At 57.5% G+C, this 56,205-nt stretch carries 57 protein-coding genes and 1 pseudogene (2 of these 58 running past the window's edge); 38 read left to right on the top strand and 20 right to left on the bottom strand.

What is annotated here, in order from left to right; genetic code table 11:
* The 7 genes from CU102_RS06005 to CU102_RS05975 form a co-directional block, all read left to right on the top strand.
* Positions 1-107 carry the 3' portion of a CbtB domain-containing protein gene (locus CU102_RS06005; protein ID WP_106710117.1) on the top strand. Its footprint begins 73 nt before the window's first position, so the window shows 107 of its 180 coding nt (coding positions 74-180); its start codon lies off the left edge, out of view; its stop codon occupies positions 105-107.
* A gap of 124 nt (positions 108-231) precedes the next feature.
* Positions 232-969, top strand: a complete 738-nt coding sequence (locus CU102_RS06000) for a CbtA family protein (RefSeq protein ID WP_106710116.1) — start codon at positions 232-234, stop codon at positions 967-969.
* On the top strand, positions 969-1,493 hold the full coding sequence (gene cobU / locus CU102_RS05995; protein WP_106710115.1) for a bifunctional adenosylcobinamide kinase/adenosylcobinamide-phosphate guanylyltransferase: 525 nt from the start codon (positions 969-971) through the stop codon (positions 1,491-1,493). The genes CU102_RS06000 and cobU overlap by 1 nt, the downstream gene beginning before the upstream one ends.
* A 4-nt stretch (positions 1,494-1,497) precedes the next feature.
* On the top strand, positions 1,498-2,568 hold the full coding sequence (gene cobW, locus CU102_RS05990) for a cobalamin biosynthesis protein CobW (RefSeq protein WP_106710114.1): 1,071 nt from the start codon (positions 1,498-1,500) through the stop codon (positions 2,566-2,568).
* Between the two features lie 15 nt (positions 2,569-2,583).
* A complete protein-coding gene (cobN, locus tag CU102_RS05985) occupies positions 2,584-6,315 on the top strand; it encodes a cobaltochelatase subunit CobN (RefSeq protein ID WP_106710113.1) in 3,732 nt (1,243 codons plus the stop codon).
* 27 nt (positions 6,316-6,342) lie between these two features.
* Positions 6,343-6,981, top strand: a complete 639-nt coding sequence (gene cobO, locus CU102_RS05980) for a cob(I)yrinic acid a,c-diamide adenosyltransferase (protein WP_106710112.1) — start codon at positions 6,343-6,345, stop codon at positions 6,979-6,981.
* Complete coding sequence (locus CU102_RS05975; protein WP_106710111.1) at positions 6,981-7,409, top strand: EamA family transporter; 429 nt, start codon at positions 6,981-6,983, stop codon at positions 7,407-7,409. Before cobO ends, CU102_RS05975 begins: the two co-directional genes overlap by 1 nt.
* A gap of 6 nt (positions 7,410-7,415) precedes the next feature.
* Here the strand turns inward: CU102_RS05975 and CU102_RS05970 are convergent, their stop codons facing one another.
* Positions 7,416-8,210, bottom strand: coding sequence for a TSUP family transporter (locus tag CU102_RS05970; RefSeq protein WP_106710110.1), 795 nt, complete (start codon positions 8,208-8,210; stop codon positions 7,416-7,418).
* Positions 8,211-8,382: 172 nt separating this feature from the next.
* Here CU102_RS05970 and CU102_RS05965 point away from each other — a divergent pair, with 172 nt between their 5' ends.
* The 3 genes from CU102_RS05965 to cobM are packed head-to-tail and all read left to right on the top strand — an operon-like array spanning position 8,383 to position 9,973.
* On the top strand, positions 8,383-8,811 hold the full coding sequence (locus CU102_RS05965; protein ID WP_106710109.1) for a tellurite resistance TerB family protein: 429 nt from the start codon (positions 8,383-8,385) through the stop codon (positions 8,809-8,811).
* Complete coding sequence (locus CU102_RS05960; protein WP_245425226.1) at positions 8,808-9,200, top strand: cobalamin biosynthesis protein; 393 nt, start codon at positions 8,808-8,810, stop codon at positions 9,198-9,200. The genes CU102_RS05965 and CU102_RS05960 overlap by 4 nt, the downstream gene beginning before the upstream one ends.
* An 11-nt stretch (positions 9,201-9,211) precedes the next feature.
* Positions 9,212-9,973: a precorrin-4 C(11)-methyltransferase gene (gene cobM / locus CU102_RS05955; protein WP_106710108.1), complete on the top strand. Its 762-nt coding sequence runs from the start codon at positions 9,212-9,214 to the stop codon at positions 9,971-9,973.
* On the opposite strand, the gene CU102_RS05950 is transcribed toward cobM, so the two are convergent.
* Positions 9,959-10,717: a cobalt-precorrin-6A reductase gene (locus tag CU102_RS05950; RefSeq protein ID WP_106710107.1), complete on the bottom strand. Its 759-nt coding sequence runs from the start codon at positions 10,715-10,717 to the stop codon at positions 9,959-9,961. The genes cobM and CU102_RS05950 overlap by 15 nt on opposite strands.
* Complete coding sequence (locus CU102_RS05945) at positions 10,704-11,819, bottom strand: cobalt-precorrin-5B (C(1))-methyltransferase (RefSeq protein WP_106710327.1); 1,116 nt, start codon at positions 11,817-11,819, stop codon at positions 10,704-10,706. Before CU102_RS05945 ends, CU102_RS05950 begins: the two co-directional genes overlap by 14 nt.
* A 118-nt stretch (positions 11,820-11,937) precedes the next feature.
* On the opposite strand from CU102_RS05945, the gene cobA reads away from it, so the two are divergent.
* Genes cobA through cbiB form a run of 4 tightly spaced genes read left to right on the top strand, consistent with a single transcriptional unit; the run spans position 11,938 to position 16,083 of the window.
* Complete coding sequence (gene cobA / locus CU102_RS05940) at positions 11,938-12,768, top strand: uroporphyrinogen-III C-methyltransferase (RefSeq protein WP_106710106.1); 831 nt, start codon at positions 11,938-11,940, stop codon at positions 12,766-12,768.
* Positions 12,765-14,063 (top strand): cobyrinic acid a,c-diamide synthase CobB, encoded by a 1,299-nt coding sequence (locus CU102_RS05935; RefSeq protein ID WP_106710105.1) that lies wholly within the window; start codon positions 12,765-12,767, stop codon positions 14,061-14,063. Before cobA ends, CU102_RS05935 begins: the two co-directional genes overlap by 4 nt.
* Positions 14,063-15,073 (top strand): threonine-phosphate decarboxylase CobD, encoded by a 1,011-nt coding sequence (gene cobD / locus CU102_RS05930; protein ID WP_106710326.1) that lies wholly within the window; start codon positions 14,063-14,065, stop codon positions 15,071-15,073. Before CU102_RS05935 ends, cobD begins: the two co-directional genes overlap by 1 nt.
* A 29-nt stretch (positions 15,074-15,102) precedes the next feature.
* Positions 15,103-16,083 carry an adenosylcobinamide-phosphate synthase CbiB gene (cbiB, locus tag CU102_RS05925; RefSeq protein ID WP_106710104.1) on the top strand — a complete coding sequence of 327 codons (981 nt, stop codon included), beginning with the start codon at positions 15,103-15,105 and terminating at the stop codon, positions 16,081-16,083.
* Here the strand turns inward: cbiB and CU102_RS05920 are convergent.
* From CU102_RS05920 to CU102_RS05900, 5 genes are read right to left on the bottom strand one after another with little or no spacing between them, the layout of a single operon-like run.
* A complete protein-coding gene (locus CU102_RS05920; protein WP_106710103.1) occupies positions 16,080-17,702 on the bottom strand; it encodes an ABC transporter ATP-binding protein in 1,623 nt (540 codons plus the stop codon). The two genes, cbiB and CU102_RS05920, sit on opposite strands and share 4 nt — an antisense overlap.
* Positions 17,702-18,556: an ABC transporter permease gene (locus tag CU102_RS05915; RefSeq protein ID WP_106710102.1), complete on the bottom strand. Its 855-nt coding sequence runs from the start codon at positions 18,554-18,556 to the stop codon at positions 17,702-17,704. Before CU102_RS05915 ends, CU102_RS05920 begins: the two co-directional genes overlap by 1 nt.
* Positions 18,553-19,500 carry an ABC transporter permease gene (locus CU102_RS05910; protein WP_106710101.1) on the bottom strand — a complete coding sequence of 316 codons (948 nt, stop codon included), beginning with the start codon at positions 19,498-19,500 and terminating at the stop codon, positions 18,553-18,555. Before CU102_RS05910 ends, CU102_RS05915 begins: the two co-directional genes overlap by 4 nt.
* Before the next feature lie 25 nt (positions 19,501-19,525).
* Entirely contained in the window at positions 19,526-21,007 is a 1,482-nt protein-coding gene (locus CU102_RS05905; RefSeq protein WP_106710325.1) for an ABC transporter substrate-binding protein, read from the bottom strand.
* 28 nt (positions 21,008-21,035) lie between these two features.
* A complete protein-coding gene (locus CU102_RS05900) occupies positions 21,036-22,307 on the bottom strand; it encodes an acetylornithine deacetylase/succinyl-diaminopimelate desuccinylase family protein (RefSeq protein WP_106710100.1) in 1,272 nt (423 codons plus the stop codon).
* 158 nt (positions 22,308-22,465) lie between these two features.
* Between CU102_RS05900 and CU102_RS05895 the strand changes: the two genes are divergently transcribed.
* From CU102_RS05895 to CU102_RS05885, 3 genes are read left to right on the top strand one after another with little or no spacing between them, the layout of a single operon-like run.
* The gene (locus CU102_RS05895; protein WP_106710099.1) at positions 22,466-25,321 is read left to right on the top strand and encodes a molybdopterin oxidoreductase family protein; all 2,856 of its coding nucleotides are present in this window, start codon (positions 22,466-22,468) and stop codon (positions 25,319-25,321) included.
* Positions 25,318-26,085, top strand: coding sequence for a 4Fe-4S dicluster domain-containing protein (locus CU102_RS05890; RefSeq protein WP_106710098.1), 768 nt, complete (start codon positions 25,318-25,320; stop codon positions 26,083-26,085). Before CU102_RS05895 ends, CU102_RS05890 begins: the two co-directional genes overlap by 4 nt.
* Before the next feature lie 3 nt (positions 26,086-26,088).
* A complete protein-coding gene (locus tag CU102_RS05885; RefSeq protein WP_106710097.1) occupies positions 26,089-26,994 on the top strand; it encodes a dimethyl sulfoxide reductase anchor subunit family protein in 906 nt (301 codons plus the stop codon).
* Positions 26,995-27,004: 10 nt separating this feature from the next.
* Here the strand turns inward: CU102_RS05885 and CU102_RS05880 are convergent, their stop codons facing one another.
* From CU102_RS05880 to CU102_RS05855, 6 genes are all read right to left on the bottom strand, one after another.
* A complete protein-coding gene (locus CU102_RS05880; protein WP_106710096.1) occupies positions 27,005-27,934 on the bottom strand; it encodes a lipid A biosynthesis lauroyl acyltransferase in 930 nt (309 codons plus the stop codon).
* Between the two features lie 6 nt (positions 27,935-27,940).
* Positions 27,941-28,966 carry a zinc-binding dehydrogenase gene (locus CU102_RS05875; protein WP_106710095.1) on the bottom strand — a complete coding sequence of 342 codons (1,026 nt, stop codon included), beginning with the start codon at positions 28,964-28,966 and terminating at the stop codon, positions 27,941-27,943.
* Positions 28,967-28,997: 31 nt separating this feature from the next.
* Positions 28,998-30,278 (bottom strand): beta-ketoacyl-ACP synthase, encoded by a 1,281-nt coding sequence (locus tag CU102_RS05870; protein ID WP_106710094.1) that lies wholly within the window; start codon positions 30,276-30,278, stop codon positions 28,998-29,000.
* Between the two features lie 11 nt (positions 30,279-30,289).
* A complete protein-coding gene (locus CU102_RS05865) occupies positions 30,290-31,474 on the bottom strand; it encodes a beta-ketoacyl-ACP synthase (protein ID WP_106710093.1) in 1,185 nt (394 codons plus the stop codon).
* Between the two features lie 73 nt (positions 31,475-31,547).
* Positions 31,548-31,829, bottom strand: a complete 282-nt coding sequence (locus CU102_RS05860; RefSeq protein ID WP_106710324.1) for an acyl carrier protein — start codon at positions 31,827-31,829, stop codon at positions 31,548-31,550.
* A 105-nt stretch (positions 31,830-31,934) separates the two neighbouring features.
* The gene (locus CU102_RS05855) at positions 31,935-32,522 is read right to left on the bottom strand and encodes a histidine phosphatase family protein (RefSeq protein WP_106710092.1); all 588 of its coding nucleotides are present in this window, start codon (positions 32,520-32,522) and stop codon (positions 31,935-31,937) included.
* A gap of 100 nt (positions 32,523-32,622) precedes the next feature.
* On the opposite strand from CU102_RS05855, the gene CU102_RS05850 reads away from it, so the two are divergent.
* From CU102_RS05850 to CU102_RS05835, 4 genes are all read left to right on the top strand, one after another.
* A complete protein-coding gene (locus tag CU102_RS05850) occupies positions 32,623-33,579 on the top strand; it encodes an AEC family transporter (RefSeq protein ID WP_106710091.1) in 957 nt (318 codons plus the stop codon).
* 141 nt (positions 33,580-33,720) lie between these two features.
* Positions 33,721-35,178, top strand: coding sequence for an NAD-dependent succinate-semialdehyde dehydrogenase (locus tag CU102_RS05845; RefSeq protein WP_106710323.1), 1,458 nt, complete (start codon positions 33,721-33,723; stop codon positions 35,176-35,178).
* 6 nt (positions 35,179-35,184) lie between these two features.
* Positions 35,185-36,210 (top strand): aldose epimerase family protein, encoded by a 1,026-nt coding sequence (locus tag CU102_RS05840; protein ID WP_106710090.1) that lies wholly within the window; start codon positions 35,185-35,187, stop codon positions 36,208-36,210.
* 83 nt (positions 36,211-36,293) lie between these two features.
* Positions 36,294-36,692 (top strand): VOC family protein, encoded by a 399-nt coding sequence (locus CU102_RS05835; RefSeq protein ID WP_245425222.1) that lies wholly within the window; start codon positions 36,294-36,296, stop codon positions 36,690-36,692.
* A gap of 56 nt (positions 36,693-36,748) precedes the next feature.
* Here the strand turns inward: CU102_RS05835 and CU102_RS05830 are convergent, their stop codons facing one another.
* A complete protein-coding gene (locus CU102_RS05830; RefSeq protein WP_106710089.1) occupies positions 36,749-37,666 on the bottom strand; it encodes a sugar kinase in 918 nt (305 codons plus the stop codon).
* Between the two features lie 146 nt (positions 37,667-37,812).
* On the opposite strand from CU102_RS05830, the gene CU102_RS05825 reads away from it, so the two are divergent.
* Positions 37,813-38,424 carry a pyridoxamine 5'-phosphate oxidase family protein gene (locus CU102_RS05825; protein ID WP_106710088.1) on the top strand — a complete coding sequence of 204 codons (612 nt, stop codon included), beginning with the start codon at positions 37,813-37,815 and terminating at the stop codon, positions 38,422-38,424.
* Position 38,425: 1 nt separating this feature from the next.
* On the opposite strand, the gene phnF is transcribed toward CU102_RS05825, so the two are convergent.
* Complete coding sequence (gene phnF, locus CU102_RS05820) at positions 38,426-39,172, bottom strand: phosphonate metabolism transcriptional regulator PhnF (RefSeq protein WP_106710087.1); 747 nt, start codon at positions 39,170-39,172, stop codon at positions 38,426-38,428.
* A 90-nt stretch (positions 39,173-39,262) separates the two neighbouring features.
* Here phnF and phnG point away from each other — a divergent pair, with 90 nt between their 5' ends.
* The 14 genes from phnG to phnN all read left to right on the top strand — a co-directional run bounded on the left by phnG (position 39,263) and on the right by phnN (position 51,280).
* Positions 39,263-39,745, top strand: coding sequence for a phosphonate C-P lyase system protein PhnG (phnG, locus tag CU102_RS05815; protein WP_245425220.1), 483 nt, complete (start codon positions 39,263-39,265; stop codon positions 39,743-39,745).
* Positions 39,745-40,356: a phosphonate C-P lyase system protein PhnH gene (phnH, locus tag CU102_RS05810; RefSeq protein ID WP_106710086.1), complete on the top strand. Its 612-nt coding sequence runs from the start codon at positions 39,745-39,747 to the stop codon at positions 40,354-40,356. The genes phnG and phnH overlap by 1 nt, the downstream gene beginning before the upstream one ends.
* Positions 40,357-40,359: 3 nt before the next feature.
* On the top strand, positions 40,360-41,463 hold the full coding sequence (locus tag CU102_RS05805) for a carbon-phosphorus lyase complex subunit (RefSeq protein WP_106710085.1): 1,104 nt from the start codon (positions 40,360-40,362) through the stop codon (positions 41,461-41,463).
* Positions 41,460-42,341 (top strand): alpha-D-ribose 1-methylphosphonate 5-phosphate C-P-lyase PhnJ, encoded by an 882-nt coding sequence (locus CU102_RS05800; protein ID WP_106710084.1) that lies wholly within the window; start codon positions 41,460-41,462, stop codon positions 42,339-42,341. The genes CU102_RS05805 and CU102_RS05800 overlap by 4 nt, the downstream gene beginning before the upstream one ends.
* Positions 42,338-43,114 (top strand): phosphonate C-P lyase system protein PhnK, encoded by a 777-nt coding sequence (phnK, locus tag CU102_RS05795; RefSeq protein ID WP_106710083.1) that lies wholly within the window; start codon positions 42,338-42,340, stop codon positions 43,112-43,114. The genes CU102_RS05800 and phnK overlap by 4 nt, the downstream gene beginning before the upstream one ends.
* Before the next feature lie 8 nt (positions 43,115-43,122).
* Positions 43,123-43,833, top strand: a complete 711-nt coding sequence (gene phnL, locus CU102_RS05790; protein ID WP_106710082.1) for a phosphonate C-P lyase system protein PhnL — start codon at positions 43,123-43,125, stop codon at positions 43,831-43,833.
* On the top strand, positions 43,830-44,444 hold the full coding sequence (locus CU102_RS05785) for a DapH/DapD/GlmU-related protein (protein WP_106710081.1): 615 nt from the start codon (positions 43,830-43,832) through the stop codon (positions 44,442-44,444). The genes phnL and CU102_RS05785 overlap by 4 nt, the downstream gene beginning before the upstream one ends.
* A gap of 98 nt (positions 44,445-44,542) precedes the next feature.
* Positions 44,543-45,376 (top strand): phosphonate ABC transporter ATP-binding protein, encoded by an 834-nt coding sequence (phnC, locus tag CU102_RS05780; RefSeq protein ID WP_106710080.1) that lies wholly within the window; start codon positions 44,543-44,545, stop codon positions 45,374-45,376.
* An 82-nt stretch (positions 45,377-45,458) separates the two neighbouring features.
* Positions 45,459-46,370, top strand: a complete 912-nt coding sequence (phnD, locus tag CU102_RS05775) for a phosphonate ABC transporter substrate-binding protein (protein WP_106710321.1) — start codon at positions 45,459-45,461, stop codon at positions 46,368-46,370.
* A 71-nt stretch (positions 46,371-46,441) separates the two neighbouring features.
* Positions 46,442-47,410 carry a phosphonate ABC transporter, permease protein PhnE gene (phnE, locus tag CU102_RS05770; protein WP_106710079.1) on the top strand — a complete coding sequence of 323 codons (969 nt, stop codon included), beginning with the start codon at positions 46,442-46,444 and terminating at the stop codon, positions 47,408-47,410.
* Positions 47,407-48,741: a phosphonate ABC transporter, permease protein PhnE gene (gene phnE, locus CU102_RS05765; protein ID WP_106710078.1), complete on the top strand. Its 1,335-nt coding sequence runs from the start codon at positions 47,407-47,409 to the stop codon at positions 48,739-48,741. Before phnE (CU102_RS05770) ends, phnE (CU102_RS05765) begins: the two co-directional genes overlap by 4 nt.
* 67 nt (positions 48,742-48,808) lie before the next feature.
* On the top strand, positions 48,809-49,516 hold the full coding sequence (locus CU102_RS05760; protein WP_106710077.1) for a DUF1045 domain-containing protein: 708 nt from the start codon (positions 48,809-48,811) through the stop codon (positions 49,514-49,516).
* Between the two features lies 1 nt (position 49,517).
* A complete protein-coding gene (locus CU102_RS05755; protein WP_106710076.1) occupies positions 49,518-50,657 on the top strand; it encodes an alpha-D-ribose 1-methylphosphonate 5-triphosphate diphosphatase in 1,140 nt (379 codons plus the stop codon).
* A gap of 8 nt (positions 50,658-50,665) precedes the next feature.
* Positions 50,666-51,280 carry a phosphonate metabolism protein/1,5-bisphosphokinase (PRPP-forming) PhnN gene (phnN, locus tag CU102_RS05750; RefSeq protein WP_245425218.1) on the top strand — a complete coding sequence of 205 codons (615 nt, stop codon included), beginning with the start codon at positions 50,666-50,668 and terminating at the stop codon, positions 51,278-51,280.
* 83 nt (positions 51,281-51,363) lie between these two features.
* On the opposite strand, the pseudogene CU102_RS05745 reads toward phnN, so the two are convergent.
* Positions 51,364-52,407, bottom strand: a pseudogene (locus CU102_RS05745) (porin).
* 318 nt (positions 52,408-52,725) lie between these two features.
* Between CU102_RS05745 and dusA the strand changes: the two are divergent.
* The gene (dusA, locus tag CU102_RS05735) at positions 52,726-53,745 is read left to right on the top strand and encodes a tRNA dihydrouridine(20/20a) synthase DusA (protein ID WP_280951878.1); all 1,020 of its coding nucleotides are present in this window, start codon (positions 52,726-52,728) and stop codon (positions 53,743-53,745) included.
* On the opposite strand, the gene CU102_RS05730 is transcribed toward dusA, so the two are convergent.
* Genes CU102_RS05730 through CU102_RS05720 form a run of 3 tightly spaced genes read right to left on the bottom strand, consistent with a single transcriptional unit; the run spans position 53,742 to position 55,478 of the window.
* Positions 53,742-54,446 (bottom strand): TIGR02281 family clan AA aspartic protease, encoded by a 705-nt coding sequence (locus CU102_RS05730; RefSeq protein WP_106710073.1) that lies wholly within the window; start codon positions 54,444-54,446, stop codon positions 53,742-53,744. The two genes, dusA and CU102_RS05730, sit on opposite strands and share 4 nt — an antisense overlap.
* A gap of 6 nt (positions 54,447-54,452) precedes the next feature.
* A complete protein-coding gene (locus tag CU102_RS05725; RefSeq protein ID WP_106710072.1) occupies positions 54,453-54,686 on the bottom strand; it encodes a DUF1289 domain-containing protein in 234 nt (77 codons plus the stop codon).
* An 18-nt stretch (positions 54,687-54,704) separates the two neighbouring features.
* The gene (locus CU102_RS05720) at positions 54,705-55,478 is read right to left on the bottom strand and encodes an adenosylcobinamide-GDP ribazoletransferase (protein WP_106710071.1); all 774 of its coding nucleotides are present in this window, start codon (positions 55,476-55,478) and stop codon (positions 54,705-54,707) included.
* 123 nt (positions 55,479-55,601) lie between these two features.
* Here CU102_RS05720 and cobT point away from each other — a divergent pair, with 123 nt between their 5' ends.
* Positions 55,602-56,205, top strand: partial view of a nicotinate-nucleotide--dimethylbenzimidazole phosphoribosyltransferase gene (gene cobT, locus CU102_RS05715; RefSeq protein WP_106710319.1) — the 5' portion only. Its footprint extends 416 nt past the window's final position; only the first 604 of its 1,020 coding nucleotides appear in the window; the start codon lies at positions 55,602-55,604; its stop codon lies off the right edge, out of view.

The following is a 56,205-nucleotide window of genomic DNA, read 5'->3' as shown; positions in this document are numbered from 1 at the left end:
TAATGCTCGGCGTGTTCATCATTTACGGTGTCGGACTTTCGCATTCCGAAACGCTGCATGACACAGCGCATGACACCCGCCATTCATACGGATTCCCTTGCCACTAAGTCTGAATTGGCTGAACAATCTGATCCAGCCGTCAGCGCTTAAGCATTGAAAAATTACGATTTGTTTGCCCGGGACGTTTTTTGCGTACCCGGCGGTTTGCATTAGGGATTGGGAGCAGATCTCATGTTGGTCAAGTATCTCCTGGCTACAATTGTAGCCGGACTGTTTGCTGGTATTCTGTTGACGCCAGCCATGTATGTGCGGAACGTCCCGCTTATTCTCCATGCCGAAGAGTATGAGAATGCTGGCGGGCACGAACATAGCCACGACACTGCTGCGGCGACAGACGCTGCGACAGCTGAAAGCGCACCTCAAGCGGTTGCGCCGCATGTTCACGAGGATGAGGCAGGACCAGAGCTGCCATTTGGACGGTTAGGCAACACACTGCTGATCAACCTCGTAGCTGGTGCCGGCTTTGCACTCGTTACCGGGGCAGCCGCGCTGTTCCTTGGTCGCAGAATTACTTTGCAAAATGGCATCTACTGGGGGCTTGCCGGGTTCTTCATATTCAACTTCGCTCCAGCATTCAGTCTTGCACCAGAACTGCCGGCCATGCCTGCGGCTGACCTGGCCGCACGGCAAGCCTGGTGGCTCATAACGGTCCTGCTTACGGCGGGCGGAGTCTACCTCATTGTGCTTCGCCAAGAGATCTGGACGAAGGTTATGGGCGTTGTGCTGATCGTTGCACCGCATGTTTACGGTGCCCCGGAAGTTGAAGATCTCACGTCACCAGTCCCCCCGACACTGGCTTCAGAGTTTGCCGTGTCGACGCTAGCTACCAATCTGTTCTTCTGGGTAGTGCTTGGAACGGCGCTTGGCTGGGCAATTCAACACTATGCTGCATCGGAGCTCGAGGGCTGATGTCGTCGCTGGAGCGCGGAGTTACCTTTATTCTGGGCGGTGCGCGCTCCGGCAAATCCTCCTTTGCCGAAGGCTTGATCGAGGCATCGAGTATGGATGCTGTCTTTCTTGCAACTGGCAGAGCGTGGGATAACGAAATGTCGGAGAGGATCGAACTACACAAGGCGCGGCGTGGTCCGAATTGGACAACTATCGAGGAACCGCTCGATCTAGTGGGTGCTCTGGAAAAAGTATGCACCGCCAACAGTGCGATCCTCGTCGACTGCCTGACGCTATGGCTCACCAATCTGATGATGGGTGAGCGAGACATAGAGGAGGAGACTGCGACGTTTGTTACTGCGATATCGCACCTCAAGGGCGCCGTGGTGCTCGTATCAAATGAGGTCGGTCTTGGAATCGTTCCGGAAAACCGCATGGCACGTGCGTTTCGCGATCACGCGGGCCGCCTCCATCAAGCCGTGGCGCAAGCTGCGACAACAGTCTATTTCGTGGCGGCAGGATTGCCGCTCAAAATGAAGGGATAAAAACATGCAGGGTCAAAAGCCGCATGATGGAAAGAAGATTCCGGCGACTGTGATCACCGGCTTTCTGGGTTCGGGCAAGACGACAATGATCCGAAACCTTCTCGAGAATGCCAACGGCAAGCGTATTGCCTTGATCATCAACGAGTTTGGTGACCTTGGCGTTGACGGCGGCCTGCTCAAAGGCTGCGGTATCGAAGCCTGCCGCGACGAAGACGTAATCGAGCTCAACAATGGCTGCATATGCTGCACCGTCGCGGATGATTTCATTCCGACCATGACGAAGCTTCTCGACCGGCCTGATCGCCCCGACCATATCGTGATCGAGACATCGGGTCTGGCCTTGCCGCAGCCACTCGTGGCGGCCTTCAACTGGCCCGAAATCAAGACACAGGTCACCGTCGACGGCGTTGTGACAGTCATCGATGCAGCCGCTGTTTCGGAAGGCCGGTTTGCCGACGATCATGACAAGGTCGACGCACAGCGCGTGCAGGACGAGTCCCTGGATCATGACAGCCCGCTCGAAGAACTTTTCGAAGACCAGATTCGCGCGGCCGATCTGATCGTTCTGAACAAAACCGACCTGATCAACGGCGATCAGCTCGACGGTGTGAAGGGCGATGTGCAAAGTCGGTCATCGCGCGCGCTCAACATGGTTCCAGCGAGCTTCGGCAAACTCAGCAACCAGCTGCTGCTCGGGCTTGGCGTTGGCACCGAAGAGGATATCGCCAACCGCAAATCGCACCATGAGATGGAGCACGAAGCGGGCGAAGAACACGATCATGACGAGTTCGAGAGCTTCGTGGTCGGTCTTGGCCCGGTGGCCGAGCCAAAGTCCTTCGTGGAGAAGCTCAAGGGCGTGATTGCCGATCACGACGTGCTGCGGCTGAAGGGTTTCGTCGACGTTCCCGGCAAGCCGATGCGTCTTGTTGTCCAGGCGGTAGGGTCGCGGATCGAGCATTATTTCGATCGCAGCTGGCACCCGGATGAGGAGCGCCAGACGCGCTTGGTGGTGATCGGTCTCCATGACATCGATACGGCAGCGATTGAGACCGCGATGAATGCCGCCGCGGCGTAACAGCAGGCCAATTGAATGCATCTCCTTCTCGCTCAGAAAGGCACGATAGCCGAAGGCACAGAGGCGATTGATCTCGGTCAGACGCCGGGAGATGTGCTGTTTCTCTCGGCCGCTGATACAGAGCTGGCAAGCCTCGCTTCAGCACAGCGGCAGAGGACAGGTGAGGTGTCTCTGCGCCTTGCGAACATGATGGCGCTGACACATCCCATGTCCGTCGATGCCTACGTCGAAAGAACGGCACGACATGCGAAGCTGATTGTCGTACGGGTGATCGGCGGCGAGAGCTACTGGCCCTATGGACTGGAAGCGCTGCACGCTTGCGCGATCAATCACAAGGTCCAATTGGCCGTGCTCCCGGGGGATGACAAGCCAGATCCGGGACTCGACCGGTTTTCCACGATCGCGCGCCAGGATCGCGATGCGCTGTGGCATTACCTGCTTGAAGGTGGCGCGCAGAACGCTCAGCGGTTTCTCGGCTATTGTGCTGCGTTGATCGACGGTGAGGAGAAGCCGCAAGATGCGGCGCCATTGCTGAAGGCCGGACTGTGGTGGCCGGGAAGTGCTGCGCCTTCGCTCAACGAGATGCGCGGCCATTGGCTGGACAATGCACCCGCGATTGCGATTTGCTTTTATCGCGCGCTGGTACAGAGCGGGCAGACGCAGCCAGTGGAGGCACTGATTGAGGCGCTAAAGGCAAAGGGCTTGAACCCGCTGCCGGTGTTTGTCTCGAGCTTGAAGGATCCGGTGTCTGTGGCAACGCTGGAAGCCATCTTCGGTGAAGCGCCGCCTTCCGTCGTGCTCAATGCAACGGGGTTTGCCGTATCAGCGCCGGGCGCGGCACGCAAACCGACCGTGCTCGAGCACGATGGCGCCATCGTGCTGCAGGTGATCTTTTCCGGGTCGAGTGCCGATCAATGGCGCAATTCGGACCAGGGACTTTCGGCGCGCGATCTTGCCATGAATGTGGCGTTGCCGGAGGTGGATGGCCGTGTGCTGTCGCGCGCGGTTTCGTTCAAATCGGCGCGGCAATATGATGAGGCGGTCGAGACAAATATCGTTACGCATGAACCGCAGCCTGACCGGGTCGAATTTGTCGCTGCGCTGGCTGCGAACTGGGCCCGGCTTCGCGGCACGAAACCCGAGACGCGGCGCGTCGCGCTCGTAATGGCCAATTATCCCAACCGGGACGGCCGCCTCGGCAATGGTGTCGGGCTCGATACGCCTGCTGGAACGTGGCATGTGCTGAACACGATGCGCGAACATGGCTATGCAGTCACCAATGTGCCATCAGATGGCGACGCGTTGATCAACCATATGATGGCGGGGCCGACCAATGCGGCAAGCGACGGGCGGGAAGTCCGCGAAACGATTTCTCTGAATCAATACAAGAACTTCTTTCAGTCGCTTCCTAAGCCGATTCAACAGGCCATTACGGAACGATGGGGCGCTCCTGAGGCTGACCCATTTTTCGTAAAGGGCACGCAGACTTTCGCGCTGCCGCTTGCGCGCTTTGGCGAAACACTGGTCGGTATCCAGCCGGCACGCGGCTACAACATTGATCCGAAGGATACGTATCATTCTCCGGATCTCGTGCCACCGCATGGCTATCTCGCCTTCTACGCTTACCTGCGCGTGGTCTATGGCGCCCACGCCATCGTCCATGTCGGCAAGCATGGCAATCTGGAATGGCTGCCGGGCAAGTCGCTTGCCCTGTCGGAGAACTGCTATCCGGAGGCCGTCCTCGGACCGGTCCCGCATATTTATCCGTTCATCGTCAATGATCCGGGCGAGGGCACCCAGGCCAAGCGCCGTTCATCAGCCGTTATCATCGATCACCTGACGCCGCCGCTGACGCGAGCGGAGAGCTACGGTCCGCTGAAGGACCTCGAAGCGTTGGTGGACGAATACTATGAGGCTTCGGGTGTCGATCCCCGCCGACTCGTGCGCCTGAAAGTCCAGATACTCGATCTGGTCCGCGATATCGGTCTCGATCATGATGCTGGTATTCATGACCACGATCCCGACGATCTCGCCCTGCAGAAACTTGACGCTTATCTCTGCGACCTGAAGGAAATGCAAATTCGTGATGGGCTGCATATTTTCGGCCGGTCACCAGAGGGACATTTGTTGACGGATCTTGTTGTCGCGCTGGCCCGCGTGCCGCGCGGCGCTGGTCATGGAGCCGATCAAAGCCTTCAACGTGGGATTGCACTTGATCTCGGTCTTGCGGGATTCGACCCGCTCGACTGCGACATGGCTGCGCCGTGGAATGGTGTGCATCCGGAGATGTTGCAGGATGTCTCTGATTCTCCTTGGCGCATCACTGGCGACACGGTGGAGCGTGTCGAACTGCTGGCAGCAAAGCTCGTTGCGGGCGAGGCCGAATGCCCGTCTGAGTGGGAAAATACGACGTTGGTTCTCGAAGGCATACGGACCAATCTCCATCCTGCAGTAACCGCCTGCGGAGATGCAGAAATGAGCGCGTTGCTTACCGCGCTGGACGGCCGTTTCGTTGCGCCGGGACCGTCCGGCGCGCCAACACGTGGCCGCCCCGACGTGTTGCCGACCGGCCGCAATTTCTTTTCAGTCGACAGTCGCGCCGTACCAACGCCAGCGGCGTGGGAACTCGGGCAGAAATCAGCCGAGCTCCTGATCCGCCGCTATACACAGGATCACGGCGAATGGCCCACTTCATTCGGCCTTACCGCTTGGGGGACATCCAACATGCGCACCGGCGGCGATGATATCGCGCAGGCGCTGGCGCTGATTGGCGTCAAGCCGGTGTGGGACATGGCATCCCGCCGCGTTACCGGTTACGAAATCATTCCGACAGCCCTGCTCGGGCGCCCGCGCGTCGACGTCACGCTACGCATTTCGGGCTTCTTCCGCGATGCATTTCCTGACCAGATTGCTCTGTTCGACACCGCAGTCCGTGCCGCAGGCGCACTGGATGAGGACGAGAGTGACAATCCGATCGCCGCCCGCATGCGCAGTGAGCTGGCGCGGCTCGTTGCAGAAGGCAGCGATGAAAAGCTTGCCAGGCAGCGTGCCGGTTTCCGTGTCTTCGGTTCCAAACCGGGAGCCTACGGTGCCGGATTGCAGGCGTTGATCGACGAAAAGGACTGGGCCAAGCGCGATGATCTTGCCGAAGCCTGGTTGGTCTGGGGCGGCTATGCATATGGCGCTGGCGAGGAGGGTACAGCCGAGCGTGGGCTGCTTGAAGAGCGGCTTCGGACAGTGAATGCGGTTGTGCAGAATCAGGACAATCGTGAGCACGATCTCCTCGATTCTGATGATTATTATCAGTTCGAAGGGGGCATGTCGGCGGCGGTGGAACTGGTGTCCGGCGAGCAGCCGACGATTTACCACAACGACCACTCGCGGCCGGAAAAGCCGGTTATCCGGACCCTTGAGGAAGAGATTGCGCGCACGGTTCGCGGCCGTGTTACCAATCCGAAGTGGATCGCTGGTGTTATGCGTCATGGCTACAAGGGGGCGTTCGAGATGGCAGCAACCGTCGACTATCTTTTCGCGTTCGCCGCAACAACGGGCGCTGTCGGCGATCATCATTTCGAGGGCGTCTATCAGGCATTCCTGGTGGACGAGGAAGTGCGAAGCTTTCTGAAAGACAAGAACCCTCACGCTTTGCGCGATATTGCACAGAAGCTGGAGGAGGCGGTGACGCGCGGATTCTGGACGCCGCGGTCCAATTCCGCTCGCTACGAACTCAGCAGCCTTGCTGCCTGACAATTTTGATTCGGAAGGAGACGCCAAATGGCTGAAAAATCACAAAAGTTACAAAATCTGACCGAAGAGGAAATCAACCAACGCCACGCCGACAAGATGCGCAAGAAGAAGGCGGTGCGCGACAAGATCCTTGCGACGAAGACAGACGAAAAAGGCCTGGTGATCGTCAATACGGGCAAGGGCAAGGGTAAGTCCACTGCCGGCTTTGGCGTCGTGTTCCGCGCTCTCGGGCATGGGATGAAGATAGGCGTCGTGCAATTCGTCAAGGGCTCGTGGGATACGGGTGAGCGTTGGGTTCTGGAGAAATTTCCGGAGCAGGTCACCATCTCGGCCATGGGCGAGGGCTTTACCTGGGAGACGCAGGATCGTTCGCGCGATATCGCTATGGCGCGCAGTGCCTGGGAACAGGCGAAGACGATGATTCTCGACGATGAAACCGAGCTGGTGCTCTGCGACGAATTGAATATCGCCTTGCGTTACGACTATCTGCCGGTCGAAGAAATCATCGAGGTTCTGAAGCAGAAGCCGCACATGAAACATGTGATCATCACGGGGCGGAATGCCAAGGATGAGCTTATCGAATTCGCGGATCTTGTCACCGAGATGGAAATGATCAAACATCCGTTCCGTTCGGGCATCAAGGCCCAGAAGGGCATTGAATTCTGATGACCGAAAGCTGGCAATTCTGGGCTGTCGTTTCCGCCATGTTTGCGGCGCTGACGGCCATATTTGCCAAGGTTGGTATCGAGAACATCAACTCGGATTTTGCCACACTCATTCGAACCTTCGTCATCATCGGGGCGTTGTGCCTATTCCTCACGGTCAGTGGGCAGTGGCAGGGTCTGTCAACGATCTCCGGGAAGACGTGGACGTTCCTCATCCTTTCAGGGCTGGCAACCGGCGCGTCGTGGCTCGCCTACTTCCGAGCACTCAAGATTGGCGATGCGGCGCGTGTCGCACCGATCGACAAGCTTTCCATCGTCATGGTGGCGATCTTCGGGGTTGCCTTTCTCGGCGAAAAGCTTTCCGGACTCAACTGGCTCGGCGTCCTGCTAACAGCTGGCGGGGTGATCCTGTTGAGTATGCGATTCTAGATAAAATCAAGCGCCAAACAGTCCGGCGAGCCACGCACCAAGCGGATTATCCGAGTAAAGCAGTTTCGTTGCCAACGCCAGGCAGACGACGATCAACAGCGGCTTGATGATTTTTGCACCTGATTTCATCGCCAGGCCGGCGCCAACTCGTGCTCCGGCAAACTGTGCCAGGCCCATGAGCAAGCCGATCTTCCAGTTGATAACGCCGAGAAGAGCAAAGGTAGCGAAACCACCGAGATTGGAAGCAAAATTCAGCAGCTTGGTATGAGCCGTCGCCTTGAGCAGTCCATAACCGGCAATTGAAACAAAGCTGAGCATGAAGAATGAACCGGTGCCTGGGCCGAACAAGCCATCATAGAAGCCGATGAGGGGTACAATCGTTAGACCGAACAGGAACGGTGTAATCCGCCGGGCGCGGTCCATGTCATCCATGTTGGGTTTCAGCGCGAAATAGACAGCGATGGCAATCAGCAGAATTGGCAGAAATGCCCGCAGAACGTCTCCTGGCAGAAAGCCCGCTAGCAAAGCGCCGCCGGCACCGCCCAGTGCCGACATCAATGCCGATGGCAATTGCGCTTTGAGATGTACGTGACCCTTCTGGGCGTAGGCCATGGTTGCCGAGGCCGAGCCGAACAATGACTGCAACTTGTTGGTGCCGAGTGACTCAACAGGCGAAAAACCAGCCAAAAGCAGCGCGGGTACGGTCACAAGTCCTCCACCTCCTGCAATGGAGTCTATGAAGCCTGCAACAAAGGCAGCAAAAATCAGAAGCGGGGGGATATTTTCGAAGATAGCGGACATAGGAGGGAAACTCGGTGAGACGCGGCGGACCATAGCCAAATTTTCGGGTTTGGCGAGCGGTTTCGGACGCCCGACAATCGCCAGATACGAATCACGACCTAGTGTGTTGTTTCGGCACTTGAATTCGATACGCTGCGCTGCAAACTGCTCTTGAACGACAGTTGGGGGTACAATGAGCGAAAGCATTTTTGATCGGATCGCTGCTTATCTTGGCACAAAAAGCGCAGTGCAAAAAGTCGCCGACGATCCGGTACTGACAGCTGAGCTCTTGCTTCTGCTGCACGTCGCATTGGCAGATGGAAAAACGGACGAGACAGAATACGCAGCAATATTGGGGATAGCTGCCAGCGATTTCGGCATTCCGGCAGACGAGTTTGCCGAAGTCGCCGAATATCTCAAGGATTTCGGCTACGAGACGACGAGCAAGCAGGCTGCCCTGGCCTTCGGGAATGTGCCGTTTGATCGCAAGGTTCAGTTGCTGCGTCATCTTCTCGTGATTGCCAATGCCGACAATGACCTTAATCCCAAAGAAGCTAATCTGATCCGGATGACAGCGAAGCTCTTGGGCGTGACACCCGAAGAACTGCACAAAAAGCATTGAGGACCGAACCGATTTATGCGCTTGGCCTTGGTTGCGAGCGCGGATGCGATCCGCAAGAAATGTTTGCGCTGACACGAGATGTCTTGAGCGCGGCCGGAATTGCCGGAATGGACCTGGCCGGTGTCTATTCGATCGATCAACGCCAGAATGAACCAGCAATCATCCAGGTTGCAACGAAATTTGGCCTGCGATTCGAGTGTTTCAGTGCGGAAGATCTGGAGGAGCAGACGCCGCATTTGCTTAATCCGTCGGAGCGGGTTTTTGAATTGGTGGGTTGTCACGGTGTGGCAGAATCGGCGGCTCTTGCGGCTTTAAGACCAGATGGCGTACTGGTAGTCGGAAAAACCAAATCCGCTCACGCGACTGCGGCATTGGCCGTGAAAAGATAACAGGCACAGACATGACAGTTCATTTTATCGGCGCAGGTCCCGGCGCGCCTGACCTTATCACCGTACGCGGGTTGAAGCTGATCCAATCCTGTCCAGTTTGTCTCTATGCCGGGTCGCTTGTTCCTCCGGAGATGGTGGCCGAAGTGCCGGCGGGTGCAAGGGTGATCGACACCTCCTCACTCACACTCGATGAGATCGTTGCCGAGTTTGAACGCGCGCATACGGAAGGCAAGGATGTGGCGCGAGTCCACTCCGGCGATCCGTCGATTTATGGAGCTGTCGCAGAGCAGATACGGCGCCTTGATGCCTTGGGCATCGATTACGACGTAACGCCTGGCGTCCCGGCATTCGCTGCTGCTGCCGCTGCACTGAAGAAGGAGTTGACGGTTCCAGAGGTTTGCCAGACGATCATTCTGACGCGCACCTCCATGAAGTCATCTTCCATGCCCGAAGGGGAGGATCTGGCGACTCTGGGAAAATCAGGCGCGACGCTGGTCATTCACTTGTCGATCCGCAATCTGGCACGCATCGAAGCCGAGCTCATTCCGCTCTACGGAGCTGATTGCCCTGTCATTGTTGCCTACCGTGTAGGTTGGCCGGATGAGCAGTTCGTCCACGGCACGCTGGCTGATATTGGGGGCAAAGTGCGATCATCGGGGCTGAGCCGATCCGCGATGATATTCGTGGGTCGGGGCCTATCGGTAGATGCGTTCCGAGATTCAGCGCTGTATCACAAGGATCACAGCCACTCACTGCGCTCACGCTCGGAATGAGCCCAACGTGTTATCGATGAACTGACCAACACTCTCGATATCCGGCAAGGTATGTGCGACGGGACGGTGAGGCCGGTCGATGATGATGACCGGCAGGCCAAGTTCGCGTGCAGCTTTGATCTTGGTGTAGGACGCAGAACCTCCCGAATTGCGGCAGACGATATGCGTGAGGCGCCTCTTCGCCAGAAAAGCGGCCTCATCCTCGACTTTGCCCGGCTTCGACAATTCCAGCTCGAAATCGACGAGGTCGAGCGGTTGCTCCGGCGGATCGATCATGCGGACAACGAAATGCACGTCGCCGCGTCGAGAAAAGGGCGCGATGTGCTGCCGTCCAAGCGCAAGCAGCACCCGCGCTCTGGCGGGGATGGCCGAGACAGCTTCCTCGATGGAGGTTACGCTTGTCCAGTTGTCGCCGGGCCGGGCGTGCCATGCCGGGCGCTCCAGACGCACGAAGGGAATCTTGGTGGAAGCAGCTGCGATGAGGGCGTTGTCTGATATTTGTGTTGCGAACGGATGAGTGGCGTCGATCAGAAGCGACACATTTTCGCGCGCAATGTATCCGGTAAGGCCCCTTGCGCCACCGAACCCGCCGATGCGAACCTCGCCGTCGAGGATTGCCGGTTCGCGGGTGCGTCCGGCCAGCGATGAAATGACGCGATGGCCCTGTGATACCAGCCGGGCGGCGAGTTTAGCTGCCTCCGCTGTACCGCCGAGAATGAGAATGGGGCGTTCAGACACGGGCAAGCACGGTTCCCTTGCGATCGGTCACAATCACGTCGATTTCGACCGGTGCTCCCCTGAGCGTGGCGAGTGCCGTTTCTCTGGCCCCCTTTGCAATGGGAAGCGCCAGATCGAATCCGAGATTTTGAGTCAATTCAAGCACTTCCTGCGCTGTATTGGCATTCAGAATCCGCTCCCTCATGTCGGGGTTGAACCCAAGCTTTTCTGCCTCGTCGGCAAGAAACGTCATGCTGACCTGACTGCGGCCTGAATGAAGATCGAGTGCACCTTGCGCCAATTTGGTGAGCTTGGCGAAACCGCCTGCGATCGTCAGCCGGTCAATCGGATGGACGCGTAGGTATTTCAAAAGCCCGCCGGCAAAATCACCCATGTCGAGCAGTGCAATCTCAGGCAGGTGATAGATCGCCTGCGCCGCATCTTCGGACGTAGAGCCGGTTGCTGCGAGGACGTGCTTCAGACCTGCCGCGCGCGACACGTCGATGCCGCGATGAATTGAGTGGATCCATGACGCGCAGGAAAAGGGATGAACGATGCCGGTCGTTCCCAAGATCGAAATACCGCCGACAATGCCGAGGCGCCGGTTCCAAGTTTTCCTGGCGATTTCCTCGCCCTCGGGCACGGAGATCGTAATGACCAAATCTGCTGGAAGGTCATATTGCGCGCAGATTTCCTCGCAGATCTTGGTCATCATTGCACGGGGTACAGGATTGATGGCTGCCTCACCGGGGGGGGTGGGCAGACCAGGCAGGGTGACTTTGCCGACGCCTTCCCCAGCAACAAACTGGATGCCGCTTCCGGGCGGAGCGGGGAATACGGTCGAGATTATGGTGGCGCCATGCGTGACATCGGGATCATCACCGGCATCTTTGACAATACCGGCCATGGCATAACCGTCGCCGATCGATTCGATTGCCAACTGGAAGTGCGGAACTTCGCCCTTGGGCAGGATGATTGCGACCGGATCGGGGAACTCGCCGGTGATAAGGCCAATCAGCGCCGCCTTTGTCGCGGCAGTTGCACAGGCACCTGTTGTCCAGCCCCGGCGCAGCGGACTTGTCCTCGTCTCATCGGGTTTCCGCAATCCTGCGTCGGGTTCATCACTCATACGCACCTTATAGCTCAGCTTCGGCGCCCGTTGCATGATTTTTCCGATAAGTTCATGCTTGTGATCAGAAATTTTATGCTATGCGCAAAGCAATCAGGAGTGAGCGGTGGGCGGCGCAATGAAATCAAAACTGCCAAAATTTGAGGCAGGACATGTTTGGCTTGTCGGGGCAGGGCCGGGCGACCCTGGCCTTTTGACACTGCATGCTGTCAATGCGCTCGAACAGGCAGACGTGATCGTCTACGACGCGCTGGTCAATGAGGATTGCCTGTCATTTGCCGGACCGGATGCGGTATTCGAATATGCGGGCAAGCGCGGTGGCAAACCATCACCGCAGCAGCGGGATATCTCACTCCGGCTGGTGGAGCTCGCGCATGCCGGAAAACGTGTCCTGCGCCTGAAGGGTGGTGACCCTTTCGTGTTCGGGCGTGGCGGCGAGGAGGCTTTGACGCTGGTCGAGCACGGGGTTCCGTTTCGAATCGTTCCCGGTATCACCGCTGGAATTGGCGGGCTTGCCTATGCCGGCATCCCCGTTACACACCGCGAGACCAACCAGAGCGTGACCTTTCTCACAGGACATGACGCGACCGGCCTCGTGCCCGACCAGATGGACTGGAACAGTATCGCCAAGGGTTCCTCGGTCATCGTCATGTACATGGCAATGAAGCACATAGGGCTGATTGCTTCGCGGTTGATTGCGGCCGGACGCTCGAAGGATGAACCGATCGCCTTTGTCTGCAATGCGACGACTGGCGAACAGAAAGTGCTCGAAACCACGTTGCAGCAAGCCGAGACGGACGTTCAGCAGTCCGGTCTGCGGCCGCCTGCGATCGTTGTGGTCGGAGAAGTTGTGCGTTTGCGCGCTGCACTCGACTGGCTCGGTGCGATCGAGGGCAGGGTGCTGACGCAAGACCCGCTCGGAACGCGCCGGGAAAAGGACGCGGGATGAAAGGCTTTATTGTCGCCGCGCCGGCTTCGGGCAGCGGCAAGACCACAGTCACGCTGGGACTTTTGCGCGCGCTGCGCAACCTCGGCGTTGAGATTGCGCCGGCAAAAGCCGGTCCCGATTATATCGATCCCGCCTATCATACCGTAGCGAGCGGTGTGCCCTGCATCAATCTCGATCCCTGGGCCATGCGGCCAGACCTAATAAGTGCGCTGGCCTCGCGTCATACGGAGGGCGGCAAGATGCTCGTTGTCGAGGGTATGATGGGCTTGTTCGATGGCGCGCGGAATGGACGTGGCTCTGCGGCGGATCTGGCGACGCATCTATCCCTGCCGGTCATTCTTGTCCTGGATTGCGCCCGCCAATCGCATTCTATTGCCGCCGTCGTCAGCGGCTTTCGTGATTTTCGCCGCAATGTGATGATTGCCGGCCTCATCCTCAACCGGGTAGGCAGCGCACGTCACGAAGCAATGCTGCGATCGGCGCTCGAGCCCGTCGGCATACCCGTGCTGGGCTCATTGCCGCGCGATGAAAGGTTGCGACTGCCGGAACGGCACCTTGGTCTCGTGCAGGCCGGCGAGCATGCCGATCTCGACAACTTCGTAACCTACGCCGGCTCGGTCATAGGTGAACGAATCGATCTGAAACGGATCCAGCAAATCGCTGGCCGCTACGGTTCGAGCGAGTCCATGGCCAATATTTCACGCGTCCCGCCGCTCGGCCAGCGCATTGCGGTCGCCCGCGACAATGCTTTCGCTTTCTCTTATCTGCATCTGCTCGATGGCTGGCGGCGGCGCGGTGCAGAGATCAGCTTCTTTTCGCCGCTTGCCGATGAGGCACCAGCGGAGGGCAGCGACGCCATATATCTTCCTGGAGGCTATCCAGAACTGCACGGTGAGCAGCTTGCCCGAGCCACGCATTTTGCCGAGGGCATAAAGCAGGCTGCCGCCAGAGGCGCTCTCGTTTATGGTGAGTGTGGTGGATATATGGTGCTTGGCGAGAGCATCGAAGACGCTGCGGAAAACACGCATAGAATGCTCGGGCTCTTACCTCTGGAAACCAGCTTCGCGAAACGCAAGCTGCATCTTGGTTATCGCGTAATTGAACCGCTTGAAGCGTCGCCCTTCAATCGGCCACTGACCGCACATGAATTCCATTATGCGAGTATTGTTCGCGAAGGTAACGCCGCGAAACTCTTTCGGGTCAGGGATGCGCTGGGCGAGGATTTGGGCGAGGCCGGTCTGCGGGTCGGATCAGTCTGCGGTTCGTACATGCATGTAATAGATTTGGCAGGATGATGCAGATTGAACATGGAGGCGCGCTCGACCGCGCTATTGACCAATATGGCGGCGAGATTGGCGACTGGATCGACCTCTCGACCGGGATCAATCCGGAAGTGTTTCCTTTGCCGTTTATAGGCCCCGGAATCTGGAATCGCCTGCCGGGTGAGAAAGTGCTGTCTTCGGCGCTGCATGCAGCGAGGGACTACTACGGTGCGGCGCGTGATGCGGGGATCGTTGCCGCGCCAGGAACGCAGGCGCTCATCCAGATATTGCCCAATCTGGTTGCCAAGGGCGAAGTCGCGGTCCTTGGCCCGACCTACCAGGAGCACGAGAGTTCATTCCTGCAGGCGAGTTGGATGGTCTCGAATTGCCGGAGACTTGATGAAATTCCCGGGTCAGCAAAGGTTATGGTGATCGTAAACCCGAACAATCCGGATGGACGCATTGTTGCCAAAGACACGTTGCTTGGTCTGGCGGAGCGGATGGACCGCAGGGGCGGGTTTCTCATCGTCGATGAGGCATTTGCCGATCCGCATCCAGAGACGAGCGTTGCCGCCCAAGCAGGCATCAAGGGACTGATCGTTCTCAAATCCTTCGGCAAGTTCTTCGGCCTCGGGGGCATGCGTCTTGGCTTTGCGTTATCGACGCCCGCCGTCTCGCAGGCACTCGCTTTGCGCCTGGGCGCCTGGGCGGTATCTGGCCCTGCATTGGCCATTGCGACACATGCGTTTTCGAATAGTGAGACATTGTCGGCATATATGGAGCGACTGAAAGCTCGCCGCACGTTGCTTGCGGACGCGCTCTCAGACGCTGGGCTTGTAGAAACTGGTGGAACGATGCTGTTTTCGCTGGTGAAGCACTGCCAAGCGCACATGCTCCACGACGAGCTTTGCAAGCGACACGTTCTCACCCGAAAGTTCAGTTATGAGCCACAATGGTTGCGTTTGGGTCTGCCATTGGATGAAGATGCGGCGCGCCGACTGCGCCAAGATTTTATTATTGCTTTGGATGCAGTATCAAGTTGATACCTTGATACAACGGGATCGAATCGTTCATGGAAATCAACCTCTTGATTCTGTTTCTTGCCATGCTCGCCGATCGATATTTCGGTGATCCCGACTGGTTGTGGGCGAAGATTCCGCATCCTGTCGTCGTTTTCGGCAAGGCGATCGACTTTGCAGACAAGCGATTCAACAAGTCGGCAAACTCCGACTATGAACGACGGCGCAATGGCGTTGTGACCATGCTGAGCCTGCTTGGGATGGCTGCCGTAGTCGGCTTTTTTGTCCATCTGGCGCTACAGACCATTTCGCCATTCGGCGAACTCATTGAAGCGCTGATCGTTGCTGTGTTTCTGGCGCAGAAGAGTCTCGGCGATCACGTTACGCGCGTCGCAGTCGCGTTGCGCGAAGAGGGAATCGTTGGCGCCCGTAAGGCTGTATCAATGATCGTCGGCCGCGATCCCGAAGTCCTCGATGACGCTGCAGTCAGCCGCGCGGCAATCGAAAGCCTCGCGGAGAATACGTCCGATGGCATTATCGCACCGGCATTCTGGTACGCGCTGTTCGGTCTACCCGGGCTTCTGACGTACAAAATGCTGAACACTGCAGATTCGATGATCGGACATATGAATGATCGCCACCGCGACTTCGGACGCTTTGCCGCAAAGCTCGATGATCTGGCGAATTGGATACCGGCACGGCTGACGGGCCTGCTGATTTCTGCGGCTGCCTGGATCTTGCATGGTTACGATGCGGCGCTCCGATCGTTCAATGTGATGATGCGCGATGCGCGTCTGCACCGCTCGCCCAATGCGGGATGGCCGGAGGCCGCGATGGCTGGGGCCATAGAAGTGGCACTGGCAGGGCCACGCGTCTATGGCGGCGTCATCGCCAACGAGCCTATGCTGAATGGCGCCGGACGGCGCGATGCCGGGGCCGAAAACATCGAGGATGCGCTGGATATCTTCAGCGTCGCGACTGCGACATTCACTGCCTTCATCTTCTTGCTCTTCGTTGTCGGTCTGCTGTTCTAGCCCTGCTCGCCTATACGTCGGGCGAGAGCCTTGTGCAGATCGGGTGATGCGTCGACGAGCGCGCGTCCGGCGTCGGACTGGGGGTAGCGGAGGACGTCCTCCGTTCGACCGCGCTCGACGATCTTTCCGTCAGACATCACCATGACCGTATCGGTAATTGCCCTGGCGACAGCGAGATCATGGGTGATAAACAGATAGGCGATACCGAGCCTCCCGTTGAGATCGGCGAAGAGGTCGAGAACCTGCGCGCGGATCGACACGTCGAGCGCCGAAACAGGCTCGTCGGCCACGATCAGCTTCGGCTCGGTGATGATGGCGCGGGCGATCGCAAGGCGCTGGCGTTGGCCACCGGAGAATTCATGTGGGTACTTATCTCTGTCTTTCGGAGAGATGCCCACCCGCTCCAGCGATGTGTCTACACGCTCGCGCTTTTCGGCAGTGGATAGTGGGCGATCGAGAAGGTAGAGCGGCTCAGAGACAAGGCGTTCTGCCTTGTGGCGCGGATTGAACGAACCATACGGATCCTGAAAAACTACCTGCATGTTCTGGCGGATGGGCCGCAGGGCGGCTTCTTTCAGATGGTCGATGCGCTGACTTGCGAACAGGATTTCGCCACTGGTTGGCTGGTCCAGAGCCAGCACCATGCGGGCAAGGGTGGATTTACCGCAGCCAGACCGACCAACCAATGCCATTGATTGTCCGGGTTGAAGATCGAAGCTGACATCATCAACTGCTCTTGTATCTTCGCTCCGGGCGAACAAGCCGGCGCGATTGCCGCGATAGCTGCGCTCAAGATTGCGCACCGAGAGCAGAGGCCCCTCGAACTGAGGATGCGGGCGATGTATCCGCTCGGGAACGTGCATCGAAGCTTGAGCCAACTGGCGTGTATAGGGATGTGTCTGTTCTGTGAGGATTTGTGTGGTCTCTCCATTATCCATCACCTCGCCATGGCGGAGAATGGTGATCGAGTCAGCCGTATCGGCCACCACCGCCAAATCGTGGCTGATGAGCAGGAGTCCCATTCTTTCCTCGTCGACGAGGCTTTGTAGCAGATCGAGAATTTGTGCCTGCAGGACAACATCGAGTGCTGTCGTGGGCTCATCAGCAATCAACAATTTGGGTTTCAGCGCGCAGGCAATGGCAATCACGACGCGCTGGCGCTGCCCACCGGAGAGTTCGTGCGGATAACGGCTGAGTGGAAATTTTGACGATGGCAGGCCGACTCGATCAAGAATGATGCGCGTGCGCTCCTCGGCCACGGCGCGGCCTGCTCCAGTATGAAGCCGGATGCCTTCCGCGACCTGTTCTCCAATGGTTTTCACTGGATTAAGGGCGGTCATCGGCTCCTGAAATACCATGCCGATGTCGTCCCCGCGCAGCCGGCACATCTCGGCTTCGCTTGCGGCCAGAATATCCTTGCCGTTGAAATGGATTTGTCCTTTAGCCGTAGCGCCGCTCGGCAGCAATTTCATGATGCTGAGTGCGGTCATCGACTTGCCGGAACCGGATTCGCCGACCAATGCGCGGACTTCTCCCGGATTGATAGTGAGGTCGACACCCTTCAACGCCTGAAAGGCGCCGATCTTCAACGACAGGTTCTTGATTTCAAGCAGAGCCATCAACGCTCCCGCCGCAGCTTCGGGTCAAGAACATCGCGCAGGCCATCGCCTAGCAGGTTGAGGCCAAGGACGGTGATCACGATGGCGAGACCGGGAAAAAGCGCCATATGCGGCGCCATGCTGATCATCGTCTGGGCTTCGAACAACATTCGCCCCCAGCTTGGCATTGGCGGCTGCGAGCCGAGCCCGACGTAGGAAAGCCCAGCTTCGGCAAGAATACCGAGCGAGAACTGGATGGTGCTCTGCACGACAAGGAGGTTCATCATGTTGGGCAGGATATGCTCGGCGGTAATGCGTCCGGCTCCTTTGCCAGACGCGCGGGCGGCAAGAACATATTCGCGCGGCCAGAGCGACAAAGCTGCGCCCCGGGCGACACGGGCGAAGACCGGGATATTGAATATGCCAATCGCGATGATGGCGTTGATGGCGCCAGGTCCGAAGACGGCGGTGATCATCACAGCCGAGAGCAGGGCAGGGAACGCGAAGACCAGATCGTTGAAGCGCATCAGAACTTCGTCAATGACGCCGCCGCGCGCTGCAGCCCAAAGACCGAGTGGCACGCCGATGCCTGCGCCTATCACGACGGAGACGAAGGCGACCGCGATGGAATTGCGGCTGCCAACCATGATCATGGAGAGAATATCCCGGCCAAAGTGATCGGTTCCGAGCCAGTGCGCTGCCGATGACGGTTTCAATTTGCCGACGATGTCAAAGGTGCCAACCGCATAGGGTGTCCAGAAGAAGGAAAGTGCCGCCATCAGTGCAAGAAAAATCGTGATGATCAGGCCAATCAGGAATGATCTGTTGGCAAGCGCTTTCAAGAGATTTCCCCGCCACGCGGTGGCTCTAATCATGAGCGGCTCCGCAAACGGGGGTCAACGATGGCATAGGAAAGGTCGACCAGTAGGTTGACCAGAATGACCGTAGCGACAAGTACCATGACAACGCCTTCGACGACGATCAGGTCGCGCTGGGTGATCGCCTGAAACACAAGCCGGCCAAGGCCAGGGAGATAAAACACATTCTCGATGATGATTGTGCCGGCGAGGAGGAAGGCAAATTGCAGGCCGAGGATGGTAAGGACCGGAATGAGGGCATTACGCAAGGCGTGGCCGTAGAGCACCTTGCGACGCGTGAGGCCCTTGGCGCGGGCTGTGCGGATATAATCCTCGCCAAGGACGTCCAGCAGGGCGGAGCGTGTGACGCGTGCGAGGATGGCGGCTTGCGGTAATGCAAGGGCGATGGAAGGCAGGATCAGCGACTTCAGACCAAGCCAGACACCGGCGTTCCAGCCGGGGAATCCTCCTGCGGGGACGAGCCGGAGCGTTACCGCAAAGACGTAGACGAGGAGGAGGGCGAACCAGAAGTTCGGTATGGCGACGCCTATCTGGGCCACTCCCATCGTCGCGGTATCGGAAAACGACCCGCGCCGGGCAGCCGAAAACAGGCCAACTGGAATGGCGATGACAGTGGATAGAACCAGCGAGATCAGAGCGAGCGGCAAGGACACTGCAACCCGTTCTGTGATCAGGCTTATGACTGGGACCGAGTATGTATATGACCGGCCCAGATCGCCGGTCAGAAGGCCTCCGAGCCAGTTGAAATAGCGCGCAATCAGCGGCTGATTGAGTCCCATCTGCTCCTGCAGCGTCCGGACCGCGTCTTCGGTGGCATTCATGCCCAGCATCAGCCGCGCCGGATCGCCCGGCACGACTTCGAGGACGGCGAAGACAACAATGGATGCCGCCAGCAGTGTGACGATGCCGATCAGAATACGCTTTGACGCGTAGTTCAGCATTGACCGCCCGTGCTGAACCGTTCCATCAATCTGTCCACTTTACCGCCGTCAGATCATTGGCCTGGATTGGGCCGTTTTCCCAGAGGCCCTCGATCTTCGCGTCCCATATACCGGTCTTCGGCAATTGGAACAGGAAGGCGGCCGGCACATCCGTTGCCAACAACTTCTGCGCCTGCTGGTAGAGTTCCGTGCGCTTTTCGGCATCAGACGTTGCTTCGATCTGCTTGATCAAGTCCTTGAACGCCGGATTGTCATAGTTGAAGTAGTAATCGTCACGGGCAAAGATGTTGAGATCGTTGGGCTCGGTATGGGATACGATCGTCATGTCGTAGTCCTTGCCCTTGAACACCTGCTCGAGCCATTGTGCCCACTCCAGCGGAATGATCTCCGCTTCGATGCCGATCTCCCGCAGCTCTGCCGCGATGATTTCGCCGCCGCGCCGAGCATAGACCGGTGGGGGCAGTTTCAATGTGGTCTTGAAGCCGGCGGCCTGGCCAGCGTCAGCCAGAAGCTTCTTCGACGTTTCCGGGTCGTAGGCTGTTTCCGAGGTCAGATCGAGATAGGCCGGATGATGCGGCGGAAAGAACGAACCGATCGGCGTTCCAAGTCCGAACATCGCACCGTCGATCAGCGCCTTTCGATCGATGGCGCGGGCAACGGCTTGGCGTACCTTCAGATTGTCGAAGGGCGGTTTTTTATTGTTCATGCCGAGAACGGTTTCGCCTTCGGTTGTGCCTATGACGACCTTGAAGCGCGGGTCGGCCTGAACCTGGGCAATGGTTTCGTAGCTCGGAAACACGGGAAAGGCTTGCACGTCCCCCGCCATGAGTGCCGCGGTTGCGGCTGCCGGGTCGGGAATAACACGGAACGTTGCCTTGTCGAGCACAGCGGGTGTGCCCCAGTAGCCAGGATTCTTTGAGATCACGATCTGTGAGCCCTTCGCCCAGGTATCGAACTCGAACGGTCCTGTGCCGATCGGCTTTTCCTTGTTGGTTTCGGCACTCTCGGGCGCGACGATTACCGCATCACCCCAGCCCATATTGTAGAGAAAATCGCCGTTCGGCTGCTTCAGGGTGATTTTGACCGTCGTCGGATCAACCACATCCACTGTATCGATGGCCGCGAACAGGCCCTTTTGCGCGTTGGTGGATTTTTCGCCGCGGGCGCGATCCAGCGAAAACTTGACATCCTCGGCATCGAAGGCCGTGCCGTCGTGGAATTTTACATCCTTGTGCAGCTTGAATGTGTAGATCTTGCCGTCATCGGACAATGTCCAGCTCTCGGCGAGTGCAGGGAGAACTTCGCCTTTCGATCCGATCCGGGTCAACCCTTCGAAGATATTGGCATAGACGATTTCGTCGATAGCCGCCGCTGCTCCCGCCGTTGGATCAAGATGCGGCGGCTCGAGCACGATACCGAGCACGAGGTCTGTCTTTGCAGCGTAGGAAGCAGTGGATGAGAGCAGCGCGATTGCACCAGCTACGAGGGCCGACTTCCAGATTTTCATCATTCAACATCTCCCCAAATCTTGCCGCTCAGATCGAACCAGAGAGCAACACTTTTAATCCGAGCGCCATGACCTTGGCCGATTCGATCATGTCTTCAATACCGACATATTCGTCTGGCCGGTGCGCGAGGTCGAGAATGCCCGGACCATATGCAATGCAATCATGCAGCAGGCCGATGCGCGCTATATGCTTCTGGTCATATGAGCCAGGCGAGATCACATATTCGGGCTCCCTGCCGAAGACGGAGCGGATACCTTGGGCAACGGCGGTGACGACGGGCGCATCGCGCTCGGTCATCAGCGGCTGCACTTCCATGATGTCGCGAATGTTGTAGTGGAACTTCGGCCGCTCCCATTGCAGCCGGTCGAGAATCGAAGTGACTTCACGTTTTACTTCGGTGACGTCTTCCTCAAGCAGGAAGCGGCGATCGATGGTCAAACGGCAGGAATCCGGCACGTTGGGTGAGGGCAGTCCAGAATAATCGTCGGTCTGACCGCCATGGATCGAATTGATGTTCATCGTCGACCGGCGCGCACCCTCGGGAACCACGGGCATGCGTGTCTGTTTACGGTCGAGCAATGGGAAGAGTTCCTTCTCAAAAGCGTCGAGCACCGCACCCATGTGGCGCACGGCGCAATCGCCGAGGAAAGGCATCGAGCCGTGGGCGATCTCGCCCTTGGTTTCGATCTCCGCCCACCAGACACCACGATGGCCAAGACAGATGCGGTCCTTGTTGAGCGGTTCGGGGATGATGACGTGATCAACGCGTGGCTTGGAGAAAAATCCCTTGCTGGCAAGGTATGCGACGCCGCCGAATCCGCCCGATTCCTCATCGACCGTTCCGGAAATCTCAATGGCCCCGGTAAAATCGGGGTATACCTCGAGAAATGCTTCGGCAGCAATGATCGAGGCCGCGAGCCCGCCCTTCATGTCGCAGGCGCCGCGGCCATAGATCTTGCCATCCTTGACGACACCTTCGAACGGATCGACCGTCCAGCCTTCTCCTGTGTCCACCACATCGATATGTGAATTGAAATGCACCGTCTGGCCATGCCTGCGACCGTCGAAACGCGCGACGACATTCGTTCGCGGGTAGCGGTCGGTATCGCCGGGCGTACCTTCGCCGCGAATCAGCTGGGTTTCAAATCCAATCTTTTGCAACCGATGCGCGAGGTATTCGGCGCAGGGTGTATAGGCTTCGCCGGGCGGATTGATGGTCGGAAAGCGGATGAGTTCGCGCGTCAACGCGATCAGATCATCACGTCGCTTCTCAATGGCGCGGGAGAGTTTTTCATCCATTTGCCCATCAAATCAGGCCTGATCGTGATTTGGCAAGAGGCAACTTCTTGCCTGTCGGCCATGGCGTTTTCCTGGTGACATGTCGCTTGTGTGTTTGGCGGTTTGGAATTGTTCTTATAAAACAATTCTGAAAGAACAATCTGCGGGGCCCATCGAGAATGAATTCAGAACCACACCTTGCCCTGTCGGAGCCGGTTGGTGATGAAGTCCGCAAGACCACCTGCTACATGTGCGCTTGCCGTTGCGGTATCGATGTCCATCTGAAGGACGGCAAGGTTCGCTACATCGAAGGGAATCGTGACCATCCAATCAACAAGGGCGTGCTGTGTGCGAAGGGTTCAGCCGGAATCATGCAGCACTATTCACCAGCGCGATTGCGGGCGCCACTCCTGCGGACAGGGCCGCGTGGCTCAGGTGAATTCAAGGAGATCAGCTGGGATGAGGCCTTGTCGCTGGCAGTCGACTGGCTGCAACCCGTGCGTGAAACCGCACCGCAGAAGCTGGCATTTTTCACAGGGAGAGATCAAAGTCAGGCGCTGACCAGCTTCTGGGCGCAAAATTTCGGTACGCCGAACTATGCGGCGCATGGCGGCTTCTGTTCCGTCAACATGGCTGCGGCCGGTATCTACACGATTGGCGGCGCATTCTGGGAGTTTGGCGCACCGGACTGGGACAAGACGAAGCTGTTCGTATTATTCGGTGTTGCGGAGGATCACGACTCCAATCCGATCAAGATCGGCATCTCCAAGTTGAAGAAGCGTGGAGCGCGATTTGTTTCGGTCAATCCCGTACGCACCGGCTACTCGGCGATCGCTGACAACTGGATCGGAATCAGGCCCGGCACTGACGGTTTGCTGATCCTTGCGATCATTCACGAGCTCTTTCGCACCGGAAAGATCGATCTCGACTACCTGCAGCGCTATACCAATGCGCCCTGGCTGGTCATCGACGACGAAGGCAAGGAGGACCACGGCCTCTTCCTTCGCGATGACCTCGGCAAGGCATTGGTGCGCGATCGCAAGACGGGAGCGCTGGTGCGATTTGACGAACCTGATCACACTGCCGATCTCAATGCCGATTTTGTCACTGGCGATAGGCGGAAGGTCCGCAGCGTCCTGCGGCTGATGGCAGAGAAATATCTCGATCCGAAATATGCCCCGGAAAATGTCGCAGCTGAAACCGGGATTCCAGTGGCCACCATCCGCGGACTGGCTTCGGAAATCGCCCGCGTTGCATTCGAAGAAGCGATCGTAGTCGAACAACCCTGGACCGACATGAAAGGCGAGCAGCACGAGGTGATGATCGGCCGGCCCGTGAGCTTTCACGCTATGCGCGGCATCTCGGCCCACTCAAACGGTTTTCAGTCGGCACGAGCACTGCATGTGCTGCAGACAATCATCGGTTCCATCGATTGTCCGGGCGGCTATCGTTACAAACCACCATACCCGAAACCCGCGACCGCGCATCCGCGGCCGCATGGCAGAGCCGAGCATGTCACACCGGGACAGCCACTGGCGGGACCGCATCTGGGCTATCCGCTTGGGCCTGAAGATTTGCTGGTCGATGGCGACGGCAAGCCGCAGCGCATCGACAAGGCGTTCTCCTGGGAGGCGCCGCTCTCCGCACATGGCATGATGCACATGGTCATCGCGAATGCCAATGCCGGCGATCCCTATCCGGTCGACGTGCTGTTCCTCTACATGGCAAACATGGCGTGGAACTCGTCAATGAACACGCGCGGCACGATCAAGATGCTGGAGGAGCGCGACGAGGCGACCGGCGAGTACAAGATTCCCAAGATCATCTACTCGGATGCCTACTCATCCGAGATGGTCGCCTATGCTGATCTCGTGTTGCCGGACACGACCTATCTCGAGCGGCATGATTGCATTTCGCTGCTCGACCGCCCGATATCCGAGCCGGAAGCGGCGTGCGACGCCATTCGTTGGCCAGTCCTTGAGCCGGACCGGGATGTTCGCGGTTTCCAGTCGGTCCTGATCGATCTAGGCGCACGACTTAAGCTTCCCGGTTTCGTCGACAAGGAAGGCAGCGCGCTTTACAAGGACTATGCCGATTATATCGTCAATCACCAGCGTAAGCCGGGCATCGGCCCGCTATCCGGATGGCGCGGCGCGGATGCGCAGGATGCGGGTCGCGGTACCCCGAATGCGGATCAACTGAAAAACTATGTCGATAACGGTGCCTTCTGGATGAACCACATTCCGGACGAGGCACTATATTTCAAGCATCACAACGCCGCCTACCAGCAGTTCGCTATCGATATGGGCTTCTTCGACGCGCCACAGCCAGTTACGATTCAGCTCTACGTCGAGACGTTGCAGAAATTCCGCCTCTCAGCACTGGGTGTCCGGCAGCCTGTCGCTCCAGAACAGTATAGGCAAAGACTGCTCGACTGTTTCGACCCCCTGCCTGACTGGTACAGGCCATTTGAGGAACAGGGTGTCGATACTACGGAATATCCCTATCATGCGATCACGCAGCGGCCGATGGCTATGTATCACTCCTGGGGCTCGCAAAATGCGTGGCTTCGGCAGATCCACACGAGGAATCCGCTTTATGTTCCTGGAAAGATCTGCGATGAGTTGGGCTTGAGAGACGGGGATTGGGCATGGGTCTCGTCCCATCACGGCCGTATCAAGTGCGAGATTGCCCGGACCGACGCGGTGAACGGGCATACCATTTGGACGTGGAATGCCATCGGCAAGCGCAAAGGGGCCTGGGCGCTCGACCCCAATGCTCCGGAAGCCACGAAAGGGTTCCTTCTCAACCATCTCATTCACGAGCTGCTGCCGCCGCGTGCTGATGGCATGCGCTGGTCGAATTCCGATCCGATCACCGGGCAGGCCGCCTGGTACGACCTTCGCGTGCGCATCGAAAAGGCGGATCCCGGGGCCGAGATCAGCGAACCGCATTTCGGAGTGATCAAACGGCCCGGCAGCCAGAAACTTCCTGCAGATGAACTACGCTTTGGACAGGAGTGGACAAGCAAATGACCAGCCTGCCGCAAAACCGCACGGCGAAAAAACTTGGCTTGGTCATCGATCTCGATGTTTGTGTAGGTTGCCATGCCTGCGTGATCAGTTGCAAGGAATGGAACACTGGCGGCTATGGCAATGCGCTATCGGACCAGCACCCTTACGGACAGGACGTGTCCGGGACGTTTCTTAACCGCATTCACAGTTTCGAGGTTGTTCCGGAAGGCGGCGAGATCATCGGCGAAGCCGGTGATGCACGCATTGTGCATTTCCCCAAATCCTGTCTGCACTGCGAGGACGCGCCGTGCGTAACCGTCTGCCCGACTGGCGCTTCTTACAAGCGCGCCGAAGACGGTATCGTTCTTGTCGATGAGGACAAGTGTATTGGTTGCGGGCTCTGTGCCTGGTCTTGTGCCTATGGCGCGCGCGAGATGGATCTTGCGGCCGGCATCATGAAGAAATGCACCTTGTGTGTCGACCGCATCTATAACGAAACCCTCAAGCAAGAGGATCGCGTGCCGTCTTGTGTCAGGACGTGTCCGGCCAATGCCCGGCATTTTGGCGATCTTGGCGATCCGGCTTCGGACGTCTCAATCATGGTGGCGGAACGAGGTGGTTTCGACCTTATGCCAGAACAGGAAACGCGGCCGACGAACAAGTATCTGCCGCCCCGTCCGCGTAAACCCCTAAGTGACAGCGCTCCGATCGTGCCGCTTGCCGAGAACACTGAGGGCGCGCGCGGATTCTTCGCCTGGCTCGACAAGACGCTGGACCGGATTTAGTCAATGCACCCAGCCACTTCGATTATTGTCTTCACCGCTCTGTCGGGTCTTGGCTACGGTCTTGCCGTAGTGCTTGGGCTTGGTTTTTTCGATCCTTCATTGCTCTCAACCAAGATCGCCTATCTTGCATCGTTGATGCTGATCGGGATCGGGCTTCTGTCGTCGCTCCTGCACCTGGGCAATCCTCAACGCGCATGGCGGGCATTGACCCAATGGCGCTCCAGCTGGTTGTCGCGTGAGGGTGTGATGGCGATTGCCACATTCGTGCCGCTCACCCTGAGCGCAGTCCTTGCGATTTTCACCAACAGGCACGATACGGTTCTCGGTCTCATAACCGTCCTTGGGTCCCTGGTGACGGTCTATTGCACATCGATGATCTATGCGTCGCTCAAGACCGTCGACAGCTGGCACACGAAACTGACACCGTTGTGTTTCCTGTTGTTTTCGCTCGCAGGGGGATTTCTGCTCGCAAGCGGAATTGCGGGTGGCGACCCGTTGGTGGTGGAGTTGCTTGCGCTGCTGTTTGTACTTCTGGCGCTTGTTGCCAAGATGATCTGGCGAAATCGCGCTGCCAAGCTGGTGCCGCTCTCGTCGCCTGAAAGTGCGACTGGTCTTGGGACGATCGGCAAAGTGCGGCTGTTCGAACGGCCACATGCGCTTGATAACTATCTAACCCGTGAAATGGGCTTTCGCATCGCCCGCAAACACGCTGCAAAGCTTTGGGTGATCGCCTTTGGTTGCGGCGCGATTTTACCCATTCTGGCGCTTCTATTGAGCATGGCAATCGGAGGCGGATTGGCCGCGCACGTCGTCCTTGGCGTCGGCATACTGTCGCATCTGATTGGCGTTTTCGTCGAACGCTGGCTGTTCTTTGCCGAAGCCAAACACGCGGTGATGAATTACTATTGAGATAAGGGGTCTAGTTCCAGCGCTTGTGGAACCACATCCATTGGCCGGGATATTCGCGCACCCAGGATTCAACCTTGTCGTTCAGCGCCTGCACAGTTGCGGCGAGATCAACTGCGCCCTTCTCGTCGCGCGGTAGGACCATTTTTTCCTCCAGCTCCAGCCGGAACCGGCCACCCGGCAGGCGGACGCAGCGGGCCGGATAGACGTCGCAATCATATTGCCGAGCCAGCTTCGCCAGAAGCGGGTTGGTCTTGCACGGACGGTTGAAGAAGGTCGACGGAATGCCGCGACGGAATTTCTGATCGACCAGCATCCCGACATTACCGTTGTCGTTGAGCACGGTAGCAAGCGACCAGGCAGCGCCGGCTTTTGACGGAACGAGGTGACCCATATTTGTGCGACGTGCACCCAGAATTCTCTTCGCCACGAAAGGGTTGTTCGGGGGGCGGAAGAGAGCCGTTACGTTCAGGTCGAATGTTGCCGCGCAGATCGGCAGAAGTTCGAAATTGCCCGTGTGGCCCGTGAAGAAGATGTGCGGGCGATCCTTCTCGTCAAGCAGGCGCTCGAATATCTCGCGGCCCTGGACCTCAATAAGGCCGGTCTTGTCGCTATGAGGATCGTAGTCGAAGATGGCATCGAGGAAGACGTATTCGGCTGTCAGCCGGGCCATGCTGCCCCACATATCGCGGGCAATCTCCTGCAATTCTTCCTCGGATTTTTCCGGATAGGCCTTGCGCAGGTTGTTCATGGCCACGCGGTGGCGCCCCATGAGAGGGCCGATCTTGCGTGCTGCAGAGTCGGTGAAATCCATGGCTGCCTTGGCGGGTAGGCGCCGCAACAGCCACAGAACGCCGAATATGACGTTCGCCGCCAGCCAGTAGTTGAATTTCTTCAGCCTCTGGCTCCAGCGGAACAGAGCAAGTTTCGTATCTAGTTTCATGTGAGATCAGTTGACGCGCAGGATGATCTTGCCGAAGACGTCCCGGCCTTCCATCCGCTTCAACGCTGTGTCGATATCATCGAAGCCAACTTCAGTGTCGATCACGGGATGCACCAAGCCGCGCGCCATTTTCTGCATGGCATCGGCCATGTTTTCCATCCGGCAGCCAAATGAGCCGAGAAGCTTCAGTTGCTGTTGGAACAGCATCATCAAGTTCATGCTGGTCGAGACGCCTGATGTCGAGCCGCAGGTGACGAGACGGCCGCCGCGGCGCAGTGACAGCATCGAGCCAGCCCAGGTATCCGCGCCGACATGTTCGAAGACGACATCGACGCCCTTCTTCTTGGTCAGCTTGCGTACAACGCCCTCGAACCGGTCTTCGCGGTAATTGATGACGTGATCTGCGCCGAGAGCCTTGGCCTTTTCGATCTTGTTGTCGGAACCGACGGTCGTGATAACCGTGCAACCGATCTTCTTGGCAAGCTGGATGGCTGCCGAACCAATACCCGAGCCGCCTGCATGGACAAGGATGGTTTCGCCCGGTTCAAGCTTGGCGTTGTCGAAGAGCATGTGCTCGACGGTACCGAAGGTGACAGGAGCAACAGCCGCGCCAATCTCGTCGACGCCGGGAGGAGCGGGAACGAGCAAGCGGGCGCGAAGGTTCACTTTCTCTTGCGCAAAGCCGTCGAGATGGAAACCATGCACGCCGGATACGTGTTCGCAAAGATTGTCGCGGCCTTCGCGGCATGGGCGGCAGAGACCGCAGGTCTGGGCGCCGTAGATGGAGACCAACTGGCCCGGCAGGAGACTGACGCCCGGGCCGATAGCATCGACGACGCCCGACGCTTCAGCACCAATTGTGAGCGGCATCTTGCGCTTGGCGAAAGCCATGCCGCGCCAGCCCCAGACGTCGATGTGATTGAGCGCAACGGCCCTGATATTGACCGTAACTTCACCCGGGCCAGGCGGGGGCGGGGGCGCAATTTCGACTATCTCGAGGTTGCGGTCTTCAATCAGCTGTAATGCGCGCATAATTCTATCCGTTTCCTGTTCGGGTCACGGATTAGTTCGGTTCTGCCGTCATGACAAGACACGTATTTTGTCCGCCGAAGCCAAATGAACTGGAAAGCACCGATGAAACGCTCGCTTCGCGCTTCACATTGGGCACGACGTCCATGATGATTGCCGGATCCGGATTGTCGTAGTTGATCGTCGGCGGGATCGTCCCGGTCTGCATAGTCAGTACCGAGAACACGGCTTCGATCGCGCCAGCTGCGGTCAGCGTATGGCCGATCATCGATTTGTTGGACGAGACGGGCAACTGCGATGAAATCCGCTCGCCGAAGACTGTCGAAATCGCCAGATACTCCATCTTGTCGTTCTCGGGCGTCGATGTGCCGTGGGCGTTGATGTAGTCGATCGCGTCTTCCTTGATGCCGGCATCATCCAGCGCGGCACGCACTGCGCCGATAGCGGGCGAGCCATCAGGCTTCGACCGGGTGCGATGGAAATCGTCCGCCTTTTCACCGCAGCCGCGCATGATCCCGAGAATGTTCGCGCCGCGTGCCACAGCAGATTCAAGCGATTCCAGCACCATTGCGCCGGAACCTTCTGCCATGACGAAACCGTCACGATCCTTGGAGAACGGCTTTGCGGCCTTTTGAGCAGGTTCGTTCTGCGTCGAGAGTGCCGAGAGCAGCGAGAACCGGATCAGCGATTCGGCCGATACGGAGCCGTCGGTGCCGATCGAGAGCACGCGATTGCTTTCGCCGCGTCGAATTGCTTCAACGCCGAGCTGAATGGCCGTCGCGCCCGACGCACAGGCAGTGGAAAGCGTAACTGGCAACCCGCGTGTTCCAAACTTGTCGGCAAGGCATTCCGCGATATAGCCAAATTCAACGGTATTGAACATATCAACTTGGGGACCGCGGCGGCACGCGGCGAGCAGAAGATCGTAGCCAGGTTCGCCCTCCGACTTTACAAGCGAATCAAGTGCAAACCGGTTGCGCCATTCGAGCTCGACCGGTGGCGCCGCCAGGAAGAGTGGTCCGCCAAAATCGCTGAGAGGAAGACCTGATTGGGAAATGGCTTCTTCAGCTGCAAGCGAGGCCAATTTTTCAGACAAAGCTGAAGCGCCCTGACTACTCTCCTCAAGAAAATCGACAGTTCCGGCGATCTGCGTGCGCAGATTGTCCAGCGCAAATCGCGTGATCGTGTGAATGCCAGAAGTTCCAGAGGTCAGCGCCGCCCAATTCTCTTCCTTGCCTTGTCCGAGGGAAGAAACAAGGCCCATGCCAGTGATGGCGACGAGCGGGCGACCAAGATGATCGGTATATTTGGACATGATGATATCCCTTATACTCTTGACAGACGAGCGACGCCTTCGCTTCGGCATCCACCGATGGCGGTCGCCAGCGCCGTATTTATCTGAGACGGACCATCTTTTTCGTTATCGGCGTCGATTGGCGGAAAAGCAGTACCCTTGAAAACGTTCAACGCAGCGAGCGCGACAACAAGGGAGAACTGCGCTTCCCGGAGATGACCCAATTTGCCCGCTATCCCGCGCACAGCTGAACTTGGGAATTTATCGAGCGCGGCTTTCTCGGCTGCCGTGACGCCTTTGAAACCGCAAGCTCCCGAGATGATCAGGTTAGCTGCTGTGTCAGCGCTTGCAGCTCCCACCATCTTGGCGATGGTCTCGGTCAAATCTTCGCGGGTACGGCGGATCTGGCTGCCATGAACGGCGTCGATGGCGGCGTAAGCGCGGGCGCCGCGCTTTTTTGCATGATCCAGGCTCTCGAGAACGAGGAAAGCGCCGCCAGACCCGGTAACGACACCGCCGCCAGCCCCTCTTTCGCGCTGCCATAGGGGTGCCCAGCCGTCGGTCTTCAACAAGCCGTTGAGTTCATAGCCCAAGAGCATGTCAGGGTGCTCGGAATTATAGGCGCCACCAACAAGGGCGTGCGTGCTCTGCCCCGAGCGAATTCTGGCGACCGCGGTATCAATCGCCGAGACACCGGAACCTTCTTCGCCCATGAACGTGCGCGACGAGCCCGTGACTTTGTGGACGATGGAGATGTTGCCTGCCAACAAATTGGAGAGCTGTGCGAGGAAGAGCGTTGGGCGCAGTTCCGTCGTCAGCTTCTCGTTGAGCATCGTACCGAGATCGTTGCGGACGCGGCCTTCGGTCAGGATCTGCTTATCTACAGTGACATCGCGTTCCCCGCCGCCAGCCGCCACGACCATGTCCATGGTAGCGCACAGCTCTTCATTGTCCTTGATGCCGGCGTCCTGAAGCGCAAGCCCGGCGGTATAGGTGCCGATGCGCTGCCAGGTTTCCATCTGTCGCTGGTCTCCGCGTTTGGGGATCTGGTTGTTCCAGTCAACTTCGACCAGGGGATGGATTGTGTAGGGCTTGAACGTTTCGCTGTCGACACGAGGTTCGACCTTGTCATTGAAGGCCTGCCAATGCGCTTCCACGCCTTCGCCCAGCGATGAGATCAGTCCGATACCGGTGATAACGACGGTGTTGTTCTGCATTGTCTCGCAACACCGTCAGTACGGTGCATCCAGTTTTTGGTGGATAGATGAGCCTGTCCGGGATGGCCCGAAATCAGGCCGATTTTGCGGCGACGAGTTCGTCGATTTTGGCGCAAAGGTTCTTCAACACGAAGTATTCTTCGGTCGGGACCTTGCCGTCATTGACTTCCTGCGTCCACTGCTCGAGCGGGATCTTGATACCGAAGGCCTTGTCGATCGCGAAAACGATGTCGAGAAAATCAAGGCTATCGATGCCCAGATCGTCAATCGTGTGGCTTTCCGGCGTAATGGAGTCGCGGTCGATTTCACTGGTTTCGGCAATGATATCGGCGACCTTGTCGAATGTTTCGGACAATTGATTTTCCTTTGCTTGCGGTGCCTTGAGCAAGGCACTGATGTCTTATGAGGCGGTATCTAGCGTTTTTCACCGCTCAGGGAAAGACCAAAGCGTGCATGCTGATTAGTCGAATATGATTCGGCCGGCGATATGAATCGTTTCACCGTCCTCGGCCGGACCAACCACGACAGCCTCGGTTGGGCGCGGCGTAATTCCTGCCAGGGCCGTTATATTGGCACGGTCGGTGAACATTACCAGATTGCCTGAACTCTTGAATCCGGAGATCGCGGCACGAATGTGACCAAGTTGGGCTTGCTTCGCGCTATCGTCGTTTGGTGCTGGATCGAGGGGTTGAAAAATCTCGGTTGGGATCGAACCGAAGGAAAGCCGTGCGGATTCCCGGGCGTTACAGGTGGAACTGGTCAAGACCTTGTCGATTCGCACGCCGCGGGCTGCAAAGCGTGCGCCGAGCTTCTGAGCCAGTTGACGGCCTCTATCGGAAAGCGTCTGCGTTGCCGAGCAATCGACAGAATTGTCCACCGTAGGGCTCAAGGTTCCGGAGGCGTCGGCTCCTTGAATGAGAATCGTTAATCCGCCTCGCGCCAATCTCGCCCAGGCGGCATCCGTCGCCAGCGCTGGCGAAACGGCCAGGCATGCGCTCAGCATGAGCGCCAGTGCAAGAAATGCCCGAGAGTGCAACCGTTTCAACATCAGTCTCCTTAGCAGCGAGATGGTGATTTGGGACAGAAAAATAAAGTGAAGGCTTTGGAAGGCTTGCGCGCTAGTTCTTGCAAGCCTATTGCGGGTGACGATGGGTCTGATTCAAACAATCATTGTCGTTTTCGGTGTGATTGCCATCGCTTATGCTGCAGCGCATTTCAAGCTGCTGGATGAGCGTGTCGGCGATGGACTGTCGGATTTCGTGTTCATGATCGCCGCCCCTTTGCTGCTCTTCAGGACAATGGTGACGGCAGATTTTCACGGAACAGCACCGTGGCAATTGTGGATTGCCTATTTTGCTGGTGTGGTAGTCGCCTGGGCGGCGTCTGATCTGGCGATTAAAATGATCTTTGGCCGCGACAATCGTGCTGGGGTTGTTGCCGGCGTTTCGGGCGCATTTTCCAACTTGGTGTTTCTTGGCATGCCGCTCATGTTAGGTGTTTTCGGCCAGGAAGGCTTTGCGATTCTGTCGCTCATTGTCGCGATTCACATGCCGATCATGATGGCCGCCTCCATTACGTTGCACGAGATCGCCATGCGCCGAGACGGGGTGTTCGCAGGCGAGGGGCATTTTGGCCTGGTTGTGCTTGCATTCTTCAAGAGCCTCCTGCGCAATCCCTTCGTCCTCGGCATCCTCGCCGGATGGATATGGCGGCTCACGGGCTTGCAGATGCCGGTCATCGCCGACTCGCTGATCCAGACATTGGGAAGCGTCGCTGGTCCGGTGGCGTTGTTCGCCATGGGCATGGGATTGAAGAAATTCGGCGTCACCGGGCATATAGCAGCTTCGCTGGTCGTGTCGGCCATCAAGCTGTTTGTGATGCCAGCGGTCGTGTTGGCAGCTGCGTGGTTCATCGGATTGCCGCCCTTCACCGCGAAGATTGCAGTGGCTTCAGCTGCACTTCCCGCCGGTGTGAACTCCTATCTGATTGCAACGCGCTTCGGCACCGGGCAGGCACTTGCTTCGAATTCCATGGTCATGGCCACCGCATTGTCGGCGATCACTATGGCATTCTGGATTTCGGTCGTTACACATATTTTCGGCTGAGCGAAGCTTGTTGCAGCTTTTGCCAAAAAGGCGCAGGGTAGCCGCATCGCCTTGGCCAAGGCGCATTGCCACGCGCAATGCAGGGTTATCCTTCATGGAACTCAGAATAGCTATAACCCTTAGAACACAGGGAGAAATATGATGTTGCAGAAATCCAGCCAGTTCATGAAGCAGGCGAACCTCATCAATGGCGAGTGGGTAGCCGCCGACTCGGGCAAGACAATCGACGTCATCAACCCTGCGACCGGTTTGAAGATCGGGACGGTGCCCAATTCCGGCACGGCGGAAACACAGCGTGCTATCGCCGCAGCCGCTGATGCCTTCAAGACATGGCGCAAGACATCTGTGCTCGACCGCGCCAAACTGATGCGCAAGCTGCACGATGCCATCCTGGACAACCAGGACGCGCTGGCGGAACTCCTGACGCTTGAGCAGGGCAAGTCGCTGGCGGAATCCAAGGGCGAGGTTGGCATGTCTGCCGCCTATATTCTCTGGTATGCGGAGGAAGCGCGCCGGACTTACGGCGATGTTGTCCCTTCGCCGTGGGCCGACAGACGAATTCTCGTTACGAAAGAGCCCGTCGGTGTCATTGGCGCTATCACGCCTTGGAATTTCCCGTCCTCCATGCTTGCGCGCAAGATCGGTCCAGCGCTCGCGACCGGCTGCACTGTCGTGGTGAAGCCAGCCACGCAGACCCCTTATTCCGGCTTGGTATGGGGTGCGCTTTGCGAGGAGGTTGGCATTCCCAAAGGCGTGGTCAATATCCTGACAGGTTCGGCCTCTGAAATCGGCGGCGAAATCACCAGCAATCCGCTCGTGCGCAAGATCACCTTCACCGGGTCGACAGAAATCGGCAAGATCTTGATCAAGCAGGCGGCCGATACAGTCAAGAAAGTATCGATGGAGCTTGGCGGCAATGCGCCATTCATTGTGTTCGACGATGCGGACGTGGACCGGGCGGTCGAAGGCGCAATCATCGCGAAGTTCCGCAATTCCGGCCAGACTTGCGTCTGTACCAACCGTTTCCTGGTTCAGTCGGGCATCTACGACACATTCGTGCAGAAGTTTGCCGCCGCTACAGAGAAACTTAAGGTTGGCGATGGTCTTGAGGCTGGAACCCAGCAGGGGCCGCTCATCGACGAGAAGGCGGTCGAGAAGGTTGAGGAGTTCATTGCCGATGCCAAGCAGAAGGGCGGCAAGATCGTCACTGGCGGGAAGCGTCATGCTTTGGGCGGCAGTTTCTTCGAACCAACGGTGATCGGCGACGCCAAACCGGACATGCTTTTTACGACGGAAGAGATATTTGGCCCTGTCGCGCCGGTCTACAAGTTCGAGACCGAGCAGGAAGCAATTGATCTTGCCAACAACACCCAGTTTGGCCTTGCCAGCTATTTCTACACCCAAGACCTCGGGCGGATGTTCCGCGTGTCGGAAGGACTGAAATATGGCCTGGTTGGGGTGAACGAAGGCATGATCACGACTGTCGAGGCGCCGTTTGGTGGTACCAAGGAGTCGGGTCTCGGCAAGGAAGGCGGTCACCAGGGCATCGAAGATTATCTCGATACCAAGTATGTCTGCGTCGGCGGCCTGGGGCTGTAACCTTAAATGAACACAGAAATTTTTGGTCACACGCCCGATGGCGAAGCAGTCCACCGCATTACAATTTCAGGCGGCGGACTGACCGCCAAAGTGCTGACTTGGGGCGCAGTCATTCAGGACTTGCGCCTCAAAGGCCATGAGTCTCCGCTGGTTCTTGGCTATCAGGATTTCGCAGATTATCCGGCACACTCGCCTTATCTGGGCGCGACCGTCGGCCGGTCCATCAATCGCATACGTGATGGCGATTTGACGATCGATGGTACGACCTATTCGCTGGAGAGGAATTTCCGCGGTTTGCACAATATCCATGGCGGCAGTGAAGGTGCAGGTAACCGAAATTGGGAGGTCGTGGCGGTAGGTGCGGATTACGTCACGCTCACTATCCAGCTTGGCGATAACGAGATGGGCTTTCCGGGGAACCTCAACATCACCTGCACTTACATGCTTGAACCGAAGGGGACGCTGGCGATCCGTATGGACGCGGTGACCGACAAGCCGACCATCTGCAACCTCGCCCATCACAGCTACTTCAATCTGGATGATGGCGGCGCCTCCGACGCACTCGATCATCAGGTCAGGATCGGAGCTGAGGCCTATCTTCCGGTGGACGGCGACCTTATTCCGGACGGGAAGGTTCTCCCCGTCGCCGGTACTACGCATGATTTCCGCGAATACCGCACGATCCGGCGCGAGGAAAATGGCGACCAGGTTGTCTACGACAATAATTTCTGCCTCTCCAGTCAGCGCCAGCCGCTACGGCCCGTTGCATCGGCGAAAGGAGCACGTTCAGGAGTCGAAATGAGCGTATCGACTACGGAACCTGGCGTGCAATTCTATGCGGGAAACACGCTGGGTGGACGACCACCTATCGGCTTGACTGGCAATACATACGGCAATTACGCGGGCTTCTGCTTCGAAGCTCAGGTTTGGCCCGATTCCACGCACTTTCCCTATTTCCCACAGGCGATACTGCGTCCCGACGAAACCTACAGCCAGATGACCAAGTACAGTTTCAGGAAGGCGAAGGCCTAAGGCCTTAGGCAACCCTCTCTCTTTCGGTAGCTCTCTTTTTTTGGGTGTCGAATGCTGCATCATATCGAAGTCTACGTTTCAACATGGACGCTTCGTATGCGTTCTGGGCAAAAATCCTTGCCAAGATCGGCTACGAAGAGTCAGCGCGTTGGGATGAGGGATTTACCCTTAGCAATGGTAACGATGCTTATCTAACCTTTGTCCAGGTTGCCGAGAAATACGAATTATACAAATACAACAGATGCGGCGTTGGCCTAAATCATCTTGCCTTTAAGGTCAAAGATAGAGACATGGTCGACGCATTGAGACAATACTGCGTTGAGCGTGACATTTCCCGGCTATATGATGACAAGTATCCGTTTGCCAACGATGACAAGAATTACTACGCACTATTTGTTGAAGATCCAGATCGAATAAAGGTTGAGTTCGTCGCTATGCCGTCCGCTGCGTGCGCCTGTCCGGGAGACAACGCAGTGGATTGATGCGATTAACCGCACAATGGATCGAGAGGATCCTGTACTCTTTGTTATTTGCTTGATTAGGCCTCGAACGCCTTGCGCGCTTCTTCCATCGGGGCAAGGGCGCCATGAAACTCCACGACCCGCGCCGCGACTTTGTGGGCGTGGGCAGCCGCGGCCACCGGATCCAGTTTGGCCAAGCGCGCCGCAATGTAACCGCCATTGAAGCTGTCGCCAGCGCCGGTCGTGTCCACGGCCTTGGCGCGTGAGGCAGGAACCTCGGTGCGCGTTTCGCCAGCCACGACCAGTGCCGGCTCGGTCCCATCCTTCACCACGATCTCTCGCACACCATAGCTTGCGATGCGGTTTGCTGTGTCCGCCGGTGTCACATCGCTGAATAGCGCATTCTCGTCAGGGAAAGTTGGCAGGGCAATATCTGTTATATGAAAAGCGTTGCTTAAGACCTGCTTCGCCGTCTCGGCGTTCTCCCATAGGCGGGGACGATAATTCGCATCAAAGACAATGAGCGATCCGTGCCGGCGCGCGTTGCTGACAGCATTCAAGACATTCTGGCGGCTCTTGGGGCTCAAGATGCCCATGGTGATGCCAGAGAAATAAATGACTTCACGGCCATCTAGGCTCTTCGCCAGAGCCTCCGGATCGTCGGCCAGGTGGCGAGCGGCCGAATCGTTGCGCCAATACGTGAAGGAGCGCTCTGCGCCGGTAAGGGTGATGGCGTAAAGACCCGGGCGTGCACCGACAACAATTGGGCTATGGGCAGTGTTAATGCCGTTGGCGCGCAAGAAAGTCCGCTGTTTGACGGAGAACGGGTCGTCGCCAAAGGCAGTCACGTAATCCACAGCGAAACCGGGATCAGTGAGGGCACGGACATACCAGGTCGTGTTCAGCGTATCGCCGGCAAAACCCATCCGCCAATGGTCGCCGTTGGCACCGGACAATTCGATCATGCATTCGCCGATGGCTGCAAACCCGCTCATGAAAACCCTCCACATCGAACTCGACGCGACTGATATACGAGTGTTTGGCTGCTGTCATTTCTTAAAATTGCTGTTCTGGAGCGCGGGCTGTCATATTTGCTTAAGCGTGGCATGTTAGTCGGCGAAGGCATTTTGCAGGAGATGGAATGTCGCGGATAACAACGATTGAGCAGCTCGAGACGATCTACAGCGGCATTACCGAGGCATCGACGGCAAAGGTAACGGACCAAATCACGCCGGAATATCGCCAATTGATCGAGGGTTCGCCATTTGTGGCTCTGGCTACCAGCGGGCCCGAAGGGCTCGATTGTTCACCGCGAGGTGATCTCGCAGGTTTCGTCCGGGTTCATGATGATCGAACGCTGATGATGCCGGACCGCCGTGGCAACAACCGTGTCGATTCGCTGCGCAATATCGTCCGTGATCCGCGTGTTGCGTTGCTCTTCCTCATTCCGGGGCTCACGACCACTTTCCGTGTAAACGGTCGGGCGTTCCTGGACACCGACCAGGCCTTGCTTGACACCTTCATGGTCGACGGCAAGGTACCCCGTTCGGTCATCGTCGTTGAGGTCATGGAAGCCTACTTTCAGTGTGCTCGCGCGCTCATCCGGTCCGAACTGTGGAATCCGGCGAAGCAGCGCTCGCCGAAAGATTTTCCAACGCCGGGCCAGATCCTTGCGGCGCTCAGTGAAGACCGTGTGGGTGGTGAATCCTACGATCGGGAATGGCCTGAGCGTGCTGCAAAGACAATGTGGTAGGCTAGCCAATGCTTCTGTTGTCGATGGCGATTTCCATACGGTCGGCAGCAAAGCGGGTTTTGCCATACTCGACTGGGCGACCGTCCATATCGACGTTGATCGCAGTGGCGACAAGGACAATGGCGCCGGGCGAAAGGCACAGGTGCCGCAGATCTTCGGCATCGGCATGGCGAGCGGCAATGACGGTTGATTTGCGCAGATAATCATCTATTCCCGCGGCTTTGAGAGCAAATGTTATCGAGCCGGATGAACGATAATCCTCCACGATACTCGGTACCCGCGCGGCATCAAACCATGATGTAGCGCAAGAGACCGGATTGCCATCTGCTGTGTGCACGGTGTCGATCCTAATGACCTGGCCGAATCTCATTTCCAATGCTTCAGCGACTTCCGGTGTTGCGTCTTCCAAGCGATGCGCGAGGAGGATGCCCTTGGTTTCGCGTACCTGGGCTGCAAGAATTTGCGAGAAGCGCGTACGCTCGCCGATGCGGTAGGTAAGCTTCTTGCTGTTGGCAACGAAGGTCCCGCGTCCCTGTTCGGCACGTAGCACGCCTTCCTTGGTGAGGGCAGCAATGGCGCTGCGGATCGTGTGGCGATTGACCGCAAAGCGCGTCGCCATTTCAACTTCCGGCGGCAGACGCGCGCCGCTTGCCATCTTTCCCGCAGTGATGTCGCCCCGGATCTGATCGGCAATCTGGCGCCAGATGGCTACGCCACTGTTGCGGGTTATGAGTTTGCCTGAAACCACGCTTTGTCATGCTCCTGTCATTTACCAACTCTATAGATGGGTATATTGTCTAGTTGTATAGATCAATAGACAAATTATAGCGAGGTGTCAATGAGCAATGAAACCCTTGAAGCCACCCCTAAGCATGGTGGCTCCGATGACGGGCGCAAGGCCGCCATGGCTTTATTGGCCCAGGCAACCGCGCAAGAAATGCAACAGTTCTGGGCGCAGTGGAATGAGAAGCCTGGTGTCGAGACCTTGCGCGGACCCGAAACCGGCCTGGTGATGATCCGCGGACGCATCGGTGGTGGCGGCGCTCCCTTTAACCTTGGTGAGGCGACGGTTACCCGCGCCACGGTCAGGCTTGATAACGGCGCTGTTGGTCATGCCTATGCCCTCGGACGGCAGGGTGAAAAGGTTCGGTTGGCGGCGGTTTTCGATGCCCTTTGGCAAGAGACAGCTCAGCGCCAGGCAGTTGAGAACATGGTACTCGCGCCCATCGCGCAGCGTCTGAATGACAGTCTTGAAGGCAAGCGGGCCGAAACGGCCGCGACCAAAGTCGATTTCTTCACAATGGTACGGGGTGACGATTGATGCGTGCGGCGACACAGGTCTTCGAAGGCGGCTTCAGTGACGCCGTCCTGAATTCACAAGAGGTTTTCCGGGCGCTCATGGATGCCATGGCCAATCCGGGCCTCGTTATTCCTGTCCGCGATCTGGTCAATGCGCCAGCGCCATTGCAGCCGGTGATGGCGGCGATTGCTGCCACGCTATTCGACCATGATGCGACAGTGTGGTGTGACAAGGCAATCGCCGGTTCCGACGCCGCAACAGGCTGGTTGAAATTTCAAACGGGCCTCGAACTGACATCGACCCCATCGGACGCGCAATTTGCCCTGATCCGTGACGTTGATACGATGCCGTCGTTCGAAGCCTTCGCCAAGGGTACATCGGAGTATCCCGATCGCTCGACAACGATCATTCTGCAGGTCGCAGGTTTCGATGGCGCCGAGGTGCTGACGCTCCAGGGCCCCGGCATCGAACATACACGATCTTTCGCACCCAGCAGACTGCCCAAGCTGTTCATTGATCAATGGGCCGCCAACCGCGCAGCCTTTCCGCGCGGTGTTGATCTGATTTTGGCCGGCAAGGGTGCGCTTGCGGCTTTGCCACGCACGACGCGCGTTTTGAAACGGGAGGCCTGAGCCATGTATGTTGCAGTCAAGGGCGGTGAGGCCGCTATCCGCAATGCGCACAAGCTCCTGGCCGACCGGCGTCGTGGAGATCGCTCGGTACCGGCAATCAGGCTGGATCAGATCGTCGAACAGCTGGCACTCGGTGTCGACCGGGTGATGGCCGAAGGCTCGCTTTACGACGCGGAACTCGCGGCGTTAGCCGTCAAACAGGCACGGGGAGACATGATCGAGGCAATTTTTCTCGTTCGCGCCTATCGCACCACGCTGCCACGTTTCGGATATACCAAGCCGGTCGAGACCGGACGGATGGCAATCGAGCGCCGCATCTCTGCTACGTTCAAGGACCTGCCGGGTGGACAACTGCTTGGACCGACATTCGATTATACGCATCGATTGCTTGACCCCGAACTTGCTGATGACGCGCCGGTCGAGGCTGCTGATCGCCGGATAGAAACGGCTGAACAGACACCGCGTGTCACCGACATTCTGAGCCATGATGGTATGATCGAGGCCGATGGCGAATTGCCCGAAGGCTCCGAGACGGGCGATCTTACCCGGGAACCATTGTCATTTCCGTTAGAGCGCGACTTGCGGCTTCAGGCGCTGGCGCGGGGCGATGAGGGTTTTCTTCTCGGGCTCGCCTATTCAACGCAGCGTGGCTATGCGCGCAGTCATCCATTTGCCGGTGAAATCCGTATCGGCGAAGTCGAGGTCGAACTGGATGTTGCCGAGCTCGACTTCCCGCTGACGCTGGGCCGCATCCGCGTCACCGAATGCCAGATGGTCAACCAGTTCAAGGGATCATCGAAGCAACCGCCGCAGTTCACGCGCGGCTATGGCCTTGTGTTTGGCCAGAGCGAGCGCAAGTCCATGTCGATGGCTCTGTGTGACCGGGCACTGCGAGCGCGGGAACTCGGCGAAGATATCACTGCGGCTGCGCAGGACGAAGAGTTCGTCATCTCCCATAGCGACAACGTGCAGTCGACCGGCTTCGTCGAACATTTGAAACTGCCGCACTACGTTGATTTCCAGGCAGAGCTCGATTTGGTCCGGCGCATGCGTGCGGAACATGAGCGCGCCAGCCAAACCAGCGATACTCAAGAGGCAGCAGAATGACCGAGCTTGCGACGTACAATTTCGCCTATCTCGATGAGCAGACGAAGCGGATGATCCGCCGCGCGATACTCAAGGCAATTGCCATTCCGGGCTATCAGGTGCCGTTCGCTTCGCGTGAAATGCCAATGCCCTATGGCTGGGGAACCGGCGGCGTGCAGGTTACCGCAGCTGTGATCGGGCCGAAAGATACTCTCAAGGTGATCGATCAGGGTGCCGACGATACGACCAATGCCGTGTCGATCCGCGCCTTCTTCCAGAAGACCGCCAATGTCCGGGTAACCACCAGGACAGCGGAGGCGACGATCATCCAGACGCGTCACCGTATCCCTGAAGCCGCTTTGCAGACCGGACAGATACTTGTCTACCAGGTGCCGATCCCGGAGCCGTTGCGGTTTCTCGAGCCGCGTGAGACCGAGACGCGAAAAATGCATGCGCTCGAGGAATATGGGTTGATGCATGTGAAGCTCTACGAGGACATCGCGCGTCACGGCCACATCGCGACCACCTATGCTTACCCGGTGAAGGTCGAAGGGCGTTATGTGATGGACCCATCGCCGACGCCGAAATTCGACAATCCAAAAATGCACAATTCTCCGGCACTGCAGTTGTTCGGAGCAGGGCGGGAAAAGCGCATCTACGCCATTCCACCCTATACCGAAGTGGTCAGCCTCGACTTCGAGGATCATCCATTCGAGATACAGACATTTTCGCAGCCCTGTGCGCTGTGCGGTGCCAAGGGCAGCTATCTCGACGAAGTCATCCTCGATGACAAGGGCGGAAGCATGTTCGTTTGTTCGGATACGGATTTTTGTGAAGTCCGGCAAGAGAAGGGCCATCGCGGTCACCTCGCGGCCAACCCGGCGGAGGCAGCAGAATGAGCGATTTACCACTGTTGAAAGTCAATGCGCTTTCGAAGTTCTATGGCAGCAGGATCGGCTGCCAGAATGTGACCTTCGAACTCTGGCCCGGTGAGGTGCTGGCCATCGTGGGCGAGTCTGGTTCGGGAAAGACCACGCTTCTGAATTGTCTGGCGACGCGTCTCGCACCTTCCGCAGGCTCGGTGGAATACCGCATGCGTGATAGCCAGTTCCGCGACCTCTATCGTCTGAGCGAGGCGGAACGGCGTTTCCTGATGCGCACCGACTGGGGTTTCGTTCACCAGAACCCGGCGGACGGCCTGCGCATGACCGTTTCTGCGGGCGCTAATGTGGGCGAGCGGTTGATGGCCGTCGGTGACCGGCACTATGGCAAGATCCGTGCGACCGCAACCGACTGGCTGGGACGCGTCGAAATTGCCGAAGACCGGATCGACGATCAGCCACGTGCGTTTTCCGGCGGTATGCGTCAACGGCTGCAGATTGCCCGCAACCTGGTCACCAACCCGCGTCTCGTCTTCATGGATGAACCGACCGGCGGACTTGATGTTTCAGTACAGGCACGGTTGCTCGATCTCCTGCGTGGCCTAGTTAGCGACCTCGGTCTGGCGGCCATCGTAGTGACGCACGATCTTGCGGTGGCGCGTCTGCTTTCGCACCGGATGATGGTGATGAAGGACGGCCACATTGTCGAGACCGGTCTTACCGACCGGGTGCTGGACGATCCGCAGGCGCCCTACACGCAGCTTCTCGTTTCTTCCATCCTGCAGGTCTAGGAGAAATCATGCCGACACCTCTCGTTGTTTCCGATGTCGCCAAGAGTTTCACCATGCACTTGCGTGACGGCATTCGCCTGCCGGTGGTCGCAAATGTGACCTTTTCCATTAAGGCAGGCGAGTGCGCTGTTCTCGGCGGTCCGTCCGGGGCTGGCAAGAGTTCGATCCTGAAGATGGTCTATGGCAACTACGCCGTGGATGCCGGGCAGATCATCATTCCATATCGGGACCGCCTGGTTGACGTCGCCAGTGCCGATCCGCGAACAATGCTCGGCATTCGCCGTGACATCATCGGCTATGTCAGCCAGTTTCTTCGCACCGTACCACGCGTTTCCGCATTGGATGTCGTGGCGGAACCGTTGGTTGCGCGTGGCGCCGATCGCAACGAGGCTCGCGACAGAGCTGCATCTTTGCTCGGCGGACTTAATCTGCCGGAGCGTTTGTGGTCGCTACCGCCCGCAACCTTTTCGGGGGGGGAACAGCAGCGGGTGAATATTGCCCGCGGTTTCATCACAGACCATCCAATCCTGCTGCTTGATGAGCCGACTGCGTCGCTTGATGCCAAAAACCGCGATGTCGTCGTCTCGATGATCCAGCAGAAGAAGGCAGCCGGCGTTGCCATGCTCGGGATTTTTCACGATGACGATGTCCGGGAAGCAGTGGCCGACCGGATCATCGATGTCACAGCGTTTTCGGTGCCCAGCGAGGCATCGGCATGACGCGGCTCTCAGAAACGCCGCTCATTCATGAAACCGCTTCGGTTCATGACTGCGAGCTTGGGCGCTACACGGAGATCGCCGAGCGCTGCCGCATCATCGAAGCTACGCTCGGCGATTACTCGTACATCATGCAGGACGGAGCTGTCTGGTGTGCGAGGATCGGTAAGTTCGCCAATGTTGCCTCGAATGTGCGTATCAATGCGCCAAATCATCCAACGTGGCGTCCGACTCTGCATCATTTCACCTATCGTTCCGAAGACTATTGGGATGGCGCTGGCGTTGACGACGAATTTTTCGAATGGCGCCGCACAAATCTTGTCACGATTGGTCACGATGTGTGGATCGGCCATGGGGCAACCGTCCTGCCGGGGGTGAACGTGGGCGATGGCGCGGTCATCGGGGCAGGGGCTGTCGTATCCAGGGATGTCGCTCCCTATACGATTGTCGGTGGTGTCCCGGCCCGCAAGATCCGCGATCGCTTTGATGGAAGAACGGCAGGGCGGCTGCAAGCTCTGGCCTGGTGGGATTGGGATCACGCAAAATTGCGCAATGCTCTCAACGACTTCCGCAAGCTGAATATCGAGGCATTTATCGAGAAGCATTCGGCCTGAACCAGCCGTTACACAGTTGTCATTCAACTGAAATGAAAATGCCATCGCACCTTCACATAGGTGTCCTAGGACTGAGCGACGCCAAAAGGGATTGTCTGATGTTGAAGATTGAAAATGTGACGCGGCGTTTTGGCAAATTCACTGCCATCGACAACGTCAGTTTGGAGATCCCGCAAGGCCAGATGGTTGGGGTTATCGGGCGTTCAGGCGCGGGAAAATCGACGCTCTTGCGCATGATCAACCGGTTGGTCGATCCCTCGGAAGGCTCCATCTTTTTCGACGGGACAAATGTAGCGCAATTGAAAGGCTCGGAGTTGCGCAATTGGCAGCGTGACTGCGCGATGATCTTCCAGCAGTTCAACCTTGTGCCACGCCTTGATGTGCTGACCAATGTGCTTCTTGGCCGGCTCAATCATCGATCGACGATCAAGAGCCTCCTGGGGATGTTTTCCCGCGAGGAACGTGCGATGGCCATCGCCGCCCTGGAGCGGCTGGATATCGTCAAGACGGCGTTGCAGCGGGCTGGAACACTTTCGGGCGGACAGCAGCAGCGTGTCGCCATTGCCCGCGCCCTTTTGCAGAACCCCAAGATCATTCTTGCCGATGAGCCCATCGCCTCACTCGATCCGCGCAACGCGCAAGTGGTGATGGAGTCGCTACGTGACATCAACGAGAAAGAAGGTCTGACAGTCATTACCAATTTGCACACGCTCGACACGGCGCGGCATTTCTGCTCACGCATCATCGGCATGCAGGGTGGAAAGGTCGTCTTCGACGGCACGCCCGACGACCTGACAGAGCTTGCCGCGCGCCGGATTTATGGTGCTGACGGTATCAAGGACGCATTTTCAGAAGCAATCACATCGACAAGCATCGGCCGCGGCTCGCGAAAGCCAATTCCTGAGCTTGAGGCCATTCTGGCTGCGCGTTAGGCGCAAGAGATCGGCTCGCCCACGTACGGGCTCATATGCACAAAAACAAACCCATCTGGACGTTTGACAGGAGAGAATTATGTTGCTCAAGAAAGCCCTTCTCAGCGCTATCGCGATCGGCGCCATGCTGGCCGGATCGATGGCCCGTGCCGAAAACCTCGAAACATTCCGCGTTGGCATCATCGGCGGAGAGAATGAAGCCGACCGTCTGCGCAATTACCAGTGCGTCGTCGATCAGCTCCCGAAAGTTCTCGGCGTGAAGGACGTAAAGCTCTTCCCGGCTACGGACTATGATGGCGTTATCCAGGGTCTGCTCGGCGGCACGCTCGATTATGCAGAGCTTGGTGCATCCGGTTTCGCGAAAATCTACCTCACCAATCCGAAGGCAGTGGAACCAATCCTGACTACTATTCAGACAGATGGCGCCACCGGCTACTATTCAATCATGGTTGCGCGCAAGGACAGCGGCATCAAGACGCTCGCCGACATGAAGGGCAAGAAGCTGGGATTCGCCGATCCGGACTCAACCTCTGGCTACCTCATTCCAGTGACCTCTCTGCCAAAGGACATCAAGACTTCGGTCAAGGACTATTTCAGTGAAACTGGCTTCGGCGGCGGTCATGAGAACCTCGTATTGGCCGTAAAGGACGGCAAGTTCGATGCCGGCACCACATTCGGTTCGGGCGTAGGCAAGTTTGATGAAGGTTACACGTCGGGCAATCTGCGTAAGATGGTCGACAAGGGCCTGATCGACATGAAGGATTTTGTCGAACTGTGGAAGTCGCCGCTCATTCCGAACGGCCCGATCGTGGTCCGCACTTCGCTCAATAGCGACCTTAAGGCCAAATTCAAAGACTACATGATGAACCTGCCGAAGTCCGATCCGGCCTGCTTTGCCTCCACAATGGGCGGTGATTTCAAGGGCTACACAGAAGTGAACACAGAGTTCTATCAGCCAATCATCGACGCCCGTAAGGCGCAGATCGGCGGATAATTTTCAAAGCTTGATCACGGCCAGTTCCGGGGAACTGGCCGTGATTTTTTGCGCTTCGGAAGGATAGATTGATGAGCCGAGCCATTTCCACCGAGCTTTCGCCCGATGGCATTCAGATCGAACGGCATTGGCAGGAACTTGCTGGGCGCCGACGTGTCTATTCCTGGCTGATTTCGGTCTGCCTCCTCGTCACTGTGGCTGGCTCGCTCTGGTTCGCCAATGAGTCGAATGCGGGTAAGTTTTTCGATCGTCTACCGCATTTCTTTGATTTCGCAGGTGATCTCATTCCACGCGATGGCTGGGAAGTCTGGCGCGCCCTCTTCGATTTGCCGTCGCCATATTTCGACGGCAGCCTGAAATATGATTATCCGGAAGGTCGAATTTATCTTTTCGGCGGACTCTACATTCCGGAATACTTCTACAAAATGCTGGAAACGCTCAATATTGCGATCCTTTCCACGCTGATTGGTTTCATCTTCGGTTTCCTTCTCTGCTTTCTCGCCGCCAAAAATCTGGTCAAGAACAAGTTGGTCCGGTGGGTCGTGCGACGCTATATGGAGATCCTCCGCGCATTCCCGGAAATCGTCATCGCCGGCTTCTTTGCTGCGATCCTGTCGCTTGGACCAATCCCGGCGATGTTTGCTGTCGGCATTCACACGATCGGTGCGCTTGGAAAGCTGTTCTTCGAAGTTGTCGAGAATGCCGACATGAGGGCAGATGAGGGGTTGCGGGCTGTCGGGGCGAACTGGTTCGAGCGGGTCGGTTTCGGCATCGTTCCTCAGGTGATGCCAAACTTCATGTCCTATGCCTTGCTGCGCCTGGAGATCAATGTCCGTGCCTCGACCATCATCGGTGCCGTCGGAGGTGGCGGTATCGGCGAGGAGTTGCGGTTGTCGATAAGCCGTGGCCATCAGGCAAAGACGCTCGCCATCGTGCTGTTGCTCCTGGTGACGATCATAGCAGTCGATCAATTTTCTGCGTGGTTGCGCCGTCGTCTCGTCGGCAATCAGGCATTCGCCTTCGGTGGGAAACAATCATGAACGCCATTTCTTCCGCGGCGGTTGCCGATTTCGAGGCCAGGTATCCAGTTGTCTTCAATCCGCCCGTCTGGAAGCGCTTCATGCCGTTGATCATCGGTGCCGGAGTTATCCTCTATATCCTCTATTGCTGGTGGTTCTTTTCCATTGGCACCGTGCTTGCGAGCGGCCAATGGCAGCGCGCTGAACTCTATGCGCGCGATTGGGTATCGTACGCGATCCGGACAACGGTACGCATGTCTCCGACAGCGACGACAGTGTCCTATCCCCGGTTCTCGGAGCTTGGAGACAATCCAAAGCCGGACTGGGTGGTTCAGGCCGGCAACAATGTGACGGTGCTTTTTGGCAGCGGGCAATCGCTTGATATCAATGATCAACGCGTGATTGCGACACGCGGCGGCGAAAGCCTGACAGTCTTGATAGAAGCGGATGGCGCGAAGCCTCAGGGAACGATGCCCAAATGGGCGGCGCTCAAGGAGGACCAGGTTACGGTCGACTTCGGTTTTGCGGGACAGGCGGATATCATTCCCGAACGCGTTGTGGTCAGCCGCCGTTTTCTCGGATGGGCGAATTTCGTCTTCGATACAAGCTCGCCATTCTGGAACAAATCTTTCGGCGAGGTGGCTTCGCTGATGATCAGCGGTGAGCGTATCAAACCAGAAATGTCGAATGCAGCTCTGGCCTTCAACAATATCTGGTACAATTCGTCATGGCAGCATGGCGATGTCTGGACGAAGCTGCTGCAGACCATCGTCATGGCTTTCATGGGAACATTGCTGGCGTCACTTGTTGCGTTTCCATTCGCCTTTGTCGCTGCCCGCAACATCATGCCGAATTTCTTTGCCAATCAGATCACCAAGCGTTTCTTCGATTTTCTGCGATCGGTCGACATGCTGATCTGGGCGCTGTTTTTCACCCGCGCGTTCGGTCCAGGTCCGCTTGCCGGTATTTCGGCGATTTTCTTCACCGACACGGGCACGCTCGGGAAGGTCTATTCCGAAACCTTGGAAAACATTGATGACAAACAGCGCGAGGGTGTCAAATCCGTCGGCGCTTCGCCGATGAATGTGCAGCGTTATGGTGTCGTTCCTCAGGTCCTGCCGGTTTTTGCTAGCCAGGCACTCTATTTCTGGGAGTCAAACACACGGTCGGCGACCATCATCGGCGCGGTGGGGGCAGGCGGCATCGGTCTCAAGCTGTGGGAAGCCATGCGCACGAACACCAATTGGCACAATGTCGCCTACATGGTGGTGCTCATACTGGCCGTCATCTTCATTTTCGACAACATATCCAATGCGCTTCGTTCACGCTTGATGGGAAAGCAACAGCATTGAGGTACGATCAGGTTCAAAGGCTTGTCATAATCGGAGCGTAACGCGAGAGTGCTCCCGAGGAATCAAAATGCGCTATGCAATCTATTTCACGCCGCCTTCAAGCGATCCGCTGCTCAAAGTGGCGGCGAACTGGCTTGGCCGGAACGCGTTTACGGGCCAACCGGTGAAAGCACCGCAGATCCGTGACCTGGCGCATGAGGATTTCGCGCAATTGACTGAGTCGCCGCGCCGCTATGGTTTCCACGCTACTCTGAAAGCGCCGTTCCATCTCGTCGATGGCGTCGAGGAGCGCGAACTCCTGTCGGCCTTGATGCATTTTGCCTCTTCCATGGATCCGGTTGAGATTCCGAAATTGCAGATTGCATGCCTTGACGGTTTTTTTGCACTTGTCCCCACAGAGCCTCTCGACAATCTCAATCAGCTGGCAAATGATGTGGTTGTTGCGTTTGATCGGTTTCGCGCCCCGCCCAGCGAAAAAGAGATCAAACGTCGCAATCCTGAGACCATGAGCATTGCGCAGCGCCGAAATCTCGAACAGTGGGGTTACCCCTATGTTTTCGAAGACTTTCGGTTTCATATGACATTGACCGGTCCGGTGCCTGAACGCGACCGGCCAAAAATCGAACACATCCTCACCGAATTCCTTGAGCCGGTTCTCGAAGAGCCGGTCGAAATAAACAATCTTGCGCTGTTTACGGAAGCCGAGCGCGGTTTTCCGTTCGAGATACACTCGCTTCATCCGCTCGCAGGAACCAACCGAAGAAAGACTGCCTAAAATGTCCGCCGAATTGATTTTGAACAATGCCAGGATCGTTCTCGAAAATGAGGTCATCGCTGGCTCGGTTGTGATCCGTGACGGCAAGATTGCCGATATATCGGAAGGCTCGGTTGCCAGTGGCGAGGATTTCGAGGGCGATTATCTCATTCCAGGCCTCATCGAATTGCACACCGACCACCTCGAAGGCCATTATGTGCCGCGTCCGCGGGTGCGCTGGAATCCGATCGCGGCTGTGCTGGCTCATGACGCACAAATCGCCACGTCTGGCATCACAACCGTGCTGGATGCCCTGCGCGTTGGATTGGACGAGGACGCGGACATGTCCGCTCCGGAAATCCGTAAACTTGCCGACGCGATCGAAGATAGTGTCATTCAGGGAAGGTTGCGCGCGGACCACTATTTTCATCTGCGTTGCGAAGTATCGGCTCCGGATTGCCTCGAGGGTTTCCATTACTTCGACGGCGACGATCGTGTGCGGCTCGCATCGCTCATGGACCATGCGCCGGGCCAGCGCCAGTTCGTCAACCTGGAGACCTACGCCTATTACTATCAGCGCAAGCTGAAGCTCAGCGATCATGATTTCAATCTGTTCTGTGAGAAGCGCATGGCGGAATCCGCCAAAAACTCGGGACCGCAGCGCAAGGCGATATCCGACTTGTGCCGTGAGAGAGGCATCAAGCTCGCGAGCCATGACGACGCAACGACCGCCCATGTCGACGAAGCCGTCGAGCAGGGTATTGATGTGGCCGAATTTCCGACGACGCTTGAGGCTGCGGCAGCTTCAAAGCAAGCAGGTCTGGCGGTCTTGATGGGCGCCCCGAACGTGGTGCGCGGTGGCTCGCACTCTGGAAATGTGTCGGCGCGAGAATTGGCCGAACATGGTCATCTCGACATTCTCTCGTCCGACTACATCCCGTTCAGCCTGATCCAATCAACGTTTTTCCTGAGCGAGGCGGTCGACGGCATTACCCTGCCGGACGCTGTGCGCCTCGTGACCAAGAACCCTGCACAGGCCATCGGCTTCGAAGACCGGGGCGTGATCGAAATCGGCAAGCGTGCCGATCTCGTGCGGGTTCGCGTCGATGAACACATTCCGGTGGTGCGTACGGTCTGGCGGGAAGGCCGCCGAGTCGTATGATGGCGGCTATGATCGAACGTGCGCTGAATTCGGCGTCGGCCCCGTTACGCAACGGTGCTTTTATTGCTGTCGTAGGCCCGAGCGGTGCCGGCAAGGACACCATTATCGATTACGCGCGCGCCGCGCTTGGCGATCAACCAGGCTACCATTTTGTGCGGCGCGTCGTGACACGTCCGTCATCAGCAGACGCAGAAGATCATGATACGTTGAGCGAAGAACAGTTCTTGGCAGCCAAGCAGGCCGGCGCGTTCTGCCATTCCTGGGAAGCCCACGGCTTGCATTACGGCTTGCCAAGGTCTGTCGATGATGAAATCGAGCGCGGTGCAGTTGCGATTGCCAATGTTTCGCGCGGCGTGCTGCCTGCGCTTCGTCAAGCCTATTCCAACCTGCTTGTCGTGCACATCACCGCGTCCCTCGACGTCCTGGCACAGCGACTTGCATCGCGTGGCCGCGAAAATGCCGATGAAATCCGCCGCCGCCTGATACGCGCCGCTCCCAATGCATGCGATCCAGTTGATGCGGTCATGATCGACAATTCTGGCGACGTCAGCAATGCAGGCGATGAATTCATTGCTGTCTTGAGAAAATCAGCAGCATTTGCAGCTATTTCGGAACAAATATAGGTCGACGGATTTTTGCGGTCTCGGTGGAGGCAGAGTGAGAATCCGGTGGCGGCTCGCCCCCGGATTTTCATCAAGCTTGACGTTTAAAAATCGCGCTGAAAACGGACGATGCCGCCTAAGGCGTCGTCATCACCACGATCGCCATCAAACTTGGTATAGTCGATTTCCGGCGTAATCGTAAAACCAGGAACGAGTACGTAGGCAACATTCAAAGCCGCGGCGATGGTGCCCTCAGATTCGTATGCGAGCTGGGCATTGACAGTGGCCTTGTCAGTAACCTTTGCGGCCAAGCCACCCCATGCAGCCCAATCGCCATGCCACGGTGCAAGGAAGTTCCGTTCTGTGCGCGTATCGTCATAGTTGGACTGGTAACCACCCATGACCCAGGCCGTCACGGCGTCCGTGATCTTCACGTCCAAACGAGCCTTGCCGGCAAATTCTTCCACGTTGGAGTTGTAACCTCCGATGGCTGAAATCGTGCCCCAACCCTGTTCGTATTTCACGCCTGCCAGTACATGCGGCATGTAATCTTCGATGACATAATCGGCATAACCGTCGTTGATCGAGCCTTGTTCGGCCGCGACGATTGCCGAAAAACCGTTGCCACCCGTGAAGGTGTAGCTGATCTGGTTCGTTTCCCAGCTGTTGTAGTTGATCACATCGTCCTGGATGATATCGCCAGCATAGCCGTTCCAGGCACCGAAGATTTCATCAGCAATGCCGACACGGAAGCCGCCAAGCTCGATGAATGCCTGGGGAATGCTTGCACCCTCGTTTTCTCCATCTTCGAAATCGAAGCGGGTCTGAATATAGGACCGCAACGTGCCGAGTTCCGTTTCTGAACGGGCATCGAAACGAACTTCAGCGCGCGTGTGCTTGACCCAGGTGCCAAGCTCGCCGCCATTGTAGACGTCATCGCCGCCCTGCGCGTCATAACGCACGTATCCGCTAACCTTGAGGCAGGTTTCGGTGCCCGGGATGTAGAAGAATCCCGTACCATAAGCATCGCACACGCGAAGTTACTCAACGGGTTCTGGCTCCGCCACCACAACTGCATCGGCGGCTCTTGCACCAGATACTGCAATCAAGGCTGCAGCTGAACCTAGGAGAAGGCTCTTGAGTCTCATTTTTAGATCTCCGATCAAAAAAAGTTGTCACACAAGCTCGTCCCCGACGACTGCATATTCCTGTTCGTTGGTCGGTGCAAAACTGATCTGTAATCGAACCAAGGGTTCGGAAATCGGTGTTGCGGTTTTATCACGGGGCTTGCAAACGGAACGGTGAAGAGCCATGTGGGCCGTCGGCTTGCTTGGAAATGCGCCATAGGTTATGCCGAGCTTGAACAGCATTGTTGGCGCAAGGTTTTCTGAGTTGATGCTCCGCCTGCACCGCGTTGCGGGCGGGAAACACATTCCAAAGAGAAGACAGGTCGAAAGTTTCATTAGGTGGTCGATAGAACTGAAACATATGGTGGTTATGGCTACAATCGCTTTGCCGTAGCGCCGATGATCGATTGGACGGACCGCCACTGCCGGACCTTCCACCGCCAGTTCACGCGCCATGCCTTGCTCTACACCGAAATGGTGGTCGCCGATGCCGCGATCCATGGCAACCGCGACCGCATTCTAGGATTTGCGGAGGCGGAGCATCCGGTTGCCCTGCAACTCGGTGGATCCGACCCGGCCAAATTGGCTGCCGCCGCGCGCATCGGCGAGGCCATGGGCTATCAGGAAATCAATCTCAACGTCGGCTGCCCGTCTGATCGTGTTCAGTCGGGCACGTTTGGCGCATGTCTGATGCAGACGCCGGGCGTCGTTGCTGCCTGTGTGGAGGCGATGAAGCAGGTGGCCGCGGTGCCGGTGACGGTCAAATGCCGCATTGGCGTTGATGATCAGGATACGGAAGTGGCTCTCGACGAACTCGCAGGCAGCGTATTCAATGCCGGTGCCAATGCATTGTGGGTCCATGCACGCAAGGCTTGGCTCAAAGGGCTTTCTCCAAAGGAAAACCGCGATATTCCGCCGTTGGACTATGATCGTGTCTATCGTCTGAAGCGGCAAAATCCCAGTCATTTCATTGGGATCAATGGCGGTGTTCAGACGCTTGATGAAGCATTCGAGCATTTGCTTCACGTCGACGGTGTCATGCTCGGCCGGGCGATCTACCACAATCCAATGCTTCTGCTTGACGTCGATGCGCGGATGTATGGAGATGGGGCGGCGGATTCGCCGTCGATGGACGCGATCATCGATCATATGTGTGCCTATGCGGACACGCATATCGCTCGGGGCGGGCGGTTGTCGCATATAACACGCCACATGGTTGGCCTGTTTCATGGTGCTCCCGGAGCCCGCCGCTGGCGCCAGCTTCTCTCAACTGCGGCCAATCAGACAGGCGCCACCAGCACCGTTATTCGCCAGGCATATGAGGTCATTCAGACCGCGGTGACAGACGAGGCGGCTTAATCCGAGAGGATCAAACGGTCGCCTCGTACTGAGAAGCCACTCAACGTATTGAGGAAGTTCATTCCCAGGAGACTTCCAGCCATGCGACCATCCTTGGCCACCATGGCGCGAATATTGCGCCGTTCGATGGCACCGATCTTGATACTGTCCAACGTGACATTCGCCGCTGTCGCTGTCCCGTTCGCGGTCATGATCGGGATACCATAAGTAAGCTTGTCCGGGTCGAGGCCAGCCCTACGCGCGTCTTCGGAGGAGAGCACAATGGACGATGCGCCCGTATCCACCATGAACGGTACGGACGCGCCATTCACTTCGCCCCTGACTTCGAAATGACCATTATCCGCCTTGGCCAGGGTCACCGTCACCAGTCCATCGCCATCGCGGTTGGAAATCGGGCTTCCAGGAATGAGCCCCGCCGTTACGCGATGGCCAACATCCTGCAACTCATATCGATATTGATAGCCTGCGACGAGAGCAAGAATGATGATGATCCAGATCGCCATGCTGCGAAGGAAGTGGCTGAGCGGAATGCCGGAGCCGAGAAGGGCGGAGGCAAGAACGATACCCCAGATGCCCATATAGGCGAAGCGGGCAAAGTCGTCATTGGCCATGCCGAGTGTCGAGCCAGCATCATTATTTGCCATCAGCAGAAGGAGAGTGACACCGATAAGAGCTATTATGGTCCAGAACAGACGGCTCATCGTCGCCTATGCCTCCTGTTGCTTTTCGCGTGCCATCCGGCTTCGCCGTGTTTCGCGACGGGGGCGACGCTCGACGGTTTCGAGCCTGCCAGGCAGATCGGCCATGATGGTGCGGCGGCTTTCCGGTGACATGACTGACCAGGCGCCGATTTCCTCGCGCGTGCGGCCGCAACCGAAGCAATAGCCGGTATTGATGTCGATTGCGCAAACGAGAATGCAGGGTGACTCGACAATGCTCATTGCACAGATTTGGTACGGTTAAAGTGCAATGACAAGTCCGAGCATGAGTGAAATCGTTGCAAGCTGCTGCATTGCGCCCAATGTATCGCCCGTCTGGCCGCCGATCTTCTCCCGGCAAAGGGTGGAGAATCCATAAAAGACGAGCCCGGTCAACAGCATCGCATAGACGACTGGCAAAAGTCCGCCAATGGCGGCGTAGGCGGCCGCTAGGACAACCGCGCCGATGATCAGGGCAGAGTTGGCTTCGCCTTCGCTGGGGGTTCCGGCCCGATCAGCAACGCCCCCAGCACGTGCCGACGGCAGGCTCTGCCAGAATTTTACGAGTGTGCCGCGGCTGGCAGCCTCCGTTCCAACCACGGCGATCAGCGCATGTATTGGGCCAACTTGGTCGAGAACCGCGGTTAGAAGCGCCGTTCGCATAACGACGGACACGATCAGGGCAAGCGTGCCATAGGACCCGATCGACGAATCCTTCATTATGGCGAGGCGGCGTTCGACCGAGTGGCCGCCATAGAAGCCGTCTGCGACATCGGCAAGACCATCCTCATGCAGCGCTCCGCTGGTGACGATGAGAGCGACGATCGTCAACAACGAGGTAACGATGTCAGGGAGATCAAATGCGATTGCAATCAGCAACACAATCGACGCGGGCAGTGCGATAATCATCCCTGCCAGCGGGAAACCACGGACGGTACCGTAGAGGGCGCCATCGTAACCATCGAACCAGCGCGCCGGGACAGGCAAGCGCGAGAGAAAGGCCAGCGCCCGCATCGTTTCCTTGACCAATTCCATGTTGAAACCTCTGAATCGAAGGGTCGCGACACTCTGCGCCGTGGGTTGACCTTTGCGTTTTCTCCTGGAGCGCTTATAGGACGGGCATTGCTAATTTGCCATGAAGACTTGATTGCAAGGGATATCATGACCACTGGCCTGCCATTTGACGATTTTCGCACTTTGATCGAGGCACTCCCCGGACCCGATGAAGCGGCTGTCGCTGCCGTCCGGAAGCGCGACGCGACCCTGACAAAGCCGCCGGGTGCGCTCGGGCGCATGGAGGAGATTGTCGAATGGCTCGCAGCATGGACCGGACGGGCACGCCCGCAGGTGACGCGTCCGCTGGTTGCTGTCTTCGCCGGAAATCACGGTGTCACTGCCAAAGGCGTTTCGCCATATCCTTCATCGGTTACTGCACAGATGGTGGAGAATTTTGCCGCCGGAGGCGCCGCAATCAATCAGATCTGCATTGCCAATGATCTCGGCCTGAAGATTTTCGATCTCGCGCTCGAATATCCGACTGCCGATATCACCGAAGAAGCGGCGATGGACGAAAAGACCTGCGCGGCGACAATGGCCTTCGGCATGGAATCGATCGCCGGCGGCACCGACCTTCTTTGCATCGGTGAAATGGGCATCGGCAATACGACGATTGCAGCCGCCATCTTCCATGCACTTTACGGAGGAGCAGCGGAAGACTGGGTTGGTCCTGGTACAGGCGCCAATAGCGAGGGGATAAAGCGCA

This window comes from Phyllobacterium brassicacearum, from assembly GCF_003010955.1.
Classification (GTDB): domain Bacteria; phylum Pseudomonadota; class Alphaproteobacteria; order Rhizobiales; family Rhizobiaceae; genus Phyllobacterium; species Phyllobacterium brassicacearum.
The sequence above is the reverse complement of the archived record's forward strand: the minus strand, read 5'-3'. Positions and strand labels throughout refer to the sequence as shown.

Excerpts from the sequence above, each read along its gene's own strand:
- CU102_RS05840 (WP_106710090.1), top strand. The coding sequence starts at position 35,185 with ATGAACACAGAAATTTTTGGTCACACGCCCGATGGCGAAGCAGTCCAC.
- CU102_RS05915 (WP_106710102.1), bottom strand. The coding sequence starts at position 18,556 with ATGATTAGAGCCACCGCGTGGCGGGGAAATCTCTTGAAAGCGCTTGCC.
- CU102_RS05725 (WP_106710072.1), bottom strand. The coding sequence starts at position 54,686 with ATGAGCATTGTCGAGTCACCCTGCATTCTCGTTTGCGCAATCGACATC.
- CU102_RS05900 (WP_106710100.1), bottom strand. The coding sequence starts at position 22,307 with ATGGATGAAAAACTCTCCCGCGCCATTGAGAAGCGACGTGATGATCTG.
- CU102_RS05730 (WP_106710073.1), bottom strand. The coding sequence starts at position 54,446 with ATGAGCCGTCTGTTCTGGACCATAATAGCTCTTATCGGTGTCACTCTC.
- CU102_RS06000 (WP_106710116.1), top strand. The coding sequence starts at position 232 with ATGTTGGTCAAGTATCTCCTGGCTACAATTGTAGCCGGACTGTTTGCT.
- CU102_RS05910 (WP_106710101.1), bottom strand. The coding sequence starts at position 19,500 with ATGCTGAACTACGCGTCAAAGCGTATTCTGATCGGCATCGTCACACTG.
- CU102_RS05865 (WP_106710093.1), bottom strand. The coding sequence starts at position 31,474 with ATGCAGAACAACACCGTCGTTATCACCGGTATCGGACTGATCTCATCG.
- cobU (WP_106710115.1), top strand. The coding sequence starts at position 969 with ATGTCGTCGCTGGAGCGCGGAGTTACCTTTATTCTGGGCGGTGCGCGC.
- CU102_RS05975 (WP_106710111.1), top strand. The coding sequence starts at position 6,981 with ATGACCGAAAGCTGGCAATTCTGGGCTGTCGTTTCCGCCATGTTTGCG.
- phnE (WP_106710078.1), top strand. The coding sequence starts at position 47,407 with ATGAACGCCATTTCTTCCGCGGCGGTTGCCGATTTCGAGGCCAGGTAT.
- CU102_RS05905 (WP_106710325.1), bottom strand. The coding sequence starts at position 21,007 with ATGAAAATCTGGAAGTCGGCCCTCGTAGCTGGTGCAATCGCGCTGCTC.
- phnG (WP_245425220.1), top strand. The coding sequence starts at position 39,263 with ATGAGCAATGAAACCCTTGAAGCCACCCCTAAGCATGGTGGCTCCGAT.
- cobM (WP_106710108.1), top strand. The coding sequence starts at position 9,212 with ATGACAGTTCATTTTATCGGCGCAGGTCCCGGCGCGCCTGACCTTATC.
- phnL (WP_106710082.1), top strand. The coding sequence starts at position 43,123 with ATGCCGACACCTCTCGTTGTTTCCGATGTCGCCAAGAGTTTCACCATG.
- CU102_RS05935 (WP_106710105.1), top strand. The coding sequence starts at position 12,765 with ATGAAAGGCTTTATTGTCGCCGCGCCGGCTTCGGGCAGCGGCAAGACC.
- phnK (WP_106710083.1), top strand. The coding sequence starts at position 42,338 with ATGAGCGATTTACCACTGTTGAAAGTCAATGCGCTTTCGAAGTTCTAT.
- CU102_RS05830 (WP_106710089.1), bottom strand. The coding sequence starts at position 37,666 with ATGAGCGGGTTTGCAGCCATCGGCGAATGCATGATCGAATTGTCCGGT.
- CU102_RS05920 (WP_106710103.1), bottom strand. The coding sequence starts at position 17,702 with ATGGCTCTGCTTGAAATCAAGAACCTGTCGTTGAAGATCGGCGCCTTT.
- CU102_RS05885 (WP_106710097.1), top strand. The coding sequence starts at position 26,089 with ATGCACCCAGCCACTTCGATTATTGTCTTCACCGCTCTGTCGGGTCTT.
- CU102_RS05855 (WP_106710092.1), bottom strand. The coding sequence starts at position 32,522 with ATGTTGAAACGGTTGCACTCTCGGGCATTTCTTGCACTGGCGCTCATG.
- CU102_RS05805 (WP_106710085.1), top strand. The coding sequence starts at position 40,360 with ATGTATGTTGCAGTCAAGGGCGGTGAGGCCGCTATCCGCAATGCGCAC.
- phnC (WP_106710080.1), top strand. The coding sequence starts at position 44,543 with ATGTTGAAGATTGAAAATGTGACGCGGCGTTTTGGCAAATTCACTGCC.
- CU102_RS05965 (WP_106710109.1), top strand. The coding sequence starts at position 8,383 with ATGAGCGAAAGCATTTTTGATCGGATCGCTGCTTATCTTGGCACAAAA.
- phnN (WP_245425218.1), top strand. The coding sequence starts at position 50,666 with ATGATCGAACGTGCGCTGAATTCGGCGTCGGCCCCGTTACGCAACGGT.
- CU102_RS05825 (WP_106710088.1), top strand. The coding sequence starts at position 37,813 with ATGTCGCGGATAACAACGATTGAGCAGCTCGAGACGATCTACAGCGGC.
- cobW (WP_106710114.1), top strand. The coding sequence starts at position 1,498 with ATGCAGGGTCAAAAGCCGCATGATGGAAAGAAGATTCCGGCGACTGTG.
- CU102_RS05800 (WP_106710084.1), top strand. The coding sequence starts at position 41,460 with ATGACCGAGCTTGCGACGTACAATTTCGCCTATCTCGATGAGCAGACG.
- phnH (WP_106710086.1), top strand. The coding sequence starts at position 39,745 with ATGCGTGCGGCGACACAGGTCTTCGAAGGCGGCTTCAGTGACGCCGTC.
- cbiB (WP_106710104.1), top strand. The coding sequence starts at position 15,103 with ATGGAAATCAACCTCTTGATTCTGTTTCTTGCCATGCTCGCCGATCGA.
- cobA (WP_106710106.1), top strand. The coding sequence starts at position 11,938 with ATGAAATCAAAACTGCCAAAATTTGAGGCAGGACATGTTTGGCTTGTC.
- CU102_RS05870 (WP_106710094.1), bottom strand. The coding sequence starts at position 30,278 with ATGTCCAAATATACCGATCATCTTGGTCGCCCGCTCGTCGCCATCACT.
- CU102_RS05875 (WP_106710095.1), bottom strand. The coding sequence starts at position 28,966 with ATGCGCGCATTACAGCTGATTGAAGACCGCAACCTCGAGATAGTCGAA.
- cobD (WP_106710326.1), top strand. The coding sequence starts at position 14,063 with ATGCAGATTGAACATGGAGGCGCGCTCGACCGCGCTATTGACCAATAT.
- phnE (WP_106710079.1), top strand. The coding sequence starts at position 46,442 with ATGAGCCGAGCCATTTCCACCGAGCTTTCGCCCGATGGCATTCAGATC.
- cobO (WP_106710112.1), top strand. The coding sequence starts at position 6,343 with ATGGCTGAAAAATCACAAAAGTTACAAAATCTGACCGAAGAGGAAATC.
- CU102_RS05890 (WP_106710098.1), top strand. The coding sequence starts at position 25,318 with ATGACCAGCCTGCCGCAAAACCGCACGGCGAAAAAACTTGGCTTGGTC.
- CU102_RS05945 (WP_106710327.1), bottom strand. The coding sequence starts at position 11,819 with ATGAGTGATGAACCCGACGCAGGATTGCGGAAACCCGATGAGACGAGG.
- CU102_RS05720 (WP_106710071.1), bottom strand. The coding sequence starts at position 55,478 with ATGGAATTGGTCAAGGAAACGATGCGGGCGCTGGCCTTTCTCTCGCGC.
- CU102_RS05880 (WP_106710096.1), bottom strand. The coding sequence starts at position 27,934 with ATGAAACTAGATACGAAACTTGCTCTGTTCCGCTGGAGCCAGAGGCTG.
- CU102_RS05760 (WP_106710077.1), top strand. The coding sequence starts at position 48,809 with ATGCGCTATGCAATCTATTTCACGCCGCCTTCAAGCGATCCGCTGCTC.
- CU102_RS05755 (WP_106710076.1), top strand. The coding sequence starts at position 49,518 with ATGTCCGCCGAATTGATTTTGAACAATGCCAGGATCGTTCTCGAAAAT.
- CU102_RS05850 (WP_106710091.1), top strand. The coding sequence starts at position 32,623 with ATGGGTCTGATTCAAACAATCATTGTCGTTTTCGGTGTGATTGCCATC.
- CU102_RS05845 (WP_106710323.1), top strand. The coding sequence starts at position 33,721 with ATGTTGCAGAAATCCAGCCAGTTCATGAAGCAGGCGAACCTCATCAAT.
- CU102_RS05970 (WP_106710110.1), bottom strand. The coding sequence starts at position 8,210 with ATGTCCGCTATCTTCGAAAATATCCCCCCGCTTCTGATTTTTGCTGCC.
- CU102_RS05785 (WP_106710081.1), top strand. The coding sequence starts at position 43,830 with ATGACGCGGCTCTCAGAAACGCCGCTCATTCATGAAACCGCTTCGGTT.
- CU102_RS05835 (WP_245425222.1), top strand. The coding sequence starts at position 36,294 with ATGGACGCTTCGTATGCGTTCTGGGCAAAAATCCTTGCCAAGATCGGC.
- cobN (WP_106710113.1), top strand. The coding sequence starts at position 2,584 with ATGCATCTCCTTCTCGCTCAGAAAGGCACGATAGCCGAAGGCACAGAG.
- CU102_RS05895 (WP_106710099.1), top strand. The coding sequence starts at position 22,466 with ATGAATTCAGAACCACACCTTGCCCTGTCGGAGCCGGTTGGTGATGAA.